This is a genomic window from Cryobacterium sp. Y82 (assembly GCF_002929495.1).
Lineage (GTDB): Bacteria > Actinomycetota > Actinomycetes > Actinomycetales > Microbacteriaceae > Cryobacterium > Cryobacterium serini.
Window position 1 is genome coordinate 171,638 of the sequence record NZ_PJJJ01000033.1, and the last position, 57,671, is coordinate 229,308.

Genomic DNA, 57,671 nt, shown 5'->3' on the forward strand with positions numbered 1-57,671 from the left:
TCCGGTCAGCCGTCGGGGCGGCGTACCAGCCGAGATTCACCAGGGCCAGGCCCTGACCATCGTTAAACGTCCGCTGGAACAGGCGAACCTGCTGCTCGGCATGCCCGGCCTGCTGGCGACCGACGACCGCCGCGTCACGATGAGCGTGCTCACCTCGATATTTGGTGGGGGAATGTCGAGCCGGCTTTTTCAGGAAGTGCGGGAGAAGCGCGGACTGGCCTATTCGGTCTACTCCTTCGCGCCCGGCTACTCGGATGCGGGACTGTTCGGTATGTATGCCGGATGCACGCCGGCCAAGGCCGGCCAGGTCGCCGAACTCATGCTCAGCGAACTGCACCGCCTCGCCGATGGCGGTGTCACCGACGACGAGATGAGGCGGGCGTCTGGCCAGCTGAGTGGAGCGTCGGCCCTCGCGTTGGAAGACTCGGACACCCGAATGTCTCGGCTGGGCCGCTCCGAGATAACCCTCGGCGAGTTCGCTGATCTCGACGAAGCGCTGCGCCGCCTTGCGCGGGTCACGCCGGTCGACGTGCAGGAGCTCGCCGCCGAACTCGTGAGCGGCCCCGTGTCAATCTCCGCCGTCGGTGCCCTTGATGACGACGCGTTCACGGCTATTCTTCCGAGCTGACCGGCCGCGACCCAGTCTTTTGTACGTTCCGGTCCGACCGGATTCCCGCACTGTGAAATGGACAATGATGCCCCAGTACATCTACTTGGTACGCCACGGCGAACAACAGGATGCCGAACACGGCCTGCACGACGGCCCGTTGTCACCGCGCGGCAAACGGCAGGCGCTGTTGATCGCCGATCGTTTGAGTGGAGTTCCGTTTACCGGGGCGTGGCACTCGCCGCTGCAGCGGGCCGCCGAAACCGCCACCATTATGGCGGAACGGCTTCCGGCGCTGCACAGCGAGCCGTCGGCATTGCTGTTCGACTGCATTCCCTCTGGTCGGGCGGCTGAGACACCGTCGGCCTACGACCCGTTTTTCGGCTCTGTCACCGAAGACGAGATCGCGGCGGGCCGTGCACAGATGGAAGATGCCGTCGCTGAATTTCTGCAACCCCGCCGCAGCCAGCGGCACGACCTGCTGATCACCCACAATTTTGTAATCGCGTGGTTTGTTCGAGAGGTGCTCGGTGCTCCCGACTGGCGCTGGGTTGGAATCAACCAGGCCAATTGTGGTCTCACCGTGCTGCAGCAAAAAACAGGCCGACCGTGGACGCTCGTCACGCACAACGACCTGGGCCATTTGCCGGTGGAGCTGCGTACCGGGCTGCCGGAACCGCTGATGTTCTAAGGTCGCACTCGCGGGCTGTAGCTAGTTTGTGCTGAGCCGTTTGCGATACCAGTGCGTCGCATTGGGGTTGTCGTTGTACGAGGGAATGCTCGTATACCCGCTGCTGTGATAGAGCGCCTCGGCGGTGGAGAGGCTCGCGTTCGTGTCGAGCACCATTTCGGCGGCGCTGAGGTCCCGCGCCCTGCTCTCCAGCTCGGCCAGCAGCATCCGCCCCCAGCCGCGCCCGCGGGCGCGCGGCTGGATCCATAAATGCTTGACCTCGAAGCAGACCGGTTCGCTTTCGGCGGTGTCCAGCCGACGGATGCCTCCGCACCCGACATACGCGCCGCCAGAGTCGTCTCCCGCCTGGCCATCGAGTACCACGAGGAACACGCCCCGCGGCGGCACGAATTGCTCCGCGACTGGATAGGTCGGATGGTAGGTGCCGTGGGATTGTCGAAACGCCAGTTCAGGGCTGCAGAAGTATTCGGTGAGCAGAGCGTGGGCGGCGGCATCCGCTACCGACACGGAGTGAAACTGGGGCATCTGCCTAGGCTATTGCGCGAGCGCATGCTGACGCGATCAATTGGTAGATTGGTTTTATGACAACGACGGTGGCCATTATTGGAGCGACAGGCAAGATGGGCCGTCTGGTTTCCGACCTGATAGACCGAACCGAGGGCTTCGACGTCGTCGCCCGCCTCGATTCCCACAGCCAGCTGAAAGAGATGCTTGGGGCGCAGATCGCCGTCGACCTGACCCGGCCTGATGTGAGCCGTAGCGTCGTCGATTTTGCGACCGAGCACGGTTTGCGAGTACTCGTCGGCACGTCAGGCTGGACCCAGGACGGAATCGATTCTCTCGCCCGACGCCTCGCCGGCCGGGACGACACCGGCGTCATTATCATTCCGAACTTTTCGATCGGATCGGTGCTCGCCACGGCCTTCGCCGCCCTGGCCGCGCGGTTCTACGACTCCATTGAGATTGTCGAAGCTCACCAGCCGTCCAAGGTTGATTCACCGTCTGGCACGGCGGTGCGAACCGCCGAATTAATCGGCCGGGCGCGCGCCGAACTCGGCCCGGTCTCCGCGCCGCACACGGATCAGCGTGCCCGCGGCCAGCAGGTAGCGAGCGTGCCCGTGCATAGCCTGCGCTTGTCCGGCCTACTTGCCCGACAAGACGTCCTTCTCGGCGGCACCGGCGAAACCCTCACCATCAGCCACAACACCCTGTCACCGAGCGCCTATGAGAGCGGCATCCTGCTCGCGCTCAAAGCCGCGCGAACCATTAAAGGTGTGACGGTCGGCCTCGACCAGATCGTCGATCTGGGATTCAGCATGGCTGCCAGCGAAGGAGCCTCCAAGTGAGGGGCAAGCTCGCTGTTGTTGTCATGGCGGCTCTGCTCGTCTTCTACCTGGTGCTGGTCGGCGTACGCGCGGTGCTCTTCATCCAGAGCGGGGAACCAGTCGGCATCGCCATCGGCCTTGCCCTTCTCATCCTGCCGCTGATTGGTTTCTGGGCGCTGGCGCGCGAAGTGGCCTTCGGCATCCGCTCGGAACGCTTAGTGCGTGAACTCGATGAGCTGGGCGGCCTCCCCGCCGCCGACTTGCCGGTGCGACCGAGCGGTCGGCCTTACCGGGACGCTGCCGACGAGCAGTTTCCGGCCGCGCAGGCCGCGGTAGAAGCCGAGCCAGAGAACTGGCACGCCTGGCTGCGCCTCGGCCTCGCCTACGACGCTTCCGGCGATCGCAAGCGCGCTCGCGGGGCGATCCGCACCGCGATCAGCCTCGAGCGCACCCCGAAGTAGCCGCAGGCTACGGCTGCCGGAGCATCCAGGCGATCGCGGTGGCTGGCGTACGCTGAGCAAACTCGAACCCGTCGTCCAAAAGTTTCTGGGCGCTGACCTGCTGGTCGGCGAGCAGCAGCTGGCGCGCGGCGTCCTGCAGCAGCAGCGTCAAGACCTGCTGGGGAACCGGCAGGAAAAACGGTCGGTGCAGCGCAGTGGTGAGCGCCTTGATGATGTCGTTCGACGTGGCCGCGGATGGCCCGACGAGGTTGACCGGGCCGGAAAGCGTAGAGGTGAGCAGATGAAGGATGGCCGCAGCCTCATCGTGCAGGCTCACCCAGGCCCAGTGCTGATTCCCGCTGCCGAGTGGTCCCGCGAGACCGAGTTTGGCCAGGGGCAGCAGCGGTTTCAGTGCGCCGCCCTTGGCGAGAACGAGCCCGGTGCGCAACGTGACAACCCGGGTCGGTTCCGGAGCGAGCTGGGCTGCGGCCTCCCACTGCGTAACGACATCGGCGAGAAAATCGGTTCCGACCGTGGAAGTCTCGCTCAGGATTTCCCCGGGCCGATTGCCGTACACGCCTACGGCGGAACCGTTGAGCAAAACCGTTGGGGGAGTGGCGGCCTGCCCGAGAGCGTCGGTGATCGTGCGGGTGGCGCCAAGGCGTGACGTCAGGATTTCCTTGCGATAGCCCGACGTCCACGGCAGTCGCGCCAGTGAGGCGCCCGAGAGGTTGACGACAGCGTCGATATCGTCCAGGACGTGAGCGTCCAGGGCATGGGCAGCCGGGTCCCACCGAACCTCGTTCTTGCCCAGGGCCTCCCGCCGCACCAATCGCACGGGACTGTGGCCGGTCGCGGCCAGCTGCCGGCTGAGTTCCCGGCCGATGAGGCCGGACGCGCCGGCGATCAGAACGCGCACGTCGGTACCCTAGGCCAGTTCTGCCTCGATGGTGATGGGAATGCCCGCAAGTGCTTTAGAGATCGGGCAGTTGTCCTTGGCGTCCTGAGCGAACGCCTCAAACTCAGCTTCGGTCAGGCCGGGAATCTTGGCACTGACCAGTAGATGGCTTCCGATGACCCCGGTGCCGGCCGCAAAAGTCACGGCGGCGGTGGCCTGGATGCTCTCCGGAGTGTGGCCGGCCGAACCGAGCGCGTTGGCGAGTGCCATAGAGAAACAGGCCGCGTGGGCGGCACCGAGCAGTTCCTCCGGGTTGGTGGTGTTCGAAACGCCCTCAGCGCGGGCCTTCCAATTCACCGAGAACTCGGCGGCGTGCGAGGAGTCGAGGGTGACGGTGCCGGTACCGGTCGGAAGATCGCCGGTCCATACTGAGGTTGCTTCACTCGTGAGCGTCGTGGGCATGGTGTTACCTCCAGGTGATTGGCTTCAACCCTAACCGCCCGACCTGCACCGTGAACGCCTCTCGTCTGGGAATTACCTGAGAGCCAGCCGACCCGTGAAGGCAGCGCGAGATTCAATGTACAGGTTAGGTCGGAGCGAGCTGATCAGACGTTCTCGAAGGTTCGGCCACCCCGGTTGAGCACGCCAAGTCGCAGGAGAAGCAGGTAGAACTGGCAGCCGAGGCAGTAGTCGAAGACCGCATTGAGAAAGGCCGCGACGAACGCGGCCGCCGCAGCGATTCCGACAGCGCCCGGGACACCGGCCAGGCCCAGAATGAGTCCGACCAAGGTCACGGCCAGGCCAACGCCCTGCGCGAAGGTGGGCGGCGCCGCGTCTTCGAGTTCGGTCGCAGGGGCGAGACGCGGCCGCACGAATTTCTTGAACAGAGCGCCGTACGGATGCCGGCCGGCGCCGGCCAGTGCACCCCACGCGAACAGCGCGGTGATCACTGCGAGCAGGGCCAGCGCGGCAGCGGATGCCCCGGTCAGTGACAGGAACACCACGATGAGCAAGAGCCCGGCCGTCAGACCTGCACCGAATCGGGGTCCGCGCGGATCGAGCCGGGCGCGAGGTGTTTTAGACATGAGAACTCCCGGGTGTGGTGCTGAGTGTGGTGTTCTGCGTGATCGCATCAAGGGTCGCGCCGATATCGGCCCGGGTAGGCGCGCCCCCCACGCGGGCCCGCACCCGACCGGACTCGTCCAGGATCAGAGTCGTCGGGGTTTGTAGAACCGCGTACCGGTTGGCGAGATCGGGGCGGTGGGTGAGATCCACTTCCACGTGGACCACCCCCGGGCGCTGCTCGGCCACAGAGCCCAGTAGACGGCGGGTACCCGGGCAGCGAGCGCACAACTCGGTCGAAAATTGCAGCAGGGTGGCGGCGGGGCCGAACGCGACCGTGGCGGCAACATCCGCTGGAGTGATGACGTCGCCGGAAACACGAGCCACTCGTCCCTGACGGGCTCGCCACACAAGGCCAAGAACGGTCGTGGCGGCCAGCAGGGCGAACAGCAGTCCGATCGCTTCCAGTGGAGTCATGATAACGACGATACGTGGGCGCAGCCCCGTTCGGGGGACTGTGACGACACGTTACGACTGCGCGCGGGCGCGCCGCCCGACAGACCGGCTAGCCTGAAGCGGTGTCTGAAATTGAGTTTCGATCTGAAATGACCGTGGAGCTGGTGCGTGCCAGCGCTCACGATTCCGACGTGCTGTTTGCCGCCCGGGTGTCGACCCTGGGGGAGCAGACTCTCGAGCAGAGCCAGCTTGACGGTTCAGAGAGCGAGGTCGACGAAAAGCGTGACCGCGGTCTGATCAACTACCTCATGCGCGACCGGCACGGCTCGCCGTTTGAACACAACTCGATGACGTTCTACGTGCGTGCCCCCATTTTTGTTTTCCGCGAATTCATGCGGCACCGCATCGCCAGTTACAACGAAGAGTCCGGCCGCTACCGGGAGCTGGGCCCGGTGTTCTACGTGCCGTCCGCCGAACGTAACCTCGTTCAGGTGGGCAAGCCGGGCGCCTACGACTTTCTGCCCGGCACCGTCGAGCAGATCGCGCTCGTGCAGCAGCAGACCCGCGCCGCCGCCGTCCACGCCTATGAGGCCTACCAGCGGATGCTCGAAGCCGGCGTCGCGCGCGAAGTCGCCCGCATCGTGCTGCCGCTAAACATCTACTCCTCGATGTACGTCACGCTCAACGCCCGCTCACTGATGAACTTTCTCAGCCTGCGCACCAAGCGGGAGGGCTCGTCATTTCCGTCGTTCCCCCAGCGCGAGATCGAAATGTGCGCCGAGCAGATGGAAACCCACTTCGAAAAGCTCATGCCCTTGACCTACGCCGCCTTCAATGTGAACGGTCGAGTGGCCCCGTAGTGGACCGCGCAGGGGGAGACGATAGCCTGTAGATCGTGTCTACCTCTACGAATCCCTTTGGCCAGGTGCTGGTCGCCCTGGTCACCCCGTTTACTTTTGATGGCGAAGTGGACTGGGCCGGGGTGGAGAAGCACATCGACGACGTTATCAATGCCGGCGCTGACGGCATCGTCGTCACCGGAACAACCGGCGAGACCAGCACCCTGACCGACCCAGAGAAGATCCGCCTCGTCGAGGTCGGTAAGTCCGTCGCTAACGGCCGTGCCAAGATCATCACCGGCGGTGGCTCCAACGAAACCGCGCACGCCATGCAGCTCGCCCGTCAGAGCGAGAAGGCCGGCGCCGACGGCAACATGATCGTCACCCCGTATTACAACAAGCCGACCCAGGCTGGCATCCTCACCCATTTTCGCATGATCGCCGATGCCACCGACCTCCCCGTCATCCTCTACGACATCCCCGGCCGCACCGGCGTCGCTATCGCTTACGAGACCATCCTGCGCGCGGCGAAGCATCCCAACATTCTCGCCATGAAAGACGCTAAGGGCGACTTCGCCCAGGTTAGTCGGGTGCTCAACCAGACCGACCTCATGTACTTCTCCGGCGACGACCCCAACGTGCTGGCCCACCTGTCGATCGGTGCGACCGGACTGATCGGCGTCACCGGAAACATCACTGCGACCCCTTACCGGCACATGGTCGACGCGGTCAACCGGGGCGACCTCAAAGTCGCCACCGCCGCCCATCAGCAGCTTGAACCGCTTGTGCGCGCCGTGATGACCCACGTACCCGGCACCGTTGCTGTGAAGTACATCCTGCACGGCCTCGGTCGCATCGGCAGCCCGCGTGTGCGCCTGCCCCTAGTCGGCCCCGAAGACTCTGAAGCCGCTCAGATCGAAGACGAACTGTCGCTGGTCAGGGACATTCCCGGCGTGGACTTTTCAAACTTCCGCCCGGACCGCAACGCGGCCGCAGGCGGATCGCTGCCCAAGGTCGCCGGCACCACCCGCTAGAGCTCGCGCCGGGCGGCTTTGTGGTCGCGGCACCCACTAACGTTCGTGGCACTCGATCCTGCGGGTGCCGCGAGCTTCAACGGGTGCCGCGACGCGTCTGGTGGACGGAGACACGCAGGCCCGCGTAACGCTAGGCTCAGCCCATCGAGCTTGACCACGTCGGGTCGGCTGTGTGGGGAGTGTTGTGAACATTGCACGCAAATGGGTCTTTCCGATCCTTCGACTCATCGTCATCGCGGCCATTGCTGTGGCCCTGGTCAAGCTCGCGTTCTACCCCGACACTGCGGTCGAGCGCAACCCCGCCGAACCGACCGGCGTCATCGTCGAACCGCAGGTTCCAGCGGCCCTCGGCACCATCAGCAATGACGTCACCCTGCCCGGCACGGTCAGTGCCGATCCGGCCGTCGCCGTGAAGGCAACCGCCATCGGCACGGTCGACGAGATCTTCATGGCGGCCGGCCAGGCCGTGAACAAAGATGACAAAATCTACGATATCCGGATCGAAACGATCAAAGACCCCGTCGAAACAACGGATGCCGACGGCAACATCACCGTCACCCAGCCGAAACCGGTGGTCACCTTCGTCAAGGTGCTGGCCCCCATCAGCGGCGTCCTGAGCTCGCTCACGGTGATCCACGGCCAGAGCGTGGCCGTGGGGGATGCCACTGGCCAGGTGGCGCCTCCAAGCTTCTCGGTGAGCGGAGCGCTCAACCCCGAGCAGCAATACCGGCTATTGAGCAAGCCGACCGAGGCATCCGTTGCCATCACTAACGGGCCGGCGCCATTCACCTGCATCGGCCTGACCATCACCACGCCGCTCGCTGGTGCCCAGGCCGGCGGTGACGGCGGGGCCGGTGGAGAGACCGGCGCGAGCGGCACCACCGTCACCTGCGCCGTTCCGGCTGAGGTGACTGTCTTCTCCGGTCTGGCCGCTCAGATCACCATCGCTGCTGGCCTGGCCGAAAACGTGCTCGTCGTTCCGACCACCGCTGTCAAGGGCTCCGCCCAAACCGGCGTCGTCTGGTTCGTGCTGCCCGACGGCGGCACCGAAGAACGCCCGGTGACGCTTGGCATGACCGACGGAATCAACGTGCAGGTCATCGACGGACTCGTGGAGGGCGACCTGATCAACCAGTTCGTACCGGGTGCCACCGCAGTCAGCCCCGGCGGCGAGGGCTGCCAACTGCAACCCGACGGTAGTGAAGTCTGCTTTGGGCCGAGCATCTCCAGCAGCGGGATCTCCCATTGACCCTCTTACATCTTGAGGGTGTCACTCGCACCGTGCAGCTCATCGATGCGCCGCCGCTGACCATTCTCTCGGGCGTTGACCTCGACGTCGACGTGGGCGACCGCGTGTCAGTCGTGGGTCGTTCCGGCTCGGGTAAAACCACCCTGTTGAACCTGCTCGGGCTGCTCGACAACCCCACGAGCGGCACCATGCTGTTCGAAGACCGCCCGGTGCAGTCGCTATCATCCGGTGCGCGGGACCGGCTGCGCGGCCGCGAGGTCGGCTTCATCTTTCAGCAGTTCAACCTGCTGCAGGGTCGCACCGCCCTCGAAAACGTGATGACGCCGCTGCTCTACGCGGAAGGTCGCCAATTCTGGAAGCGGGCCCGAATCGCCACCGAGATGCTCGAACGGGTCGGCCTCAGCGACCGGCTCGGCTCATTGCCCGACCGGTTGAGCGGCGGTGAGCAGCAGCGCGTGGCGATCGCCCGCGCGCTGGTGCGTAGCCCTCGCCTGATTCTCGCCGACGAGCCCACCGGCGCACTCGACCTCGAAACCGGCGAAACCGTGATGGACTTGATCGACCAGGTCGCCACCGAATCCGGGGCAGCCCTGGTGACGATCACCCACGATCCGGCGATCGCCGCCCGCGCCACCAGGCATCTCCGACTGGACCACGGTGTGCTGCAGGTGAGCGGAACGGTGCCCGCATGAAGCGCGTCGCGAGCAACCTGGTCGGCGCTGTGATCGAAGCCTGGCAGGAAGTGCGCATCCACAAGACGCGCGTCATGCTGTCGCTGATCGGTGTGGCCGTGGCCGTCTGCGCCATTACGACCGTGGTCGGACTCGGCGCGGTCGCCCAACAAGCCACCATCGAACAGAGTGAACGATCGGGCGGTCGTGCCGCGAGCCTCTACCTGTCGGCTTCGATGAACGACGGCTCGACCCCGATCGGTATGCCCGAAATCTGGCGCACGGCGTTGGATCGATACCAGATCGAATATGCCAGTCGGGTCGTCAACACCAGCCAGACCGTACAATTTGCTGACGGCGCAGTGCCGGTGCAGACCATCGGCGTCGACCCGCCTTACGGGACCATGCACCGCGTCACCCTCGAGGAAGGCACCTGGTTCACTGACGCCGACCAGAACCGGCTGGCCCCGGCCGTACTTATCAACTCCATCTTCTGGGACCGCCTCGGTCGTCCTGACCTGCGCACGCACCCGACGACGACTCTGGTGGGCGAGCGCACCACGACGGCCGTCGTGACCGGTGTCTACCCGTCCCTCTCCTGGGAGACCGAACCGGCAATGTACATGCTCGCCGATGCTCTCACCGCCATTAGCCCGGTCGTGACTGACCCGAATTTGCAGCAATTCGGACCGCCTGCGTACGAGCTGTGGGTGCCGATTGACGTGTCTGAGCAGCTCGTGACGGCCCTGCAACGCGACGTGCAGGGTGCGCTCGGCAGCGATGCCTTCGTTCAGGTGAACCGACAGGACTACGCGGCATACCAAAACGGTGACCCCTACCTGTCCCTTAAGCTCACGGTCGGTGCCATCGCCGGTCTTGTGCTCCTGCTCGGAGCGCTCGGCCTGGTCAACATCGCCCTGGTCACGCTGAAACAGCGCATCCGCGAGATCGGCATTCGGCGCAGCTTCGGCGCGACCGCCGGCAGGGTGTTCTTCGCCGTCATGATGGAGAGCGTCGTCGCAACCGTCGTCGCGGGAATTGTCGGGGTGATCGCCGCCGTGCTCATCGTCAAGAGCCCGCTCGTGGAGGACTTCATCAGCCAGGGCCAGGTCACCGACTTTCCGCCGTTTCCGGTTGAAGCGGCCATCCTTGGCCTGGTCTGCGCGACGGTGGTCGGTGCCCTCGCCGGATTGATCCCGGCACTGGTTGCGGTGCGGGTGAAGGTGATCGACGCCATCCGCTATTGAAATTGAACGGATGCCGCCGCTCGGCTTTTGCCTACCGACCACGCAGGCCGTGGGCGTGGGGTCGGGCGAATGTCGGTGGTGCTTGGTAGCGTTCTTTCATGGCTACGAGCACTAAGTCGAGCGGGCGTGCCCGCACGCCGGCAGCGAAGGGCGTTCCGGCGCGCAAACCGGCAACCCGCGGAGCCGGCGCGACCGCTGCACAGAAAACCGTCAAGTTCACCGCCGTCGACGTAAAACCGAGCCTCGGTGCCCGTGCCTGGATCGGCCTGGCCCACCTCACCGGCGGTGCCGCCCGTGCCCTGGGCCCAGAGAAACTGTCCAAAGATGAACGGCGCGACGGACTGCCGTTCTTCCTCGTTCTGCTCGCCATCTCGGGAGCCGTCGTTGAATGGTTCCTCATCAACAACTTCGTGGCGCAGCAGCTCGACGCGTACACCTTCGGCGGAGTGTTTGGCCGGGTTGCCTTTGCCCTGCCGGTCATTCTGCTGTTGTTCTCTGTCTGGCTTTTTCGTAAACCCAGTTCCGTGCACGACAATGGCCGCATCGGCATCGGGCTCAGCCTGCTGCTCGTGACCATTTCGGGCCTCTGCCACATCTTCGGTGAGCAGCCAGAGCCGCAAGACGGTATGCCAGCCCTCGCGCTGGCTGGCGGTGTCATCGGGTGGATGATTGCCGCCCCGCTGATCCTGCTGACCACGTCGATCGGCGCCACGATCGTCGTCATTCTGCTGTTGCTGCTGAGCCTGTTCATCATCACCAAAACCCCGCCGAACCGGGTCGGTCAGCGTTCCCGCGAGCTGTATGAGTGGCTGTTCGGAGCAGAGTTCACCGACGAAGATGAACGAATGGCCGAGAAGACGGGCAAGGGTGCCAAGCCGGGCAAGACCGCCCAGGTTGAGCTTGACGGCGTCGACGATGACGAGTCCGAGGGCGCACTGCCGTGGTGGCGCCGAAACAACAGCAAGCGCGAGGAAGACCCCGACTTTGGCAGCGCATTGTCAACCGAATCCAAACCTGGCCCGGTTGAGGCCGACCCGCTCAGCGTCCTTCTCGGTGGCAAGCAGTCGCGCGGTGGTTTTGACAGCGCCATCGAATCCGAGGTGACCGACCACACCGCGCCGCCCGAACGAGACCATTACGGCACCGAGGTGCTGGAAGACCTGCGCAAGGCCGAGCTCGCCGTCAAACGGTTTACCGGCGAGGTCGACCTGGGCACAGGGCCGTCCACCGGCCTGCACTCCGACGATCCGGCCGGGCACACTGAGGTTCTTCCCGGCTTCGACGACGTCTTTCCCGAATTGAGTCAGGCAGTGGATGCCGATGGCGCGGCCCTCCCGCCGCTCGCTTCCGTCGACCCCCACCCGGCCATTCCCTATCTCGTGCCCGCGGCATCCACTCTTACGGCCGGCCCGCCGGCCAAGGCCCGCTCGGCCGCCAACGATGATGTCGTCAAGTCGATCACCGAGGTGCTTCGCCAGTTCCAGGTCGATGCCAAGGTCACCGGATTCTCCCGCGGCCCTACGGTCACACAGTACGAGATCGAACTCGGCCCCGGCGTCAAGGTCGAGCGGGTTACTGCGCTGAGCAAGAACCTCTCCTACGCGGTCGCCTCGAACGAAGTTCGTATCCTCTCGCCCATTCCCGGCAAGAGCGCCATCGGCATCGAGATTCCTAACACGGACCGTGAGATCGTCACCCTCGGGGACGTACTGCGGTCGAGTACTGCCACTAACGCTACCCACCCAATGACCATCGGTGTCGGTAAGGACGTCGGCGGCGGTTTCGTTATCGCCAACCTCGCCAAGATGCCCCACCTGCTCGTGGCCGGGTCGACCGGCTCCGGTAAGTCGAGCTTCGTCAACTCCATGATCACGAGCCTGCTCATGCGCGCGAAGCCAAGTGACGTGCGCATGGTGCTCATCGACCCGAAACGGGTCGAGCTGGCCGCCTATGCCGGCGTTCCGCACCTCATCACGCCCATCATCACCAACCCGAAGAAAGCGGCCGAAGCGCTGCAGTGGGTCGTGAAAGAGATGGACATGCGTTACGACGACCTCGCAAGCTTCGGCTTTCGCCACATCGACGACTTCAACAAGGCGGTCGTCAACGGCGAGCTCGTGTTGCCGGTCGGCAGCGAACGCAAGCTCAAGCCCTACCCCTACCTGCTGGTCGTCGTCGATGAGCTGGCCGACCTCATGATGGTCGCACCGCGCGACGTGGAAGACTCCATCGTGCGCATCACCCAGCTGGCCCGCGCCTCCGGAATTCACCTCGTACTGGCTACCCAGAGGCCCAGCGTCGACGTGGTCACCGGACTGATCAAAGCCAACGTGCCGTCACGACTGGCCTTTGCCGTCACGAGCGTCACCGACTCCCGGGTCATCCTTGACCAGCCCGGCGCCGACAAGCTCATCGGCCAGGGCGACGCGCTGTTCCTGCCGATGGGCGCCTCCAAAGCCGTTCGCGTGCAGGGGGCCTGGGTCACCGAAGATGAGATCGAAAAGGTCGTCAAGCACGTCACCATGCAGGCTCGGCCGGACTACCGGCCGGACGTCTCCATGGTCGCCCCGCGCAAAGAAATCGACTCTGATATCGGCGACGACCTCGAGGTGCTCCTCGCCGCGGCCGAACTCGTCGTCTCGACCCAGTTCGGGTCGACCTCGATGCTGCAGCGCAAGCTGCGGGTCGGTTTCGCCAAGGCCGGTCGCCTGATGGACCTGCTCGAATCCCGCGAAATTGTCGGCCCGTCCGAAGGCTCCAAGGCGCGTGACGTGCTGGTGAATGCTGAACAGTTGCCGAGCGTGCTGGCCCGCCTGCGCGGCTCCGACGACGAGCAGCACGCCCTGAAGGCGCAGTCGGGGGATTCCCGTGTCGAGTCAGCGCCCGACCCACGCTATGCCGACGACCCGGTAGAGAAAATGTCACAGGGGTATCCTGAGGTGGATGGCGCCGAGGATGACGAGGATGCCTGGAAACTAACCGGCAGGGACTGAACCATGGCAATACCGCACGACTTTGTCTCCCGCCCCAGCAACTGGAACGTACCCAACCTGATCACGGTTGTGCGCATCCTGCTCGCCCCGGTCTTCATCTGGATGCTGCTGGCCGCCAATGGCCCCCAGGATGCCTTGCGCTGGGCCGCCGCCGTGCTGTTCATCATCGCGATCGCCACCGACGGTATCGACGGCATGATTGCCCGCCGCCATAATCTGGTCACGGATCTTGGAAAAATCCTGGACCCGATTGCCGATAAGATCCTCACCGGTGGTGCGTTGGTGTGCCTGTCCACCCTGGGGGAGCTGCCCTGGTGGGTGACCATCGTCATCCTGGTGCGTGAAATCGGCATCACCGTGTTCCGCTTCGTTATGCTGCGCGACCGGGTCATTCCGGCCAGCCGCGGCGGCAAGCTCAAGACCATCGCCCAGTCCGTGTCGATCTCGCTCGCGCTGCTGCCGTTCCAGCCGGTCTTCGGCGAATGGGTGGACTGGGTCAACACGGCGACCATGACCATCGCTCTCGTGCTCACCGTCGTCTCCGGCCTGGACTACCTCATCTCAGCCTGGCGTCTGCGAAAGCACGACGTTGCCTGAGCCGGTGCACACGACGGCGGTGGATGCGACGGCAGTGGATGCGACGGCCGAGTTGATTGCGGAACTCACCGCCCGTCATCTCACTATCGCCGTCGCTGAATCCCTCACCGGAGGGCTGCTCGTGGCTGAACTCGTGCGTATACCCGGGGCGTCCACAGTGGTTCGTGGGGGAGTGGTCGCGTACGACACCGCCTTGAAGCGCGACCTGCTCCAGGTCGACAGCAGCGTGCTTAACGTTCACGGCCCGGTGCACGCCGACGTCGCAAAGCAGATGGCGGGTGGAGTGCGTACCCTGCTCGCGGTCAACGACGTGCGCGCCGATATCGGCGTGTCGACGACGGGTGTCGCCGGGCCGGGCCCGGACGGTGGTCACCCAGCCGGAACGGTGTTCATCGGCCTGTCAAAAGGAAGCGGTTCGTGGGCCGTGCCGCTGCACCTGGACGGCGATCGGACCGAGATTCGCGCCGAAACTGTACGTCAGGCGATTGATGCTGTACGTGCGCTGATAGTGGAGGGTGACGCGGAATAGTTCCTGTTACGGGCTGGTTACATCGAGGACATTCACAAGCAAAGCCCAGTGATTCTCGGTAGTGTCAAAATATCGGAAGGGATGCAGTATTCTAAGCATCCACCACCGCAATCCGATGGTCATAGGCCTTAAATTATTAGGCATAAGAAGGAGGTTCCGATGATTCTTGTTCGTCAGGAAATCGGCGATGTGCTCAGGGACTTCCGCCTGCAAAAGGGGCGTACCCTGCGTCAGGTCGCAAGCAAAGCCAGCGTCGCGCTCGGCTACCTCAGCGAGGTAGAACGGGGACAAAAAGAGGCCTCCTCGGAGATTCTCGCCTCTGTCGCAGACGCACTGGAAACCCCGATCTCGGTCATCATGCGCGAAGTCGGTGACCGCCTCGCGATCATCGAGGGTATCGATCAGTTCCCCGACACGGTACCGGACGAGTTTGTCAATACGTTCGATGCCGACTTCATGGTGCGTTAGTCACCAATCGGTGCCATTTCAGGATTTACAATAAGAACCACCGCCGACGAGGTCTGTCGGCGGTGGTTTTGTTTCGGTATCAAGTGTCAGGCAGCGACGGATTGAAGGAGTGTTGTGCGACTGAGCGAGTTCCGCACCGCGATGAAAGAGGAGTTTGGTGACGCGTACGGGCGTGTCCTTACCCGCGATCTCGTGCTCACCCCGCTCGGCGGTCGAACAGCCGATCAGGCCCTCACAGCCGGTGTTCCCGCTCGCGATGTTTGGCTGGCCCTCTGCGCCGAGGTCGACGTGCCCCGCAGCCGCTGGTACGGCGCCGGCGTCCCAGCTCCCCGCCCGTAGCGCGGTCAAACCCTTCCGCTTAGGCTGATACTTCGACACGCCGCAAAGAATTCCCGGCAATGCTCGAATATCTGTTCGGTCTTGATAGACTCCTCCACAGCAGGCAACTTGACAGATTGTGCACCGTCCGTTCGTGCCCCCGGCCAGTGTCGGAGGTGCGGCGTACAGTCAAATCTGTCAGAGAACGTCAGCAACTGCCTTGTCGAAACACGCACCGGGGTTCTTCCGGTGGGTGCGCCGACAGCCTATAGGCGCCACTACGCACCCCGCAGCGCTGTTCACGGTCGGCGGCAGTGCAGAACCCAAGGAGATCACGACCATGGCATCACAAGCTAACCGCGAGAAAGCCCTCGAGACCGCTCTCGCGCAAATCGACCGTCAGTTCGGCAAAGGATCGGTCATGCGTCTCGGCAGCGACGATCGTGCCCCCGTCGAGACCATTTCGACTGGGTCGATTGCCCTGGACGTCGCACTCGGCGTTGGTGGACTGCCGCGTGGCCGCATCGTGGAAATCTACGGTCCGGAGTCTTCGGGCAAGACCACCCTCACCCTGCATGCCATTGCGAACGCGCAGAAGAACGGTGGCATCGCCGCGTTTATCGACGCCGAGCACGCCCTCGATCCGGAATATGCCAAGAAGCTCGGCGTCGATATCGACGCCCTTCTCGTGTCCCAGCCCGACACCGGTGAGCAGGCCCTCGAGATAGCCGACATGCTCGTGCGAAGCGGTTCCATCGACCTGATCGTCGTCGACTCCGTTGCAGCGCTCGTGCCGCGCGCCGAGATTGAGGGCGAGATGGGTGACTCGCACGTGGGCCTGCAGGCCCGTCTCATGTCGCAGGCTCTCCGCAAACTCACCGGTGGCCTCAGCCAGACCAACACAACCATGATCTTCATCAATCAGTTGCGCGAGAAGATCGGTGTGTTCTTCGGCAGCCCCGAGACCACCTCTGGCGGTAAAGCACTCAAGTTCTATGCCTCGGTGCGCCTCGACATTCGGCGCATTGAAACCCTGAAAGACGGCACCGACGCCATCGGTAACCGCACCAGGGTCAAGGTCGTCAAGAACAAGATGGCACCGCCCTTCAAACAGGCCGAGTTCGACATCATCTACGGCATCGGCATCTCCCGCGAGGGCAGCCTGATCGACTTCGGCGTTGACCAGGGCATCGTCAAGAAGTCTGGCGCCTGGTACACCTACGACGGCGACCAACTCGGCCAGGGCAAAGAGAACTCGCGCAATTTTCTGCTCAAGAATCCCGACATGGCCAACGAGATTGAGCGTAAGATTCTCATCAAGCTCGGCATCGGCCCCGAAGGCATCGCAGCCAAGGCCGCCGAGAAGGCCGCTGCCGCCATCGCGCTGGAGGCCGAAACCAAGGCTAAAGCCGAAGCGGATGCCGCAGCTCTGCTGGCCGATGGCCCGGTCGCTACCAAGGCCCCGGTCGTTCGCAAGACCGCTTAGCCGGCAACGCAGCTACAGCAAGGAACCGCACTAAACGAGCACCGAAAAGGCAGGTCACGGGAATGGTTCACTTCGAACCCCAGGATGATGCAGCAGAACGCACAGACGCCGGATTGGCTCCCGTGACCTACCTGCACGGTGCGGCCCCGGGAATGAAGCGTCGCTCCCCCCTCGAGGTCGGTCCGGTCGAGGTCGGTCCGGTCGAGGTCGGCGTCGATCCGCTCGGTCCGGCCGAGGTCGACAGGTTTTCGGCGGCAGCGGCCACCAAGGCTGAGGCTGCAGCTGTCACGGCCGACATAGCGCTAGACGACGACGCTCTCGCCTCGGCCGAAGCAATCGACCAGCGCGAACGGGCCGAAAAAGTACTGCTGCACCGACTGCGGGGCCGCTCGCTGTCGACGGTCGAGGCGCTGCTGGTGCTCAGTGCCACCGGTGTCGACTCGGGCGAAGCGAGTGAGATCATTGCAAAGTTCATCGAGCTGAACTACCTCGACGAGGCCAAACTCGCCGATCAGATCATCCACAGCCATAACGTGCGCAAGGGTCTCGGACGCAACGGTGTCGAAGCTGAAATGCGCCGGCGCAAGCTTGATCCAAGCGTCATGATGGACAAGCTCGAAGAGCTCCCCGATGACGAAGCGGAGCGCGCTATCGACCTCGCCACCAAGCGCATCGGACAGATGGAACGCTTCGACGACCAGACTATCGATCGCCGACTCACCGGTTTTCTCATGCGTAAGGGTTACAGCTCCTCAGCGGTACGTCTCGCGGTCAAGGCAGCTATGGACAGCCGCGGCGGCGGTGCCGCCTCTCGCGTACGGTTCCGTTGACGCCTTCACAAATGCAGCATTTCGCCCGGCGCACGGCTCACACACCGAATTGCTCGCGTAAACTATACGCACTATGAGTATCGTCACCTCCGAACTGGCCCGCCGCACCGTGATCACCCCCTCGGCAGCCGCGATCGACGACTCGGGGCAGGCCCGTACCTACGAGGTGCGCACCTTTGGCTGCCAGATGAACGTGCACGACTCCGAGCGACTCAGCGGCTCGCTCGAAGCGGCCGGGTACGTCTCCGCGAACGGTGGCGAGGCTGACATAGTCGTGATCAATACGTGTGCGGTGCGTGAGAACGCCGACAACAAGCTTTACGGCAACCTTGGCTACCTCGCCTCGGTCAAGCGTAAGCACGCCGGCATGCAGATCGCTGTTGGCGGCTGCCTGGCCCAAAAAGACAAGACCACAATCCTCGAGAAGGCACCGTGGGTCGACGTTGTCTTTGGCACCCACAACATGGGTTCTCTTCCCAGCCTGCTCGAACGAGCGCGGCACAACGGGGAGGCCCAACTCGAAATTCTCGAATCTCTTGAGACCTTTCCCTCGACCCTTCCCACAAAACGCGACTCCAGCTACAGCGGTTGGGTGTCCATTTCGGTCGGCTGCAACAACACCTGCACGTTCTGCATCGTTCCCGCCCTGCGTGGCAAAGAGAAAGACCGTCGTCCGGGCGAGATTCTTGCCGAAATTCAGTCGCTCGTCGACGACGGCGCCATCGAGGTCACCCTTCTGGGGCAGAACGTCAACTCCTACGGGGTTGAGTTCGGCGACCGCCTTGCCTTTGGGAAGCTGCTGCGCGCGGCCGGTAATATCGAGGGGCTCGAGCGCATCCGCTTCACCAGCCCGCACCCCGCTGCTTTCACGGACGACGTCATCGACGCCATGGCCGAAACGCCCGCCGTCATGCCGCAGCTGCACATGCCGCTGCAGTCCGGATCCGATCGCATTCTCAAATCGATGCGGCGCTCCTACCGTGGAGCGAAATTCCTTGGCATCCTCGATCGGGTGCGCGCCCAGATGCCCAACGCCGCCATCAGTACTGACATCATCGTCGGCTTCCCCGGCGAAACCGAAGAAGACTTTCAGGAGACCCTGCGGGTCGTCGAGCTCGCTCGGTTCGCGACGGCGTTCACTTTTCAGTACTCGATTCGTCCTGGAACCCCGGCTGCGACCATGCCCGACCAGGTTCCCAAGGCCATCGTGCAGGACCGCTACGAGCGACTCGCGGCTGTGCAAGAGCGCATTTCCCTCGAGGAGAACCAAAAAATGATCGGCCGTGAGGTGGAACTGCTCGTCGCCAACGGCGGACGGAAAGACAGTGATACCCATCGTCTGAGCGGGCGCGCTCCCGATAGTCGTCTCGTGCACTTCGATGTGCCGGCCGGTTCGGCCCGCCCTCGTCCCGGAGATATGGTCACCGTCGTCGTCACCCAGGCAGCGCCGTTCCACCTCATCGCCGACTCGACCGACGGGGCGCCACTGCGCATCCGCTCGACCCGGGCTGGGGCTGCATGGGACCGTTTGGAAGCTGATTCCTGCGCAGTGCCCACCCATGGTGGTGGGACCGGCGGCGCTGGACCGGTTTCTCTGGGCCTGCCGACCATCGGTCTGCGGCTTGAGAGCGGCTCCACCACGATTCCCATCTACAACGTGAACGACGACGAGCGCTAGGAGCTTGTCGTCTGCACCGGCGGTGACAGCTGAACCAGCGGTACTGATCGCAATCATCGGCTCGACCGGTACCGGCAAGTCTGAGTTGTCTCTCGACCTCGCCGAACGCATGCTAGAGCGCGGTCAGCCGGCCGAAATCGTCAACGCTGATGCCATGCAGCTCTACCGCGGCATGGACATCGGCACGGCCAAATTGTCGCAGCCCGAGCGTCGCGGCATTCCGCACCACCTGCTCGACGTGCTCGACGTGACGGGCGAGGCCACCGTCAGCAACTACCAAACGGATGCCCGCAGGGCCATCGTCGAGATCGTCGCGCGCGGGGCAGTACCGATCCTGGTCGGCGGCTCTGGACTCTACGTCTCCTCGGTCGTCTTTGACTTTCAGTTTCCCGGCACTGATCCAGTGTTGCGGGCGCGCCTCGAAGCCGAACTATTGGAGCGCGGACCCGGCCTCATGTATACCCGCCTGCAAGCTGTCGACCCGCAGGCCGCTTTGCGGATCGGCCCGAGCAACGGTCGCCGTCTGGTGCGCGCTTTGGAGATCGTCGAACTGACCGGTGCGCCGCACCTGGCTGCCCTACCCGAGGAGCTGGTGTACTGGCAGCCCAGCGTGCTGCTGGGCCTGCGGACCCCGCGCGAGCAACTTACCCCTCGGCTCGATGCACGGGTAGAGCGGATGTGGACGGCCGGCATCGTCGACGAAGCACGTGGCCTGCTGTCGGTCGGCATCGAGAGGGGGGTCACGGCGAGCCGTGCGATTGGCTATGCTCAGGCCCTCGGCCAGGTGCACGGCACGCTCAGCCAGGCCGACGCGATCGAAGCCACCCAACAGCTGACGCGCCGTTACGCTCGCCGGCAGGTGAGCTGGTTTAAACGCTACGCGCACACGCACTGGATGGAGTCCGATTCGTCCGACCGGGTCAACGAGGCCCTCGCGCATATCGATCGGGGCAGCGCACTTTCAGCACCGACAGCGTGAGCCGGTTCGGGAAGGTACCCAGCGGTCGCCCCGTAAACTAACAGCATGGGTATTACGTTGAATTTCACCAAGGGCCAGGGCACGGGCAACGACTTCGTGCTGTTCGCTGATCCCGACGGCACGACGGAGCTTACCCCGGCGCAGATTCGCGCCGTGTGCGACCGCAGGTTCGGCGTTGGCGCCGACGGCGTCATCCGCGCGGTACGCAGTAAGAATCTGCCAGACGGCGCGGCCGCCCTCGCGGAGGACGACGCTGCCGAGTGGTTTATGGATTATTGGAACGCCGACGGGACCGTCTCGGAAATGTGCGGGAACGGCATCCGGGTCTACGCCAAATTCCTCATTGAGAACAATTTCGCCGAACTGCTGCCCGGCGCTACCCTCACGATCGGCACCCGCGGTGGCGTGCGCGACGTGCAGCGCAACGCGTCTGGTTTTCAGGTTGACCTCGGTCGGTGGAAGCTCGACGGTACCGAACCGCTCGTGCGCACCAAGAACCTGTCGGTAGCGCGCCCCGGCCTTGGCATCAACGTCGGCAACCCGCACGCGGTTGTCGCCCTCGCCGACGACGACGAACTCGCTGCAGCCGATCTCACCTTTATTCCGCAGCTGGATCCCGAACCTGCTGACGGGGTGAACATCGAATTCGTGGTGCCGAACGACCCCCTGGTCGTCAACGGCGTCGGGCGGTTTCGCATGCGCGTGCATGAACGCGGCAGCGGGGAGACTCTGTCCTGCGGCACGGGTGCGGTCGCGGCGGCCCTGGCCACGCGGCATTGGGCCGGTAAGTCGGCGCCGCACCAGTGGCGGGTAGAGGTGCCCGGTGGGGTACTGGGGGTGCGGATGTTTCCGGCGGAAGACGGGGAACACGTGTCGCTGTCGGGGCCAGCGGAACTTGTCTTCGACGGGGTCTTGAACCTGGGTTAGTCCCGGTGCACTTGGAGCACTCGGAAGCCCTTGCTGATGGCCTCGCGGGTGGTTTCGAAGTGGGACGGGAGTTCGGCCGCGAGCCAACGCTGGAGCGAGTCCGAGCCGAGGTTGCGCTGGATGACGAGCCAGGCATCCGCTTCCGGTTCGAGGCGAGGCAGCCAGGTCTGCATGAGCCCGTGCAGTTCGTCCTTGCCGACGCGAATGGGCGGGTTCGACCAGATCGTACGAAACGATACGTCCGTTGGCACGTCGGCGGCGAGCACGGCTTTGACGTTCGTCAGGCCAAGGGTGGCCGCGTTGGTGCGCACGAGATCGAGGGCACGCTCGTTGACGTCGACGGCCCAGATGGTTGCAGCGGGGGAAGCGAGCGCGAGGTGCAGCGCGATGGGTCCCCAGCCGCAGCCAAGATCGAGAAAATGGCCAGTCAATGGTGGCTCGGGGGCGTACTTGAGTAAGACCTCGGTGCCGGTGTCAATGTGCGCAGGGCTGAACACCGAATTGGCTGTCGTCAAAAGCCGATCTTGGCCGTGCAATTGCACGGTGATCTGGCGCGTTTTCAGTGCGGTGCCGGGCGCCGGAGAAAAATAGTGGTCGGACGACATAAGGGAACCTTTCAACTTCGTTCAACTAAGGTTAATGGGATGAATGATCCAACGGCGCCCTCGGGCAACGACACGGTAGAAAACCCAGGCGCAGAATCCCTCGACGCAGACGACGTTGTGGCGAGAGTGCTGGCCAGCGCCGACAGCAAAGCTGCCGGGTACTCCCTGTTCCGGAGCGGGTCAGCCCAGGCCCTCCAAGCACAGACCTTGGGCGAGTACGACGGCAGCGACCACGACGGTGACCAGTCCGAACGGGCCGACCGCAACGCCCTGCGCCGCGTCGGTGGCCTGTCCACCGAGCTCGAAGACGTCACCGAGGTCGAATACCGCCAGATTCGTCTGGAAAACGTTGTACTGGTAGGCGTTTATACTCACGGCACCGTCGATGACGCGGAAAACTCCATGCGCGAACTCGCGGCCCTCGCAGAAACTGCAGGGGCGACCGTGCTCGACGGGTTGCTACAGCGCCGCGCTACCCCCGATCCGAGCACCTACCTCGGCAAGGGCAAGGCCCAGGAAGTCGCCGACATCGTGAAGGCGCTTGGCGCCGACACGGTTATTGCCGACACCGAACTCGCGCCGAGCCAGCGGCGTGCCCTCGAAGACGTGGTCAAGGTCAAGGTCATCGATCGTACAGCCGTGATCCTCGACATTTTCAGCCAGCATGCCAAGAGTCGCGAGGGTAAGGCGCAGGTTGAACTCGCGCAGATGGCCTACATGCTGCCTCGCCTGCGTGGTTGGGGTGACTCGATGTCCCGCCAGGCCGGCGGTCAGGTCGGTGGCGCCGGAGCGGGAATGGGGTCGCGTGGCCCCGGTGAGACCAAGATTGAACTTGACCGTCGCCGCATCCACACCCGGATGTCCAAACTGCGCAAGCAGATGGTCGAGATGAAGCCGGCCCGGGAGGCCAAACGCGCCAACCGCAAGCGCAACGCCGTTCCGTCCGTCGCCATCGTTGGGTACACCAACGCGGGCAAGTCCAGCCTGCTCAACCGGATCACCAAGGCCGGGCTACTCGTTGAGAACTCCCTGTTCGCGACCCTCGACGCGACCGTGCGTAAGTCGACGACCACTGACGGACGCCTGTATACCCTCACCGACACGGTCGGCTTTGTGCGCAACCTGCCCCACCAACTGGTCGAAGCCTTCCGCTCCACCCTCGAAGAGGTCGCCGATGCCGACGTCATCGTGCACGTTGTTGACGGATCGCACCCCGATCCGGTTGCCCAGCTCGCCACGGTGCGCGACGTCATCTCCGAGGTCGGCGCCCGCGACATTCCCGAACTCGTCGTCTTTAATAAGAGCGACCTGATCAGCGACGATGACCGGCTTGTTCTGCGTGGCCTTGAGCCGAAGGCGACGTTTGTGTCTGCCCGCACCGGTGAGGGCATCGAGACCGTGCTCGCCGCCGTGGCGCTGCTGCTTCCGACACCGCAGATCGAACTCGACCTGCTCATTCCCTACGACCGGGGTGACCTCGTCGCAGTTTTGCACGATCTGGGCCGCATCGAGACGACCGAATATGTGGAGACCGGCACCCATGTCACGGCGTTCGTCACCGCGGAGATTGAACCGCAGTTCGCGCCGTTCGTCATTCTGCCCGCAGTCTCCTCCTAGGTCCGTGAGTCAGTAGCGGCACAGTTCAAAGCACCGATCGATTTCCCGGGTCGGGGGTGTTGGTCCGGGCAGCATACGTGTGCGCAATTCTGGTGTCCGTCCCCGCTACGGACCGCAAGCATGTTTCCCGCGACGTGCGTGAGGGTATTAAGCCGACGCTGGCGTGACGGAGCAACACCCGCACCGGTCTCCCTGTGGCTCGCTGTGCGACGACCTTCGATTGAACGCGACCGTATCGCCGCGCGTTGTTTGGTCGAGCATCACACGCACTGCCCTCGAGAGCGCCACGCGACCGCATCTCTTGTTTCGGGGCCGGCTGCACGTGCACGCGGTCACCCGCTGTTGCCACGCCGCTTAAAAATGACCCCTTCCGGGGACTACTGCGGCCCCCGCGAAATGAGTTATGGTCAAAATCTTGGGGAGATCTCATATATTCCGACGTGAGCGCACCCGAGAACCCGAAGAAAACCGGCCCTACCCGAGGATGACCGATGTCAATGAAAACCGCAGCTTCGCCTGCCCGAAAACGCCAAATAGGTGCTGAACGCACCACCCAGCCACTGCCCACGGTTCACGAACGACCCAGTGACTCGAAGATCACCTGGGGTCGTCTGGCCATCATCGCCACGGTGGTGTCGTGGCTGGGCTATCTGATCTACACTGTCATGCGTGAGTTCCTCAATAACGGAACCGAAAGCTTCCGCTTCACAACCGAGGCAATCTCCTACCTCATCGTCGTTACGTTTCTGACCTTCTCTGCGCTGATGTACCTCGTGGCCAGGCAGGGGGCGTTGCAGCGATTCCGTGACCACGTGCGCGTTCCGAGGGCCGAACTTGACAGCCATTTCGCAAGGCGCCACGGGCCGATGACGGTGCTGGTACCGTCCTACAGCGAGGAACCCGGGGTTGTTCGGGCCACCCTCTGGTCGGCGGCTTTGCAGGAGTATCCGGCCTTGCGCGTCGTTCTCCTGCTCGACGACCCGCCACATCCCACCGATCCCGCGACTGCGGGGCGGCTCGCCGAATCCCGGGCAATCGCCCAGGGCATTGCCGAGGCACTGGCCGAACCGCACGCGCGCTTCAGTGCTGACTTCCCCGACCATGAACTTGAATTGGCGGAGAACGGGACGGTGAGCGAGAACGCCGTTCGCGAACTGGCGCGCGACTACCTCTGGGCGTCGGCCTGGTTGCGCCGGATGGCCGACGAGGAAGAGGTGTCCGACCATGTCGATATTTTCTTCGTCGAGCAGGTTCTAGCAGGCCTGGCCGGCGAGCTCGCCCTGACCGCAGATGCGCTCACCGCCGCCGCCGACGAACACGCGGCACCTATTCCCCAGCGAATGCTCGAGCTGAAGCGCCGCCTCGTCTGGACCTTCTCGGCGGAGTTGGACACATTTGAGCGCAAGCTCTACGCGTCACTGTCGCATGACGCCAACAAGGCCATGAACCTCAACGCCTACATCGGGCTGATGGGCGGACGATTCCGCCGCGACGATGGTCCAGACGGTGCCATCCTTCGTCCAGTCGCGGCGACGGAGGATGCCGACGTCGTCGTTCCGGACGCTGATTATCTCCTGACCCTGGACGCGGACTCGCTGCTCTTGCGCGACTACTGTTTGCGCCTGGTTTATTTCCTTGAACAGCCCGACAACGCCCGCGTCGCCGTTACCCAGACCCCGTATTCGTCTTTTCGGGGCGCGCCGACCCGGATTGAGCGCCTTGCCGGGGCGACCACCGACATCCAGCACATCCTGCACCAGGGGATGTCCTACTACGGAGCAACATTTTGGGTAGGTGCGAACGCGGTCATCCGAAAGCGTGCCCTGGAAGACATTGTTGAGGTTGAAAACGTTGGCGGCTTCGAGGTCCGGCGCTACGTCCAGGACCGCACCGTCATCGAGGACACGGAGTCGAGTATCGACCTCGGCACTCACGGCTGGACGCTGATGAACTATCCGGAGCGGCTCAGCTACAGCGCCACCCCGCCGGATTTTGGTTCCCTCATCGTGCAGCGCCGCCGCTGGGCGAACGGCGGGCTGCTCATCCTGCCCAAACTCTGGCGGCAGCTGCGCGAGCGGAAGCGCAACGGCCACCCGATAAGCATGTTGGAGCTGTTCCTGCGGGCCAACTACATGGCCTCCATCGCCTGGGCGAGTTTCGGCCTCATGTTCCTGCTGGTCTACCCCTACGACAGCCGACTCCTCAGCCCCGTCGTCGTCTTGGCCGCGTTGCCGTATTTTCTCGCCATGGGCAGTGACCTGCGGTACTGCGGTTACCGATTCAGCGATATTTTTCGGATCTACGGCTTCAACCTGGTCCTGTTGCCGGTCAACGTGGCGGGCGTGTTGAAGTCGCTCGAGCAGGCAGTCACGGGCAGGAAAATCCCATTTGCGCGCACGCCCAAGGTGAGGAACCGTACGGCCGCGCCGCTGTTGTTCGTGGTCGCACCATACCTGATCGTGGCATTCTCCGCCCTGACCCTTTGGCGTGACGTGTTGGCTCAGAACTGGGGCAACGCTGCATTCGCGGCCTTCAATGGCCTGTTGGCGACCACGGCCATCCTCGCGAATATCGGAATCTGGAGTTCCATCGTCGATGTGTGGCTGGGGCTCACCAAATGGCTGTACGTCGAGAGGCAGCCGCGTCGAGCCCGCTCCGCGCCGGCGCTGATTCACCCGATTCCGGTGCTCGACTGGCGAGCGGTCATCTACCACGGGCATGCCAGCGGGGATATCCCGGTGCCCGTGGGGCGGTCAAACGTTGCCCTGGCGCGGCAAGTCGGCGAAACCGCGCTTCAAAACGCAAACTGTGTGGCCCCATGACCGGCCCGGGTTCTGCCGCGCCTGCGTCACACCTCGAAATCCGTCGCCGGCTGTCCGCAGTGCGTGTCTTGCTGTCATTGCTGCTCATTGCTGCCTTGACCGGGGGAGGCTACCTGGGCTGGCAGCGATGGAGCGCTGCGCAGGCGGCTGAAGCAAACGATCCGTGGATCGCCGGCTACGTGGATGTCACGGCTACGCCAAGCTTTGCCTTCGAGGCACCTGCCTCGAAGGCCGGTCGGGACGTCGTGTTGTCTTTCATCGTTGCCGGGAAGGACGACCCTTGCGAGCCGAGCTGGGGAACGGCGTACACGCTGACCGAGGCGTCTGAGGCCCTTGACCTGGACCGAAGGCTGGCCCGGCTCGAACAGTTGGGTGGACAGATTGTCGTTTCGTTTGGCGGTCTGCTCAACGATGAACTTGCGACCGGCTGCACCGACCCGGGGGCGTTGCGTGACGCCTACGCCGCGGTGGTCGACCGCTACAGGGTGACGACCATCGATCTCGACCTCGAAGGAGAGAGTCTCACGAATACCGCGGCCGGTCACCGACGCGCCGAGGCAATCCGTAGCCTGCAGGCCCAACGTCGCGAAGCGGGCACGGAACTGGCCGTCTGGCTCACTCTTCCAGTATCGCCCGCCGGACTGACGGAAGATGGCACCACTGCGGTCAGCCTGATGCTCTCGGCCGGGGTCGACCTGGCCGGGGTCAACCTGATGACGATGGACTACGGCAATAGCCGCGCCGTAGGCCAGAGTATGGCGGAGGCATCTATCCAGGCGCTCACTTCTGCGCACCGCCAGCTCGGCACTCTCTACTCGCGGGCCGGTACCGAGCTGAGCGCAGCGACGGTCTGGTCGAAGATCGGTGCTACCCCGATGATCGGTCAAAACGATGTCACTGACGAGGTTTTCAGCCTGGACGACGCACGAAAGGTGAACGCGTTCGCACGGGAGATGAAGATCGGGCGGATGTCGCTCTGGTCATTGAATCGTGATGCACCGTGCGGTTCGAACTACGTCGACCTTAAACGGGTTTCCGACGCCTGCAGCGGAATCGATCAGGGCGATTTGAGGTTCGCCGAGCTGCTTGGCGACGGATTCATCGGGCGCCCGGAGGCGTCGGCGACCGCCGTGACGATGTCCGAGGCGCAGAAGGAAAACGTTGTCGACGACCCGGCGACCAGCCCGTACGTGATCTGGTCAGAGGAGGGTTCTTTCCTCGAGGGCACCAAAGTTGTGTGGCACCGAAACGTCTACCAGGCAAAGTGGTGGACTCGTGGCGATCTGCCCGACAACCCGGTACTCAATGATTGGGAAACACCGTGGACGCTCGTTGGCCCGGTTTTGCCAGGCGAGAGGCCGTTCGAGGCGACGACCCTGCCCGCGGGAACCTACCCGGATTGGGCCGGACTGGCCGCGTACGAGAAGAGCGACCGTGTGCTCTTCGAGGGCGTGCCATACGAGTCAAAGTGGTGGAACCAGGGGGATAGTCCGGCGGCGGCGGCATCGGATCCTGACGGGTCACCGTGGATTCCGCTCACCGAAGACGATGTTATTCCGGTGCAGGACGGGCGGGTCGGATAGAGCTCGGCTGACGCGCGGCCGGCGTGGATTCCGCGCCCTCACCGACGCGGCACTACAGGGTCGACTGCATAACGACGCGGTCTTTTCTCGGTCGCGACAGAAGAGCGAATCCCGCCGGGAGCATCATCGACACGCTCGCAAGACCACGAAGACCCGCGCGCGTCTGGCCGGGTTCGATGGCGTTGCCGGGATGCCTGCCCGCAATAACAGTGACCGCGGGATGACATGAATTGTCATATTCGCCAACGTTAGCGTCGGTGTTGTTAGTGTCTAACCAATCGTTGCCGACGGAATTCGTTCTCCGGCATGGAGCGACAGCCGAGCCCGGCACCCGCCCGCGAAGAACCGCCAGACTCCTGGCGGCGTCCGCGGCCGCCTGGCCACCACCGCTGTATCGCTTCTGCCGAATGAGGAAACATGACTACGACAGGGATTTCTGCGTGTAACGCCCGCCTGGCGTTCTCGTTCGAGGTGTATCCGCCGAAGACGGTGGCCGCAGCATCCGCTCTCACCCGCACCATCGATCACCTGGCCGCAGCCGGTCCCGAGTTCATCTCGGTCACCTATGGCGCCAACGGGTCGTCGCGCAACTCCTCGCTCGACGTGCTGCGCTACATCAAAGACCAGACGAGCGCGGATGCTATGGCGCACCTGACCTGCGTCGGCTCCTCGCACGCAGAGGCGAGCCGTCTCATTCGCGAGTTCCTTGACGCCGGTATCCGCAGCTTCCTGGCCGTTCGAGGAGACGCGCCACAGGGCGCAGCCCCGGACGAAACTACGTTTCTCGGGGACCTGCACAGCGCGGGCGAGCTGGTGCAGCTCATCCATCGGGTGCAAACCGAACGCGTGCCGTACACCGAGACGGTCATTCCCGGTCTTCCCGGTGCTCGCGGGGTAAAAACCGAACGCAGCAAGGTTCGTATCGGCGTCGCGGCCTTTCCTAACGGCCACCCCAACTCGCGGTCGGTCAGCCAAGATATCGACACACTGTTGGCCAAGCAGGCCGCCGGGGCCAACCTGGCGATCACCCAGCTGTTTTTCCACGCTGACGACTACCTGAGCTTCATCCAACGCGCCCGCTCTGCCGGAGTGCTCTTTCCTATTCTTCCCGGCATCATGCCGGTGACCAGCCCCAACCGGTTGCGTCGCATCCTGCAGCTCTCCGGTGAGAAGTTGCCGGCCGAACTGTCCATCGAACTCGAGGTCGAACCGACCGAGGAAGGACAGCGCCAGATCGGCATCGACTACGCCGTACGCCTCGCGCAGGACGTTCTCGCGGGCGGTGCCCCCGGCCTGCACCTTTATGCCTTCAACCAGCACGACACCGTGCTGTCGATTCTCGAGGGGTGCGGGGCGCGTTCGGTGCCCGCCGCCATGCCCTAGGCCTCGCGCCCGTTCAGGCGCGTCGGCCCACCCACCACGTTCGTTCTCTTCGACCATTCCAGCCACCAACGCTCCAGTGAAGGAATCTCCATGCCCAGCGCGCCCGTATCCAGCACTTTCCCCGCCGGCACCATCCTCGGTTACCCTCGCATCGGCCGCCGGCGGGAGCTGAAGAAGGCCGTCGAAGCATTTTGGTCTGGAGCGATCGATGCGGCGGCTCTGGAAGCCGTCGCCGCCGGGCTGCGGCAGCAGACCCGAGACCGGCTCGTCGATCTCGGTCTCGGTCGCACAGACTCGTCGATCCCCGAGTCGTTCTCGTACTACGACCAAGTGCTCGACACCATCGTCGCCGTTGGGGCGATTCCCGGCCGGTTTACCTCGCTCGTCGCCGCAGACGGAACCCTCGACCTGGCTGGCTATTTCACCCTTGCGCGGGGCGAGGGCGAGAACCTGCCGCTCGAAATGACCAAATGGTTTGACTCCAATTACCACTACCTCGTGCCCGAGATCGGCCCGGAGACCGTGTTCTCGCTCGCGAGTGACCGGATCGTGCGTGAATTCCTCGAAGCCAAAGCCGCCGGGTTCCTCACCCGTCCGGTGATCGTCGGGCCGGTCACATTCCTGCTGCTCAGCAAGGCCAGCGACGGCGCTCCCGCCGGCTTTTCGCCGTTGTCCCGGCTCGATGATCTTCTTCCCGTTTACGCGGCGCTCCTCGCACGGCTGGCAGATGCCGGCGCTGACTGGGTGCAGCTCGACGAGCCGGGCCTGGTCAGTGAATCCATTGATGTGCCGCGCGCCGAGACGCTGGCGGCTGTCGCATCCGTTTATGGGCTGCTGGGTCGGTTGACCGTGCGGCCGGCTCTGTTCGTTGCGGCGCCCTATGGCAGCCTCGATGATGCCCTGCCCGTTCTCGCCGCCACAGCCGTTGAAGCAATCGGTCTCGACCTGGTGCGGGGAACTCTGCCGCAGGCGGTACCGGGGCTGGCCGGCAAGACCCTCGTCGCCGGGGTAATCGACGGCCACAACATCTGGCGCGGCGACTTGGACGGCGCGTATGAAACCGCTGAGAGCGTGCGCGGACTGTCCCCTTCCGTGGCCGTGTCCACGTCGACGTCCCTGCTGCATGTGCCGCACGATGTGCTCGATGAAACGTCGCTTCCGGGCTCGTTGGCGAGCTGGCTGGCCTTTGCCGACCAGAAAGTCGGGCAGGTCGCTACCCTCGCGCAGGGGCTCGTCAAGGGACGGGCCGCTATCGCGGGGTCGTTGGCCGACGCCGCGGCGGCGCTGGCTGCGCGGCACAGTGCCCCTGGCGTGCGCGATGGCGTCGTACGGCACCGTGCTGCGGCGCTCACCGACGCCGACTTCAGCCGCGGCGCTTACGCTGATCGTCTGAGCGCGCAGGATACGGCGTTGCAGCTGCCGCCGTTGCCGACGACGACGATCGGATCGTTCCCGCAGACCGGCGACATACGCCGAACACGCGCCCAGTTTCTCAAGGGAACCATAGCCGCCGACGAATATCGTTCCCTGATGCGCGCCGAGATCCGTCGGGTCGTGGCGCTGCAGGAGGAGATCGGGCTCGACGTGCTCGTGCACGGAGAACCCGAACGCAATGACATGGTGCAGTATTTCGCCGAAAACCTGGATGGGTTTGCCGTGACCGAGAACGGCTGGGTGCAGTCCTACGGCAGCCGCTGCACGCGGCCATCCATTCTGTGGGGCGACGTAGCGCGCCCGGCCCCGATCACCGTGGACTGGTCGGTGTACACGCAGAGCCTGACGGCGAAGCCGGTCAAGGGCATGCTCACCGGACCGGTGACGATCCTTGCCTGGTCCTTTGTGCGCGATGACCAGCCGCTGGGCGAGACCGCCCGCCAGGTGGCACTGGCCCTGCGCGATGAAATCGTTGATTTGGAGGCTGCGGGCATCAAGATCGTTCAGGTCGACGAACCGGCCCTGCGCGAATTGTTGCCGCTGAAGAAGAAGGACCACGCAGACTACCTGGATTGGTCGGTCGGCTCATTCCGTCTCGCCACGGCCGGTGTAGCGGATGCGACCCAGATTCACACCCATCTCTGCTATTCGGAGTTCGGCGTCGTCATCGAAGCCATCCGCAACCTGGACGCAGACGTCACGAGTATCGAGGCGGCCCGTTCCCGGATGGAGGTCGTGCAAGAGATCGAGGCCGGCGGGTTCGACCACGGAATCGGCGCCGGGATCTATGACATCCATTCACCTCGGGTGCCGAGCGTAGAGGAACTGACGACCCTGCTCGACACCGCCCTGGAATCGATTCCCGAACGACAGGTCTGGGTGAACCCGGATTGCGGCCTCAAGACGCGTGGCTACAAAGAAACCGTGCAGTCGCTGCAGAACATGCTCGCCGCCACGAGGCTGGTGCGCGAACGCCTCAGCGCTCAAGTGAGCGCCTGATACGACCGACGCACTGAGAAAACGGGCCCGACCACCGCTTGGTGGCCGGGCCCGTGTCGCGCGGTATCGATCAGGGTGAGGCCTAAACCGAGCGCAGCACCGCGACGACCTTGCCGAGGATGTCGGCAAAGTCACCGACGATCGGTTCGAAGTTGCTGTTGCGCGGCAGCAGCCAGGTGTGACCATCGCGCTTGCGCAAGACCTTCACCGTGGCCTCGTTGTCGAGCATGGCTGCAACGATCTCGCCGTTCTCTGCGGTCTTCTGCTGGCGAACGACGACCCAGTCGCCGTCGCAGATGGCGGCGTCGATCATGGACTCACCCACGACCTTAAGCATGAACAGCTCTCCCTGTCCCACGAGCTGGCGGGGAAGCGGGAAGATCTCGTCTATCTGCTGGTCGGCCGTAATCGGAATGCCCGCGGCGATGCGACCGACCAAGGGCACCATCGCAGCGTCGCCGACCTGAACTCCCGGGTGAAAGCTATCCTGGTCGCCGGTGCCGGTGCCGACGTCTTCGGGGGCACGTTGAATCTCGATGAGGACTTCGAGGGCACGCGGGCGATTCGGATCGCGGCGCAGGTAACCGCTGAGTTCGAGTTGGTTGAGTTGGTGGGTCACGCTCGACAGAGAGGCAAGACCGACCGCATCACCGATTTCCCGCATGCTCGGCGGGTAACCGCGCGAACTCACCGAGCGCTGAATCACGTCGAGAATAGCGAGCTGGCGTTGGCTCAAACTCTTGCGGCGCCGAGTGCCGCCCTTATCGCGGGTACCACTGGTGTCTTGTGTCACGATGTGCCCTCCTGGAGTAGGTCCCGCTTGGTCTGAAACCGTGTCACGCGGGAATGTCGGTGGTGTCTGGTTGAGTGTAAGTCAAGCAATTGTTCTATCGAAAGTTTATCCAATTCCATGCCCTGAAACAAACACTTATTCGAGTGTGTTGAGCCAAATTCGGGGCTGAGATGAAAAAAAGCTTGCATGTTCGATTGTTCGAAGTTATATTCGGAATATAGTTTCGTATCTGGCCCTCCCGGCCGAGGGCCGGATACGAGACTCGCAGCCCGCCTACCTTGGAGGTTTGATATGACCACAGTGTGTGCACCAGCACTTCCCGTTCCGGCAGCCCTCACGCCCACACCGCGTCTTCGCCTCACCCGCCGAGGCCGCGTTGTTTTCACAACTCTCGCGACCGTCCCGCTGGTGATCGGCGCCATATCTTTGGCCATCAACGGCGGTGCGGCCGGCGCGGTGGACTCCGCCACGGGCATCGACCTCATGTCGTATACGACCGACTCAGGAATCGTTACGACCCTGGCGTACTCGCCAACCGACGTCGGTTCCGCCCGGTTCATCACGGTCGAACCCGGCCAGACCCTGTGGGACCTTGCCGAAGAGATCTCGCCGGCAGCCGACCCTCGCGACGTGGTGGCCGACATCAAACGACTCAACGCCCTCTCGGTTGAAACTTTGCAGCCGGGCCAGCGTCTGGAAATCCCCGCCGACTCCTAATAGGTATCGGCCGCGGCCCAGGGCCGTAGCATGGAGAGAGTGACCAGTCTCGAAGATCTCCCGCTCCGCACCAATCTGCACGGCCTCTCCCCATACGGTGCTCCGCAATTGCACGTTCCGGTGGCGCTGAACGTCAACGAGAACACGCACCCCATTCCCGACTCAGTGGCGCGCGACATCCTCGCTGGCCTGGCCGAGGCCATCCATTCGGTAAATCGGTATCCCGACCGTGAGTTTACGGCCCTGCGCGAGGCGCTGGCCGGGTACCTCGGTGAGGGGCTCACCGCCGACAATATCTGGGCGGCGAACGGGTCGAACGAAGTGCTTCAGCAGGTGCTTCAAGCTTTCGGCGGGCCGGGACGCAGCCTGCTCGGCTTTGCCCCGACGTACTCGATGTACTCGATTCTCGCGTCGGGTACTGACACCGCCTGGATTCCGGGCACGCGTGACGCCGACTTCGAGCTCTCGCCGGTCACCGCCGTAAGCGAGGTCACGCGAACCAACCCTGACGTTGTTTTTCTCTGCTCCCCGAACAACCCCACCGGTACCCCGCTCTCGCTCGAGACCATCGCCGCCGTCTACGACGCGACCGACGGCATCGTCGTCGTTGACGAGGCTTACGCCGAATTCGCACCCGCTGGCACCCGGAGTGCGATCACCCTGCTGCCCGGTCGGGAAAGGCTTCTCATTTCGCGCACCATGAGCAAAGCCTTCGCCTTTGCCGGTGCCCGGGTCGGCTACCTGGCTGCCGATCCGGCGGTAACGGATGCCCTGCGCCTGGTGCGTCTGCCGTACCACCTCTCGGCTCTGACTCAGGCCGCTGCGAACGCCGCCCTGGCGCACAGCGTCGAGATGCTCGCCATGGTCGACGATATTCGGGGGCAGCGTGACCGCCTTGTGGTTGAGCTTGCCCGCCTGGGCTATTTTCCGCACCGAAGCTGGAGTAACTTCGTGCTGTTTGGAGGAGTGGCCGACCCGCAGGAGACTTTTGCGGCGTTGCTCGCTGAGGGAATCCTTATTCGGGACGTTGGTATTCCCGGCCACTTGCGGGTGACGGCCGGTACCGAGAACGAGACGTCACAGTTCCTCGAGGCGTTGGCTCGCGTTGGGCGCACAGCGACGCCCGGTCAAACCGATTCGGCCCAAGCCGAATAAGCTAGCAGTATGAGTTCACCTGTCGGCATTTCCGCGCCCCGCGTCGCACACCTGCAACGGGAGACGAGTGAATCCAGCATCGACCTCTCGCTCAACCTTGACGGTACCGGCGTCAGTGATATCCGCACCTCGGTGCCGTTCTACGACCACCTCCTCACCGCGTTCGCGAAACACTCACTGTGCGATCTCACCGTGCGCGCTTCCGGCGACATTGAAATTGATGTGCACCACACGGTCGAAGACGTGGGAATCGTGCTCGGCCAGGCTATTCGCCAGGCGCTCGGTGATAAGTCGGGCATCTCGCGCTACGGCGATGCGCTGGTGCCGCTCGACGAGGCCCTCGCGCAAGCCGTCGTCGACATCTCGGGTCGCCCCTACCTGGTGCACACGGGTGAACCGGCAGGCTTCGAATTCCACCTCATCGGCGGACACTTTACCGGCTCCATGGTGCGTCACGTTTTTGAAGCCATCACCTTTCACGCCGGGTTGACCGTGCACGTCACCGTGCTGGGCGGTCGCGACCCGCACCACATCGCCGAAGCCGAGTTCAAGGCTTTCGCCCGGGCTTTTCGCCTCGCCAAGGCTCTCGACCCGTTGGTGCACGGTATTCCGTCGACCAAGGGTGCCCTGTGACCCGGGTCGTTGTCTTCGACTATGGCACGGGTAATGTGCACTCCGCGGTCAAGGCACTCGAGCTGGCGGGCGCTGACGTCACCCTGACGAGCGATCGTAAGGTCGCACTCGAGGCCGATGGCCTCGTCGTGCCGGGTGTCGGTGCGTTCAGCGCTGTGATGGCCGCGCTCAAAGCGGTGCGCGGCGACGAGATCGTCGATCGTCGCCTGGCTGGCGATCGTCCGGTGCTTGGCATCTGTGTGGGCATGCAGGTCATGTTTGAACACGGTGTCGAGCGTGGGATCGACACCGAGGGACTCGGTGAATGGCCCGGAACGGTGACCGAACTTCTCGCACCGATCCTGCCGCACATGGGTTGGGACACCGTCACGAGCGCCCCTAACTCCGTGCTTTTCCGAGGAATCGAAGAGGAACGGTTTTATTTCGTGCACTCGTACGCGGCCCAATCCTGGACCCTCGAGGTCATGCCGCCGTTTCCCGAGCCCCGGCTCACCTGGGCGGAACACGGGGCACCGTTCCTGGCTGCGGTCGAGAACGGCCCGCTCAGCGCCACCCAGTTTCACCCTGAAAAATCGGGTGAGGCTGGCATCCGCTTGTTGAAGAACTGGATCGGCACTCTGCGCTACTAGCGCGGTGCGCCTAGACTTCACAATCCGCACTTCCCGCGTACCTCACACCGGCACCTGCCATGAAACTGGTCGCAGCACGCGACCGCACTAACCAAGGACACCAATGAGCGAGTTCAATAAGACACCGAGGCTCGTCCTCCTGCCCGCCGTCGATGTGGCCGGCGGTAAGGCAGTGCGCCTGACAAAGGGGGAGGCGGGCACGGAAACGAACTACGGTGACCCCGTCGAGGCTGCGGCTGATTGGGCGCGGCAGGGCGCAGAGTGGATACACCTCGTGGACCTCGACGCGGCATTTGGCAGGGGCAACAACACCGGTGTGATCAAGAAGGTCATCCGTCAGGTCAAGGGTGTCAACATCGAGCTGTCCGGTGGTATCCGCGATGACGAGTCACTCGAAGCGGCACTGACCACGGGCGTCAAACGCATCAACCTGGGCACTGCGGCACTCGAAAACCCGGAGTGGGCGGCGAGCGTCATCGCGCAATACGGCGACGCCGTTGCCGTCGGCCTCGACGTTCGTGGTACGACTCTCGCCGCACGCGGTTGGACAAAAGACGGTGGAGACCTCTGGCAGGTGCTGGAACGTCTCGAAGAAGCCGGCTGCGCCCGCTACGTTGTAACCGACGTCACTAAGGACGGCACCCTGCAGGGTCCGAACATTGACCTGCTTCGCCAGGTGCTCGACAGCACCCGCAAACCCGTGATCGCCTCCGGAGGCATCTCCAGTCTTGATGACATTGAAGCCCTGCGCAGCCTGGTGCCGCTCGGGCTTGAAGGTGCGATCGTGGGCAAGGCGCTGTATGCGGGTGCGTTCACCCTTGCCGAGGCATTGGATGTCGCGGGGGACTAATGGCGAAGGCGCGAAACCTCGGTTCCACCGGCGATTCAACGGGACGTTTGGGCGGTGACGCGCCGTCAGGTCAACCCGGCGATCACATCGAGTCGGCCAATACGGCCGACTCTGCCGGCCAGCCCTGGGCCGGTCGCGAGTTCGAGGCAAATCTCGATGCCGGCGATGACGGATCCGCACCCGCACCCCTTGCTGAGGCGCTCGCCCGCTTTCAGGCGCGAGAGGCCGGCGAAGAGAGCGTCATCGATGCCATTCGCGGGTCCCGCCTGCTCATCCCCCTGGTGACCAAGCTCGGCGATGTCGCCCTAAACGAGCTCGGCCAGACGATCGATAAAACCCAGGAGCTGTCGATCATCACGGTGGCCGGTCCGGACGGCCGCACCGTACTGCCTGCTTTCTCTTCTACCGCCGCCATGACGGTCTGGAATCCCCTCGCCCGGCCCGTTCCAGCGGATGCCGTGCGCGTCGCCCTGGCCGCCGCGCAGGAAAATACCGACCTCGTCGTGCTCGACCCGACCTCGCCCGGTGAATTCGTCATTCGACGTCCGGCCCTGTGGGCCATCGCCCAATCCTTGCCGTGGACACCGAGTTACGCCAATCACCACGTCGCCGACGCGTTCACGGCATCGATCGCGACCGAGCTTTCGGTCCTGACCGTTCAGCTCTCCGCCGGTGATCCGCTTGGCCACCTCACCGGCCCCGAGCTCGTGGTTCAACTGGAACTGGTCGACGGCCTCAGCCAGACTGACCTCGACGCAATCCTCACTCGTCTCGGCGCTCGCTGGTCGGAAAGCGAGACCATCACGGCCGGCGTTGATTCGTTGAGCGTCAAGCTCGTCGCCTCGGCCTGATACCCGATATTGGCCGTGTTCAGTGGGCTGTCGGTGGGTCAGGCGACAATGACGGTATGACCGACGTTCTCGATCGATTCTCCCCGGCGGCCCGGGCGTGGTTCACCGAGGCGTTTGCTGCGCCCACCGCAGCGCAGCTCGGTGCGTGGACTGCGATCGCGCAAGGGTCGCATGCCCTCGTCGTGGCACCCACTGGATCGGGCAAGACCCTCGCCGCATTCCTCTGGGCCATCGACCGGCTGGCGCACGAGTCAGAACCGGTATCAGCCGGGCGCGGTGCCCGTGGGCGCGGAACCCGTGTGCTTTATATCTCACCGCTCAAAGCCCTCGGCGTCGATGTTGAACGCAACCTCACTGCCCCGCTAGTGGGAATCAGCCGGGCCGCGCAACGCCTCGGACTTCAGCCGCCACAGGTCACGGTCGGTGTGCGTTCCGGAGACACGCCGAGCGCCGACCGCCGCAAATTGGTCACCTCGCCCCCCGACATCCTCATCACCACTCCGGAATCCTTGTTTCTGATGCTGACGTCGGCAGCTCGGGAATCGCTGAGAGATGTGCAGACGATCATCATCGACGAGATACACGCGGTCGCGGCCAGTAAGCGCGGCGCCCACCTCGCCGTATCTCTCGAACGCCTCGACGCGCTCCTCGGCCACCCGGCCCAGCGCATCGGGCTGTCGGCCACCGTGCGCCCGCAGAGCGAAGTGGCGCGCTTTCTCGGTGGCGCCGCGTCCGTTCAGATCGTCGCGCCGCCCACCCAGAAACGGTTCGACCTGCGAGTGGTCGTGCCGGTTGAGGACATGAGCGACCTCGGACCGGTACCGCAACGCGAAGGGGTCACATCGGCCGCTGCTCCGCAAACCGGGTCTATCTGGCCCCACGTTGAGGAGGCCATCGTTGACGAGGTGCTGGCGCACTCCTCGAGCATTGTGTTCGCGAATTCACGGAGACTTACTGAACGCCTGACCGCCCGGTTCAACGAAATCTATGCCGATCGCCTGGCCGGGGCGGAGGCATCCGCTCTGGTGCCCGTCTTGGCTGCCGAGGGCGAGATGGCCGAACACGGTGTGATGCGCCCGCCGGCCGAGCTGATGGGGGCAAGCGGGCAGAGCGCAGGCGCCGCGCCGTTGCTCGCGCGGGCGCATCACGGGTCGGTCAGTAAGGAACAACGGGCGCTCATTGAAGACGACCTGAAATCGGGGCGGCTGCGCTGTGTCGTCGCGACCTCGAGCCTGGAACTCGGTATCGACATGGGTGCCGTCGATCTGGTCGTGCAGGTTGAATCGCCACCGTCGGTGTCGAGCGGGCTGCAGCGGCTCGGCCGCGCCGGGCACCAAGTGGGTGAGATTTCGCGCGGGGTGATCTACCCCAAGCATCGAGCCGACCTTATCCACGCGGCGGTTGCCGCCGAGCGCATGGTGGCCGGCGCCATCGAATCCCTGCGGGTACCAACCAACCCGCTCGACATTCTGGCGCAGCAGACAGTCGCAGCCTGCGCGCTCGAGCCCATCGACGTGGAGACCTGGTTTGACACGGTGCGGCGCAGCGCACCGTTTGCGACCCTGCCACGCTCGGCCTACGAGGCGACCCTCGACCTGCTCGCCGGGCGCTACCCGTCTGACCAGTTCGCCGAACTGCGCCCGCGCATTGTCTGGGATCGAGACGCCGGTACCCTGACCGGGCGGCCCGGAGCGCAACGCCTGGCCGTGACAAGCGGCGGCACCATTCCCGACCGCGGCCTGTTCGGCGTCTTCATGGTCGGCGGGGAACAGGTCACCGGCAAACGGGTCGGTGAACTCGACGAGGAGATGGTCTACGAGTCGCGTGTGAACGACATCTTCGCCCTCGGCACCACCAGCTGGCGTATCCAGGAGATCACGCACGACCGGGTGCTCGTCGTCCCTGCTTTCGGCCAGCCAGGACGGCTTCCGTTCTGGAAGGGTGATGGCCTCGGCCGCCCGGCCGAACTCGGCCAGGCCATCGGGGCGTTCGTGCGCGAGGTCGGGGCCCTGCCTCCCCTCGAAGCTCAGGCTCGCTGCGCGGTGGGCGGCCTCGACCAGCGCGCAATTAACAACCTGCTGGCCTTCCTCGCCGAGCAGCGCGCGGTCACCGGGCAGCTCCCAACCGACCGCACCCTCGTGGTCGAACGCTTTCGCGATGAACTGGGCGACTGGCGGGTTGTGCTGCACTCCCCGTTCGGCACTCCGGTGCACGCGCCGTGGGCGCTCGCCGTGGGCGCTCGGGTGCGCGAACGCTACGGAATCGACGGCTCCTGTGTTGCAAGTGACGACGGTATCGTCGTGCGCATCCCCGACACCGAAACCGAACCGCCCGGCAGCGAACTCTTCGTTTTCGACCCCGATGAGCTTGAGCAGATCGTCATCGACGAGGTCGGTGGCTCAGCCCTGTTCGCTTCCCGGTTTCGGGAGTGCGCTGCCCGGGCACTGCTGCTGCCCAGGTACAAACCCGGCGCCCGCTCGCCGCTGTGGCAGCAAAGGCAGAAGGCCGCCCAACTGCTCGACGTGGCCCGCACCTTTCCCACCTTTCCGATCATTCTTGAGACCCTGCGTGAATGCCTTCAAGACGTGTACGATTTGCCGGCCCTCGCGGTGTTGTCCCGGCAGATCGCCTCCCGCGAATTGCGTCTGGTTGACACCGTGACCGAGACCGCCAGCCCGTTCGCGAGCACATTGCTGTTCGGCTACGTCGCTGCCTTCATGTACGAGGGCGACACCCCGCTGGCCGAGCGGCGCGCCACCGCCCTTGCCATCGATTCGAGCCTGCTCGCCGAACTGCTGGGGCGGGTCGAACTACGTGAGCTCCTCGACCCGAGTGTCATTGCCCAAACCGACCGAGAACTGCAACGGCTCGCGCCGGATTACCTGGCCAAGGGCATGGAAGGTGTCGCCGATCTGTTGCGCACCCTGGGCCCGCTCAGCACCACCGAGGTCTCCGAGCGGATGCTTAATCTCCCGCCGGAATCGCTGCCCGCGCAGGGCCTGCTGCCCGCGCAGGGCCTGCCCGGCCTCCTTCCCGCCGAGCAGGCCCTGCTGGGCCTGGTCGGGCTGCGCCGCGCTGTGCGCGTGAGCATCGGAGGTGAGGAACGCTGGGCCGCGGTCGAAGACGCCAGCCGATTGCGCGATGCGCTCGGCGTTCCCCTGCCGATCGGGGTGTCCGCCGCGTTTACCGAATCCGTGGCTGATCCGCTCGGCGATCTGGTGAGCCGCTACGCACGCTCGCACGGGCCCTTCACCACCGGCGCCGTCGCCGACCGGTTTGGCCTCGGCACGGCCGTCGTGCAGATTGCCCTCGGACGCCTCGCCGACGCCCGGCGGATCGTTGCCGGCGAATTCCGGCCAAACGGTACTGGCTTGGAATGGTGCGACTCCGAGGTGCTGCGGCGCCTGCGCCGGCGCTCCCTTGCGGCGCTTCGGCACGAGGTGGAACCGGTGGACCAGCAGGCCATCGGACGGTTCCTGCCGGTCTGGCAACATGTCGGAGGCAAGCTGCGCGGAATCGACGGCGTCGCATCCGTTGTGGAACAGCTCGAAGGGGCGCGCATTCCGGCGTCCGCCTGGGAGACGCTCATTTTGCCGGCCCGGGTGAGCGGCTACCAACCGGGCATGCTCGACGAACTCACCAACGCGGGGGAGGTGCTCTGGGCGGGGGCGGGAACCCTCGCCGGCAACGATGGTTGGGTCAGTCTGCACCTGGCCGAAACGGCCCAGCTCACCCTGCCGCTCCCCATCGATGTGGAGACCACGCCGCTACAGCAGGAGATCCTCGCGACCCTGGGCGGCGGTGGTGCCTACTTCTTCCGGCAGCTGGCTGATGCCGTCGGCAGCCAGGACGACGCCGCGCTGGTGCAGGCGTTGTGGGACCTGGTCTGGTCCGGTTTGATCAACAATGACACGTTCGCTCCGGTGCGGTCGCTGTTGGCCGGCGGGCATACGGCCCACCGGCAGAGCAGGGCCGCGCCGCGCGCCCGTCTGCATCGTGGGCGTTCGATGCCGCGGCCGAACCTGCCGAGTCGCAGTGGTCCGCCGACGGTGTCCGGTCGCTGGTCGATCCTTCCGGTGGCCGACGAGTCGCCGACGCGTCGCGCGCATGCCCTGGGGGAGACCCTGCTCGAACGTTACGGTGTGGTGACTCGGGGAGCGGTGATGGCCGAAGGTGTTCTGGGCGGATTCTCCCTCGTCTACCGCACGCTCACCGGGTTTGAAGAGATGGCCCGCTGCCGCCGCGGCTATTTCATCGAAGGGCTCGGCGCCGCCCAGTTCGCTACCGGTGGCACGATCGACCGGCTGCGTACCTTCGCAGTGGGGCCGTCCGCCTCGTCGGGCAGGCGCAGTGCCGCACCGGCCAGTGCGATAGCCCTGGCCGCGACGGATCCGGCGAACGCCTATGGCGCCGCGCTGCCCTGGCCGACCCTGCCTGGCGACACCACCCACCGACCGGGCCGGAAGGCGGGTGCACTCGTCGTTCTTGTCGACGGTGCCCTCGTGCTGTACGTCGAGCGCGGCGGCAAAACGGTGGTGGCTTTTGAAACGGATGAGCAGGTGCTCGAGGCGGCCACCGTGAGTCTGGCCGCCCTGGTCACCAACGGTCGCGTGCAGAGGATTGCGGTGGAAACGGTCAACGGTGTGTTCGTGATCGGCACCGACGTGGGCGTGGCCCTGCGCTCAGCCGGGTTCACCGAGACCCCGAAAGGACTGAGGCTGCGTGCCTGAGGGCGATACCGTTTATCGCACCGCGCGCACCCTCGACCAGGCCCTGCGCGGCAGCATCCTGACCGGCTGCGACATTCGGGTACCCGCTTACGCCACCGTCGATCTGTCGGGGCAGACCGTGCACGAGGTGGTCAGTCGCGGCAAACACCTGCTGCACCGGGTCGGTGAGACGAGCATCCACTCGCACTTGAAGATGGAGGGGGCCTGGCACCTCTACCGGCCAAACACCCGGTGGCAGCGGCCAGCCTTCCAGGCACGAATCGTGCTGCAGACGGCCGAGTGGGTCGCCGTCGGCTTCGAACTCGGCGTGCTGGAGCTTGTGCCGACCCGGGCGGAGTCCGAGGTGGTCGGCTACCTCGGACCCGACCTGCTCGATACCGGCTGGGGAGCGGGCGAGCGGGCGGAGGCCGCCAATCGCCTCGCCGCTCGGCCCGAGCAACCGGTCATTCTGGCCCTCGCCGACCAGCGTAATTTGGCCGGGCTGGGCAATGTCTATGTCAACGAGCTCTGTTTTCTGCGCGGATTACTGCCGAACCGGCCCATGGCCGAGGTCACTGACGTGCCCGGGCTCGTGGGCCTGGCCCGACGCCTGATCCTGGCCAACAAAGACCGCGACGAACGCACGACCACGGGCAACCTGCGTCGCGGAGCCCAAACCTGGGTCTACGGGCGAGGGGGGCAAGCGTGCCGTCGCTGCGGTACCCCTATCCGTCGCGGCACCCTGGGCCGAAGTGATGTCGAGCAGCGCAACACCTTCTGGTGCCCGCGCTGCCAGACCTGACTTGAGCCGCCGCCGGGGAACGCAAAACGGATGCCGACGGTCGGTGACCAGCGGCATCCGTTCGTCGGAAGGAAGTTAGTTGACCGGGCCGGTGTACTTCTCACCGGGGCCCTCGCCGATCGCGTCGGGGAGAGCGGACGCCTCGCGGAACGCGAGCTGCAGGGAGCGCAGGCCGTCGCGCAGGCTGCGGGCGTGCATGTCGGCGATGTCGGGAGCGGCGGCCGTGACCAGTCCGGCGAGGGCCGTGATGAGCTTGCGTGCTTCGTCCAGGTCGATCTGGGCCTCGGGATCTTCGGCGAGGCCGCACTTCACGGCGGCCGCGCTCATCAAGTGCACCGCGGCCGTGGTGATGATCTCCACAGCGGCCACATCGGCGATATCGCGTGTCGCCTGCGCCGCCTCCTGCTCAAGAACCGCATCGTACTCAAGGCTCGCATCCTGCTCAAAACCTGTATCGTGCTCAAAACTTTGGCTCATTGCATTCCTCTGCTAGACTCATTATTGGTTCCGGGACAATAGTCTCGGTACGAAAGTGGAGAATCTCCCACCCGCGCATACCGCTTCATCAAGGTTACCGGGTAGTTCGCACTCCGCCGTCGTTTCATCACCTCCCTTGGGGAAGGTGGCAGAGCGAGGGTAGACAGGGTGTCGTGTGAAGCAGGTTAACGAGAATGTTGGCTTGGAAAACGCGTGATTTTCCTCTCTTCGTCCCCAGTCGGCATCCGCTGGCTGGTTGTGATCACGAAGTTAACCAGGAGGAGAGACGCATCAGCGATCCCCGTACAAATGACCGTATACGCGTCCCCGAAGTTCGTCTCGTTGGTCCCAACGGCGAGCAGGTCGGGGTCGTGGCGATTGATGTTGCCCTGCGCCTGGCACAGGATGCCGACCTCGACCTCGTCGAAGTTGCACCCGAAGCCAAGCCGCCCGTGGCCAAGATCATGGACTACGGCAAATTCAAGTACGAGGCTGCGCAGAAGGCCAAGGAGGCCAGGCGCAACCAGGCGAACACGATCCTCAAAGAGGTTCGGTTTCGTCTCAAGATTGATACGCACGACTACGAGACCAAGCGCAAACGCGCAGAAGGCTTCCTGAAGAGCGGTGACAAGGTCAAGGCCATGATTCTTTTTCGTGGCCGTGAACAGTCCCGGCCCGATCAGGGCGTACGACTGCTCCAAAAATTTGCCGAGGATGTCGCCGAGTACGGTTCCGTGGAATCTACTCCGATGATCGACGGTCGAAACATGGTCATGGTGATTGGCCCGTTGAAAAACAAGTCAGAAGCCAAGGCTGAGATTAACGCCCACAAGGCTGCCGAGAAGGCAGACAAGGTCGCCGATAAGGCAGACAAGGTTGCCGACAAGGCAGCGAAACAGGAGGAACCACATGCCTAAGATGAAGACCCACTCCGGAACCAAGAAGCGTTTCAAGGTCACCGGCAGCGGAAAGATCATGAAGCAGCAGGCCGGACTTCGACACAACCTCGAGGTCAAGAGCACGCAGCGCAAGTCCCGTTTGAACCAGGACCAGGTGCTGGCTAAGTCGGATCAGAAGACCATCAAGAAGCTTCTCGGTCTGTAATTTTTAGGTCAGTAAACAGGCCTCGTTAACGAATAAGGATTTGTAAAAAATGGCAAGAGTAAAGAGGGCCGTAAACGCCCACAAGAGTCGCCGCGTTATTCTCGAACGCGCCAAGGGCTACCGCGGTCAGCGTTCACGCCTGGTCACCAAGGCCAAGGAGCAGCTCACTCACTCCTTCACCTATAGCTACCGTGACCGTCGCGCACGCAAGGGCGACTTCCGTCGCCTGTGGATCCAGCGGATCAACGCTGCATCGCGCGCGAACGGCCTTACCTACAACCGTCTGATCCAGGGCCTCGGCCTGGCTGGCATCGAGGTTGACCGTCGTATCCTCGCCGACCTGGCCGTCAACGAGGCAGCGACGTTCGCCGCCCTCGTCGAGAGCGCCAAGGCAGCCCTTCCCGCCGACACCTCGGCACCGAAGATCGCCGTCACGGCGTAAAGCGCTACCTGATCGATTCATCACCGGTTGCCTCCTGGGCGTTATGTGGTGAACCGGTCAAAATTTCAGATGGAGGAGCGGGCGACCTGGTCGCCCGCTCCTTTTTTGTACCCAACGTTGTGCCCCTAAACTGGGTACATGCTTGATAATCCACGTTCACCGCGCGTCCGTTCCGTCGCAAAACTTGCCAAGCGCGACGCGCGCCTCGAGTCCGGTCTGTTCCTGCTCGAAGGCCCGCAGGCCGTTTCCGAAGCCCTCACCTTTCGTCCAGAGCTCGTCGTGGAGCTGTTTGCGACGCCCACCGCGCTCGACCGCTACACCGACTTGGCCCAGAAGGCCGTAGACGCCCAGGTCGAGGTGGAGTTCGTCTCCGAAGAGGTGCTCGAGGCCATGGCCGACACGGTCACCCCGCAGGGCTTCGTGGCTGTCTGCCACCAGTTCCCCACGTCGGTAAAAAAGATCTTCAACGCCGAACCCAAGCTCGTCGCGATTCTCGAAGAGGTACGCGACCCGGGCAACGCCGGCACCATCATTCGGGCAGCGGATGCCGCGGGCGCGGATGCCGTCATCCTCACCGGTCGCAGCGTCGACCTGTACAACCCCAAGGTCATCCGTTCCTCGACCGGCTCCATTTTTCACCTGCCCGTCGCTATCGCGGCTGATCTCTCCGACGTGCTCGATCGTGCCAAGGCCGCCGGGCTGCAGCTGTTCGCCGCCGACATCAAGGGCTCGGACTTGCTCACAGCCCGCAACGAGGGGCTGCTCGCGAAACCGACCGTGTGGGTTTTTGGTAATGAAGCTCGCGGCTTGACCGACGAAGACCTGGCCCGGGTCGACCGCAGTGTGAGCGTACCGATCTACGGCGAAGCCGAGTCGATGAACCTCGCAACCGCGGCATCCGTTTGCCTGTATGAGAGCGCGTTCGCCCAGCGCGCCTGACGTACTGCCTAGCACAAATACGCGATGCCCGGACTGTTACAAAAGCGTTGCTGTCCGGGCATTTGGCATGTCCAGACAGGCGTTCTGTCCTAAGTTAGGGAGTATGGAGCCCACAGATTCGTCCCCGGCCACCTCGAACATCACCGTTCGTCGGGGCGAACCGCTAGTCGTCGTTAAAGACATCAACAAGCACTACGGAGAACTGCACGTTCTCAAGAACATTAACGCCGTGGTCAACCGCGGCGAGGTGGTCGTGGTCATCGGACCGAGCGGGTCGGGCAAATCCACCCTGTGCCGGGCGATCAACCGCCTCGAAACCATCGATGACGGTGTCATCACCATTGACGGTGTGAAGCTTCCTGAAGAGGGCAAAGCACTGGCCCGTCTGCGCGCTGACGTCGGAATGGTCTTTCAGGCGTTCAACCTGTTCGCGCATAAGACCGTGCTCGACAACGTCACTCTCGGTCCAATCAAGGTGCGTGGCCTGTCGAAAGCTGACGCCGAGAAGAAGGCCATGGCTCTGCTCGAGCGAGTTGGCGTGGCCAACCAAGCTGGCAAAATGCCGTCCCAGCTCTCAGGTGGCCAGCAGCAGCGCGTCGCCATCGCGCGCGCCCTCGCCATGGAGCCGAAACTGATCCTGCTCGACGAACCGACCAGCGCCCTCGATCCCGAGATGATCAACGAGGTGCTTGAGGTCATGGTCGACCTCGCCAACGAGGGTATGACGATGATCGTCGTCACCCACGAGATGGGCTTCGCCCGCAAAGCTGCGGACCGCGTCATCTTCATGGCCGAGGGCGAAATCGTGGAAGAGTCTTCACCCGAGGACTTCTTCACGAATCCGCAGAGCGCGCGCGCGCAGGACTTCCTGTCCAAAATTCTCGACCACTAACCCGTCGCACGCCCACTCGCGCGGCGTCACCGACTACAGGGTCGTAACAACTTATCCTGACAACTCCCTTCCCAACCAGAAAAGGAATCACAATGCGTAAGAAACTCAGTCTCCTGGCCACAGCAGCCACGGCGGCACTGCTTCTGGCCGGATGCGCCGGCGGAGATACCACAGACACGGGATCGTCCGACGCTCCCGCCGAAGTTACGCTCACCGGTAGCCCCACGTACGACGCCATGGTGGAAGCCGATACCGTGCGTATCGGCGTCAAAGAAGACCAGCCCGGCCTAGGGTTCCTCGATGCCGGAACCGGAGAACGCTCCGGCTTCGACATTGAGATCGCCAAGTGGGTGGCCGAGTCCCTGAGCTTCTCCGAAGACAAGATCGAGTTCATCGCCATCCCGAGCGCGAACCGCGAGTCCGCCATCGTGAACGGTGACATCGACTACTACGTTGGCACCTATTCGATCACCGACAAGCGGAAAGAGCAGATCGACTTCGCGGGACCGTACTTCATCACCGGCCAGGGCATCCTGGTCGCCGCTGACGACGACTCCATCACGAGTGAGAATGATCTGGCCGGCAAAACCGTCTGTTCCGCGACCGGCTCCACGCCGATCCAGAATATCAAGGACAACTACCCCGACACCGAAACCGAAGAGTTCGACACCTACTCGCAGTGTGTTGAGGCCCTCAAGGATGGTCAGGTCGACGCGGTCACGACCGACCAGGCCATCTTGCTCGGCTACGCCTCGCAGGATTCCGACAACCTCAAAGTCGTCGGCGAGCCGTTCTCGGTCGAGAATTACGGTGTGGGCCTGCCGAAGGGTGACGACGCTCTACGCGGCTTCATCAACGACATGTTCACCGACGGCAACGACACCTGGCAGACCATCTACGACGAGACCCTGGGTCAGTCGGGCACGGCCGTTGAGCAACCCGCGGTTGACGCCTACTAGTCACCGCGTCTAAGGGTCGGTGGCGACACATTCGTCGCCGCCGTCCAGGCTCAACGCTTTTACTAAACAAGAACGAAAGGAGAGGTTCGGACCATGGACACCCTGCTCAATAACCTCGACGTCTTCGTCGACGGGTTCGCTTTGACGATTCAGGTGTTCCTCTGGTCCGCCCTCTTTGCCTTGATTCTTGGTACCGTCGTCGGTGCCATGCGTGTGTCCCCAGTCGCCCCGATGCGCGCGGTCGGTACCGGCTATGTGAACCTTGTGCGGAATACCCCGCTGACCCTGCTTATGTTCTTCTTCGCTTTCGGGTACCCCAAGCTGGACCTGCCGAGCGTGAGCTATACCACCCTGTCCATCTTCGCTCTCAGCCTCTACTCGGCCACCTACGTCGCCGAAACGCTGCGCGCCGGCATCAACACGGTCCCGCTCGGACAGGCCGAAGCCGCCAGAGCCATCGGACTGACCTTCGGTCAAAGCATGTCGCAAATCCTGATGCCCCAAGCCTTTCGCGCGGTCATCCCACCAATGATGAGTGTTTTCATCGCCCTGCTCAAGAACACGACGGTCGCCGCCGGATTCTCTGTCGCCGAGGCGGGGGCCATTCGAGCCACGCTCTCGGAGCGCGGCGAACCTGCCATCGTCGTTCTGCTTTGGGTGGCCTTGCTCTTCGTGCTTTTGGTCGCGATTCTGTCTTTTGTCCAGCGCAAACTGGAAAACGGTTTGAAGGTACTGCGATGAGTAACGTGCTGTTTGACGCCCCTGGCCCTCGCGCACGGGTGCGCCACCGCTACATTGGTGCGGTAACCCTGGCCGCCGTAGTCGGAATTTTCGCGTTCATCCTGCTCCGCTTCGTTGAAACGGGGCAGTTCACAGCCGACAAATGGGAACTGTTCACGATTCCGTTCGTGCATGCGAAAATTCTTGAAGCCACGGTCGCTACGCTCCAGGCGTTTGGACTCGCCGCCCTGCTCAGCCTTATTCTCGGACTGCTCCTTCTGGTCGGCCGGGTGTCCAAGCACCGCTGGATCAGCGTACCGACCTACCTGTTCGTGGAACTTTTCCGCGCTATCCCTCTGCTCATCCTCATGATGATCATGTACTACGGCCTGCCGCCGCTCGGCTTCAGCTTCGTGACGCCCTTCATTGCCGTGGTTACCGGGCTAACGCTCTACAACGGCTCCGTGCTGTCTGAAGTCTTTCGGGCCGGAATCGAATCGCTGCCCATGGGCCAGGCCGAAGCTGCCTACGCGATCGGCATGAGCAAGACGCAGGTCATGCGCATGATCCTGCTGCCGCAGGCCCTGCGTGCCATGGCACCAGTCATCGTGTCGCAGCTCGTCGTTGTGCTTAAGGACACAGCGCTCGGCTTCATCGTCACCTACCAGGAACTCTTGTACCTCGCCAAGTTCTACGGTGCACAGCCCAACTACGGCTCACCGATCATTCCATCAACCATTGTTATGGCTGCGATCTACATCTCGCTCTGCTTGCTGCTCGCGGGGGTCGCCAAGTACATCGAGGTTCGCACTAAGCGCGGTCCAGCCAAGAACATCAGGGCGCAGCAACTGGTCAACGAAGCCGCCTAGTTCGCTACAAAGCGTCGCGAACAGATGCCCGACCCGGCTCGGATCAGCGCCCCCACGGGCCGGCCCCGGGCACAGACCCACTAAACTTGGGCCTTGTGTCTGTTCCCAGCGTTCCCATTGATCCCACCACGTCATCCGATCCGGCGGCAGGAGACCCGGCAGAGCCGTTGATCTCCGAAGCCGCGGTAAACGCCGCGGTTGACGCCGCCCTCGACGCCATCGCCGTCGCGGAGACGACCGCCGCGCTGAAGCTCGTGCGCAGCGAGCATGCGGGGGAGTCCTCACCGCTGTCGAAGCTGAACGCTCTGATGCGCAGTGTGCCCGGCAACCAGAAGGCTGCAGTAGGCAAGCTCGTGGGCCAGGCCCGCGGTACCGTCACCAAGGCGTTGACCGCCCGCGAAGACGACATCGGTAGCGCTGAAGCCGCCGCCCGCCTCCTCGCTGAAACGGTCGACGTCACCGCCGCAGCGTCGACCTGGAAGGCCGGGGCGCGGCATCCGATCTCGCTGCTCAGTGAACGAGCCGCCGCCGTCTTCGTGGCGATGGGCTGGGAAGTGGCGGAAGGGCCGGAGCTCGAGAGCGAATGGTTCAACTTCGACGGGCTGAACTTCGACGAGGACCACCCCGCCCGCGCTATGCAGGACACGTTCTTTGTCGAACCGACGGATGCCCACCTCGTGCTGCGCACGCAGACCTCACCCGTGCAGCTGCGCGCGTTGCTCTCGCGCGAGCTGCCGGTTTACGTGGTTGCGCCCGGACGGGTGTTTCGCACCGACGAACTCGACGCGACCCACACGCCGGTGTTCCACCAGATCGAGGGCATCGCCATCGACAAGGGCCTGACCATGGCCAACCTGCGCGGCACTCTCGACCACTTCGTGCAGGCCCTGTTTGGTCCAGAAGCAAAGGTGCGTCTGCGCCCGAACTACTTTCCGTTCACCGAACCCAGTGCGGAGCTCGATGTCTGGCACCCCACCTTCAAGGACGGTGCACGCTGGATCGAGTGGGGTGGCTGTGGCATGGTGCATGCCAACGTGCTGCGCGCCGCCGGAATCGACCCCGAGGTGTACTCCGGATTCGCGTTCGGTGTGGGCGTGGAACGAGCAGTGATGTTTAGAAATGACGTAAAGGACATGCACGACATGGTCGAGGGCGATATTCGGTTCAGCCAGCAGTATGGGATGACGGTCTAATGCGGGTTCCACTTTCCTGGCTCGGCGAATTCGTTGACCTGGCCCCCGGCACCACGCCGGAAGACGTGCATGCTGCCCTGGTAAGCGTCGGCCTCGAAGAGGAAGACATACACCGCTTCCAAGTGTCCGGCCCGATCGTGGTTGGTGAGGTGCTCGAATTCGTCGGCGAAGAGCAGAGCAACGGCAAGACGATCAACTGGTGCCAGGTGCGGGTTGCGCCGGGCGACGAGCTCGCCGCTGACGGCGGTCCCGCCATTCACGGCATCATCTGTGGCGCCCACAACTTCGCCGTTGGCGACAAGGTCGTCGTGACCCTGCCCGGCGCTTCGCTGCCGGGCCCCTTTCCGATCGCGGCCCGCAAGACCTACGGTCACGTCTCCGACGGCATGATCGCCTCCGCGCGTGAACTCGGCCTCGGCGACGAGCACGACGGAATTCTGCTGCTGGCTTCGCTCGGCATAGACGCCCCGGCCGGAACGGATGCGATTCCCCTGCTCGGCCTCGACGACAGTGCTGTCGAGATCAATGTCACCCCGGATCGCGGCTATGCCTTCTCCGTTCGCGGCGTTGCCCGCGAATACTCGCACGCGACCGGTGTGCCGTTCCGGGACCCCGCGCTGGCACTGACCGTCGTGGCCCCGGTCACCCGGTTCCCGGTGACGATCGACGACCAGGCGCCGATCCGGGACCGGATCGGAGCAAGCGTATTCATCACCCGCGTCGTGCGCGGCGTCGATCCGACCCGGCCGACCCCGGCCTGGATGATCGCGCGCCTGGGGCTGGTCGGTATCCGCTCGATCTCGCTCGTTGTCGACGTGACCAACTACGTGATGTTCGAGCTCGGCCAGCCGTTGCACGGCTACGACCTCGACAAGCTGGCCGGTGGCATTATCGTGCGGCGTGCGACGACCGGGGAGAAGTTCACCACGCTCGATGCGGTCACCCGCACGCTCAACGTTGAAGATTTGCTGATCACCGATGAATCTGGGCCCATCGGCCTGGCTGGCGTGATGGGCGGGGCGAGCACCGAGATTAGCGCGCAGACCGTCAACGTGCTCGTCGAGGCCGCCAACTTCGACCCGGTGTCGATCGCGCGCTCGGCCCGTCGCCACAAGCTGCCGAGCGAGGCGAGCAAGCGTTTTGAACGCGGTGTCGACCCGCGCGTGGCCGCTGTCGCTGCCGCCCGCGTCGTGCAGCTGCTCGTGGACCTCGCGGGGGGAGTCGCCGACGATCTCGGTTCGGTCTACGACGAGGCTCCGGTACCCCAGCCGATTCTGTTGCCGACCGGGTTCGTGTCGGGCCTGATCGGCCTCGCCTATACCGGCGACGAAGTGCGTGATGCCCTGGTCGACGTCGGTGCTTCGCTGGCCGAAGTTGACGGCGACCTGCAGGTCACCCCGCCGAGCTGGCGCCCCGACCTCACCGATAAATGGACCCTCGCCGAGGAGGTCGCCCGCATCGTCGGCTACGACCGCATCCCCTCGGTGCTGCCCGTCGCACCGCCCGGCCGTGGCCTGACGCTCACCCAGACCCTGCGACGCACGGTTGCGCAGACACTCGCGGCCACCGGTCACTTCGAGGTGCTGACCTACCCGTTCGTCTCCGAGCGCGCGAACAATCTGTTCGGCGTGGCCGTTTCACCCGCTCTAGTGTCTGCCGGCGCAGTGGATGCTGGCGCGAGCACGGTGGACGTGGCATCCCCTCTGTCGATCTCGGTGCCGCTTTCTGTGCCGCAGATAAAGGTTGCTAACCCGCTCGACGGCGAGGCGCCATTCCTGCGCACCTCGATGCTGCCCGGCCTGTTGCAGATCGCGCAGCGCAACCGCTCACGCGGACTGGTCGATGTGGCCATCTACGAGCAGGGACTGGTTTTTCGGCCCGAGGCCGGGGTGAGATACGGCACGGCCGTGCTTCCGGCCGGCGCTCGGCGTCCCAGCGCCGAGGCGGAGGCGGCCCTGAACGCGGGAGTTGTGCCGCAGCCGCTCTTGGTCGGGATCGTTCTCGTCGGCAATGACGTTCGGCACCAACCCGGACAGCCCGCCGTTGCCGCGGGCTGGCAATCTTCGCTGGCCGCTGCGCAGCAGGTGGCGTTGGCCACCGGCGTGCGCATCGAGGTGCGGCAGGGCCAGCACCCGGCGATGCACCCGGGTCGCACCGCCGAACTGTTCGTCACGTTGCCGGCCGCGTCCGTGCAGGACGGGACCGTTTCGGGTTCGACCGTGTCGGTGGGATTCGCCGGAGAACTACTTCCCACTGTTGCCGACGACTATGACCTTCCCGCTGTCGTGGCCGTTGCCGAGATCAACCTCGGGCTCGTCTTCGCGCAGGCCGGCGGTGACTTGACGGTCACGCCGATCCGCACGATGCCCGCCGCGACGCAGGACCTTTCCCTCGTCGTTTCGGTTTCGGTGCCGGCTGCCGCCCTGCGCGCGGTCGTCGCCGAGGGGGCCGGCGATCTGCTCGAGACCATCGACCTGGTCGACGACTATCGCGGTGCTGGGGTCGAGCCCGGAAAGAAGTCGCTCACCTTCGCCCTGCGTTTTCGCGGCGAGGAGCGCACACTGACCGCCGCCGAGGCCAGTGCCGCCCGCCTGTCCGGGGTTGCCCTCGCTGGGGATCGATTCGGCGCGACCCTGCGCGAGTAGCCTGCCGGGGCATCCGCTGGTCGCGGCACTCGTTAGGGACGCGGGCACTCAGTGCCCGGGGTGCCGCGAACTGTAACGAGTGCCGTGAGTCGTCCCCATCAGGGGGACGCGGGGGATCCGCGTGTGGTGGCACTCGTTTGGGACGCCGGTATTCTTTGCCCGGCGTGCCGCGAGTCACGGGAGGTGCCGCGAACTGTAGCGAGTGCCGTGAACCTGAAGGATGCCGTGAACTGTAACGGGTGCCGCGAACGCAGGGGGTAGTGTCAGCGGGCGCGCGGCATACCTTTTTCACAGAGAAAGCGGTAGAACTCGCCGGCATTGAGGGCCAAGTTCCACCCCCACCGGTTGAAACTCGTCACAAATGGGCGAAGTGCGCTCTCCCGGTCCTTCTCAGCGACGACGACCTCCACCACGTCTTTCCCGTTCATGACCGCCGCACGGGTGTACTTGATGTGCCCGTCAAACTCTCCGATCTTGCGCACGCCCCGCCAAAAATAGTCCACGAAATAGGAGCGGCCAACGACGTCAAACCGCACCTGAAGTTCGGGAATCTCGAACTTCAGTTGCTCGAACCGCACTCTGCTGAGCGACTCGCCAGCGTTGGCCGAGAGTTCGTCGGCAAAGGTAATGGCCCGCTCGGCGGCCTGTCGCCCCGTACGGGGACGCACCGCCTCCAGTTCGGCGAAGAGTATTGCCTTCGTGATCGCGGGCACACCCGGGATCGCCACCCGCCTGCTTTCCTGGTGGAGCACGTGGTCGATCATTGTCACTCCGGTGAGAAAACTGCCACCGGCAGCCATGTCGACAAGGGTGCGGGCGAGGCTGGTCACCGCGACACCGCTGATGAGTGTTGTATTCGGATCGGCGACGGCGCGATGCGTGGTGACGAGCCGCTGACTGCTGCCGCCCTGAGCTTCGGGGACGAGGGCATGTACAGTGGCGGGCCACGCGCCAATCAGCGGCAGTCCATGCATGGCCGCGGCGGAATGATGCGAAAGCACCAATGGTCGTTTGGCCGCACCGGCAGTGGCACGCGCGAATAGACAGTATTGCCCATCGGAACCAACCGCCTGCCACTTTGCGCCGAGGGCGTACCAACCACGTCGAAGACGCCGGAGCTCGCCGCGTCTCACCAGCAGGTCCACGGCGTGCGCATTCATACCGCTCACACGAAGGGCATCGGCCGTGATGAGGCCGTCGCCGAGCACATCCTGCGTTTCCAAGGCCTCCAACATGTTCCCACCCTGCCGCGAAACCGGGGCCGGTCCTCGTGTGGCGCAACATCTGTGTGGAACTCGGCACGAGCAGTCACTGTGCAGAGAGCGGATCCTTTCGACTCTCGTGGCACTCGTTCGGGAAGCGGGCACGCAGTGCTCGGGGTGCCACGAACTCCTACGCGTGCCGCGAGTCGCGCCTGGGTGCTGGCGCGCGGCATCCGTCGTCGCGGCACTCACACGGGAAGCCGGCACATTTAGCTAGAGGTGCCGCGAACCAACAGGGGTGCCGCGAACACAAACGGGTGCCGCGAACCGTGCCGCGGGCGTGACGCCCCGCGCGAGCGCGGAAACAGTGCCGCCGGGGCCGCGCTAGGTTTAACACATGGTTTTTTCGGTGGCAGTGGCAGGCGCGAGCGGGTATGCGGGCGGCGAACTGCTGCGGCTGCTCGCCGGTCACCCTGAATTCGAGGTGCGCACGGTCACCGCGCACAGCAACGCCGGGCAGCGCCTGATCGACGTGCAACCACAGCTACGTTCGCTCGGCCACCTGACCCTCGTCGACACGACCCCCGAAAATCTCAGCGGCCACAACGTGGTCTTCGTGGCCCTGCCACACGGAAAATCCGGCGAGCTGACCGCGCACCTGCCTGCCGAGACCCTCGTGGTGGACTGCGGCGCCGACCACCGGCTCGAGAGTCCCGACGACTGGGCCGCGTTCTACGGCGGCGACCACTTCGGTGCCTGGACCTATGGCGTACCCGAACTGCCCACCGCCCACGGCAAACAGCGTGACAAAATCGACGGCGCGCGCCGCATCGCAGCGCCCGGCTGTAACGCCAGCACGGTTGCGCTTGCCCTAGCCCCCGGCATCCACGCCGGCGTGATCGAAGCGCAGGACCTCGTCGCCGTACTCGCCGTGGGCCCGAGCGGCGCCGGCAAGAGTCTCAAGCTGCCGAATCTCGCGGCCGAGATCCTCGGCTCGGCCAACCCCTACGCCGTCGGCGGCACCCACCGGCACATTCCCGAGATCGTGCAGTCGCTGCGCTGGGCCGGAAGCACCACCGACGCCACCATCTCGTTCACGCCGGTGATCGTACCGATGTCGCGCGGCATCCTCGCGACGGCGACCGCCCGGCTGGTACCCGGAACGACTGCCGCCGCCGTGCGGGCCGCCTGGGAGAGCGCCTACGCCGACGAACCATTTGTGCACCTGCTCCCCGAGGGACATTTTCCACGCACGGCCGATGTGCTCGGCGCCAACACGGCGTTGATCGGACTGGCCGTCGACGAAGCAGCCGGCCGCGTCGTCACCATCACGGCCATCGACAATCTGGTCAAGGGCACTGCCGGCGCCGCCATCCAATCCGCCAACATTGCCCTCGGTCTGACCGAAACGCTCGGTCTGACCATGAATGGAGTTGCTCCGTGAGTGTCACCCTTCCCGCCGGTTTTGCTGCTGCCGGCGTCACGGCCGGCCTGAAAAAGTCCGGCGGGCTCGATCTCGCCCTCGTGCACAACCTCGGCCCGCTGCAGAACGCCGCGACGGTGTTCACCAGCAACCGCTGCCAGGCCAACCCCGTCATCTGGAGCACCCAGGTCATGAGTGACGGCCGGGTCAGCGCAATCGTGCTCAACTCCGGCGGCGCCAACTGCTACACCGGCAGCATCGGCTTTCAAACCACGCATGCCACCGCTGAAGCCGTTGCGACCCGCCTCGACATCTCCTCCGGCGACGTTTTGGTCTGTTCCACCGGCCTGATCGGTGAACAGCTCAACCTCGACCGCATCACCGCCGGCGTCTGGGACGCGACACTTTATATCAAAACGGATGACGCAACGACGCCCGCAGCCGGCCTTCTGGCCGCGCAGGCGATCATGACCACCGATACCCGACCGAAGCAGGCCGCGCACACCTCTGCTGCCGGTTGGAGCATTGGCGCCATGGCCAAGGGAGCAGGCATGCTGGCCCCGGGGCTTGCCACGATGCTCGTGGTCATCACAACCGACGCTGTGCTCGACTCGGCCGACCTCGACACGGCGCTTCGCGCCGCCACCCGAGTCACCTTCGACCGCCTCGACTCCGACGGCTGCATGTCGACCAACGACACCGTGAGTCTGCTCTGCTCAGGGGCCAGCGGCGTCGCCGCCGACCAGAACGAATTCAACGCCGCCCTCGTCGAGATCTGCCGCGACCTGGTCTTGCAGTTGCAAAGTGACGCGGAGGGTGCCGCGCACGACGTGGCGATCACGGTCACCAACGCGGTCTCCGACGACGAGGCCGTCACGGTGGCCCGCGCTGTCTCGCGCAGCAACCTGTTCAAGTCGGCCATCTTTGGCAACGACCCGAACTGGGGACGGGTGCTTGCCGCCGTCGGAACAGTGCCGGTGGAGCACGCCGCCTTCGACCCCTACGGCATCGACGTCGCCATCAACGGAGTACAGGTGTGTACCGCGGGCGAGCCCGACCAGCCGCGCGAGCTCGTCGACCTGTCGGGCCGCGGCGTGACTGTGCTGATCGACCTGCATGCCGGTAGCGAAACGGCCACCCTATGGACCAACGACCTCACCCACGACTACGTCGAAGAGAACAGCGCATACTCGAGCTGATCATGACCGAAACACCGAGAACTAACGCCGACGAGACCAGCCGGGCCGAAGCATCCGTCAAAGCGGCGACGCTGATCGAAGCGCTGCCGTGGCTCAAACGCTTTCACGACCAGATCATTGTCGTGAAGTTCGGCGGCAATGCCATGGTGAGCGAAGAGCTGCAGCGCTCGTTCGCCGAAGACATGGTCTACCTGCGGTACGCGGGTATCCGACCGGTCGTCGTGCACGGCGGCGGCCCGCAGATCTCCGCCATGCTGGCGCGCCTCGGCATCGAGAGTGAGTTTCGCGGCGGCTACCGGGTGACCACGCCCGAAGCGATGGACGTGGTGCGCATGGTACTCACCGGCCAGATCAATCGCGACCTGGTCAGTCACATCAACCAGCACGGCCCGCTCGCCGCCGGACTCTCCGGTGAAGATGCCGGACTGTTCCGCGGACGACGGCGTGGCGTCGTCATCGACGGCGAAGAGGTCGATCTCGGGCTCGTCGGCAACGTCATCGGCGTCGACCCCGAAGCGGTGCTCGCCCAGCTCGCGGCCGGCCGCATACCGGTGGTCTCGTCGATCGCGCCCGATACGGATGTTCCGGGCCAGTCCCTCAACGTCAACGCCGACGCTGCTGCTGCCGCGCTCGCGATCGCGCTGGGCGCGGCCAAGCTCGTGATTCTCACCGACGTCGCCGGACTCTATCGCGACTGGCCG

At 64.3% G+C, this 57,671-nt stretch carries 54 protein-coding genes (2 of these 54 running past the window's edge); 45 read left to right on the forward strand and 9 right to left on the reverse strand.

Features of this window, described 5'->3' with window-relative positions:
* Both CXY70_RS10650 and CXY70_RS10655 read left to right on the forward strand, forming a co-directional pair.
* Positions 1-628, forward strand: partial view of a pitrilysin family protein gene (locus CXY70_RS10650; RefSeq protein WP_104192334.1) — the final stretch only. Its footprint begins 716 nt before the window's first position; only the last 628 of its 1,344 coding nucleotides appear in the window; its start codon lies off the left edge, out of view; it ends in the stop codon at positions 626-628.
* A gap of 67 nt (positions 629-695) precedes the next feature.
* On the forward strand, positions 696-1,298 hold the full coding sequence (locus tag CXY70_RS10655; protein ID WP_104192406.1) for a histidine phosphatase family protein: 603 nt from the start codon (positions 696-698) through the stop codon (positions 1,296-1,298).
* A gap of 21 nt (positions 1,299-1,319) precedes the next feature.
* Here CXY70_RS10655 and CXY70_RS10660 read toward each other — a convergent pair whose 3' ends face one another.
* Positions 1,320-1,823, reverse strand: coding sequence for a GNAT family N-acetyltransferase (locus CXY70_RS10660; protein WP_104192335.1), 504 nt, complete (start codon positions 1,821-1,823; stop codon positions 1,320-1,322).
* 56 nt (positions 1,824-1,879) lie between these two features.
* Here CXY70_RS10660 and dapB point away from each other — a divergent pair, with 56 nt between their 5' ends.
* Entirely contained in the window at positions 1,880-2,644 is a 765-nt protein-coding gene (gene dapB, locus CXY70_RS10665) for a 4-hydroxy-tetrahydrodipicolinate reductase (RefSeq protein WP_104192336.1), read from the forward strand.
* On the forward strand, positions 2,641-3,084 hold the full coding sequence (locus CXY70_RS10670) for a hypothetical protein (RefSeq protein ID WP_104192337.1): 444 nt from the start codon (positions 2,641-2,643) through the stop codon (positions 3,082-3,084). The genes dapB and CXY70_RS10670 overlap by 4 nt, the downstream gene beginning before the upstream one ends.
* A 7-nt stretch (positions 3,085-3,091) precedes the next feature.
* On the opposite strand, the gene CXY70_RS10675 is transcribed toward CXY70_RS10670, so the two are convergent.
* The 4 genes from CXY70_RS10675 to CXY70_RS10690 all read right to left on the reverse strand — a co-directional run bounded on the left by CXY70_RS10675 (position 3,092) and on the right by CXY70_RS10690 (position 5,500).
* Positions 3,092-3,982: a TIGR01777 family oxidoreductase gene (locus CXY70_RS10675; RefSeq protein ID WP_104192338.1), complete on the reverse strand. Its 891-nt coding sequence runs from the start codon at positions 3,980-3,982 to the stop codon at positions 3,092-3,094.
* A gap of 9 nt (positions 3,983-3,991) precedes the next feature.
* Complete coding sequence (locus CXY70_RS10680) at positions 3,992-4,423, reverse strand: OsmC family peroxiredoxin (RefSeq protein WP_104192339.1); 432 nt, start codon at positions 4,421-4,423, stop codon at positions 3,992-3,994.
* Between the two features lie 143 nt (positions 4,424-4,566).
* Positions 4,567-5,046, reverse strand: a complete 480-nt coding sequence (locus CXY70_RS10685) for a DUF4395 domain-containing protein (protein ID WP_104192340.1) — start codon at positions 5,044-5,046, stop codon at positions 4,567-4,569.
* Positions 5,039-5,500 (reverse strand): thioredoxin family protein, encoded by a 462-nt coding sequence (locus tag CXY70_RS10690; protein ID WP_104192341.1) that lies wholly within the window; start codon positions 5,498-5,500, stop codon positions 5,039-5,041. The genes CXY70_RS10685 and CXY70_RS10690 overlap by 8 nt, the downstream gene beginning before the upstream one ends.
* Before the next feature lie 128 nt (positions 5,501-5,628).
* On the opposite strand from CXY70_RS10690, the gene thyX reads away from it, so the two are divergent.
* The 15 genes from thyX (at position 5,629) to dapF (ending at position 21,324) form a co-directional block, all read left to right on the forward strand.
* Complete coding sequence (gene thyX / locus CXY70_RS10695; RefSeq protein WP_233205892.1) at positions 5,629-6,339, forward strand: FAD-dependent thymidylate synthase; 711 nt, start codon at positions 5,629-5,631, stop codon at positions 6,337-6,339.
* Between the two features lie 35 nt (positions 6,340-6,374).
* A complete protein-coding gene (gene dapA / locus CXY70_RS10700; RefSeq protein WP_104192343.1) occupies positions 6,375-7,352 on the forward strand; it encodes a 4-hydroxy-tetrahydrodipicolinate synthase in 978 nt (325 codons plus the stop codon).
* Positions 7,353-7,536: 184 nt separating this feature from the next.
* A complete protein-coding gene (locus tag CXY70_RS10705; protein ID WP_174844576.1) occupies positions 7,537-8,601 on the forward strand; it encodes an efflux RND transporter periplasmic adaptor subunit in 1,065 nt (354 codons plus the stop codon).
* Entirely contained in the window at positions 8,598-9,293 is a 696-nt protein-coding gene (locus CXY70_RS10710) for an ABC transporter ATP-binding protein (RefSeq protein ID WP_104192344.1), read from the forward strand. Before CXY70_RS10705 ends, CXY70_RS10710 begins: the two co-directional genes overlap by 4 nt.
* Positions 9,290-10,519, forward strand: coding sequence for an ABC transporter permease (locus CXY70_RS10715; RefSeq protein WP_104192345.1), 1,230 nt, complete (start codon positions 9,290-9,292; stop codon positions 10,517-10,519). Before CXY70_RS10710 ends, CXY70_RS10715 begins: the two co-directional genes overlap by 4 nt.
* A 98-nt stretch (positions 10,520-10,617) precedes the next feature.
* Entirely contained in the window at positions 10,618-13,512 is a 2,895-nt protein-coding gene (locus tag CXY70_RS10720; protein WP_104192346.1) for a DNA translocase FtsK, read from the forward strand.
* A 3-nt stretch (positions 13,513-13,515) separates the two neighbouring features.
* Positions 13,516-14,109, forward strand: coding sequence for a CDP-diacylglycerol--glycerol-3-phosphate 3-phosphatidyltransferase (pgsA, locus tag CXY70_RS10725; protein ID WP_104192347.1), 594 nt, complete (start codon positions 13,516-13,518; stop codon positions 14,107-14,109).
* A 4-nt stretch (positions 14,110-14,113) separates the two neighbouring features.
* Positions 14,114-14,638 carry a CinA family protein gene (locus tag CXY70_RS10730; protein WP_233205888.1) on the forward strand — a complete coding sequence of 175 codons (525 nt, stop codon included), beginning with the start codon at positions 14,114-14,116 and terminating at the stop codon, positions 14,636-14,638.
* A 159-nt stretch (positions 14,639-14,797) separates the two neighbouring features.
* Entirely contained in the window at positions 14,798-15,106 is a 309-nt protein-coding gene (locus tag CXY70_RS10735; RefSeq protein ID WP_104192348.1) for a helix-turn-helix domain-containing protein, read from the forward strand.
* Between the two features lie 114 nt (positions 15,107-15,220).
* On the forward strand, positions 15,221-15,445 hold the full coding sequence (locus tag CXY70_RS10740; protein ID WP_104192349.1) for a DUF3046 domain-containing protein: 225 nt from the start codon (positions 15,221-15,223) through the stop codon (positions 15,443-15,445).
* 319 nt (positions 15,446-15,764) lie between these two features.
* Positions 15,765-16,910 carry a recombinase RecA gene (recA, locus tag CXY70_RS10745; protein ID WP_104192350.1) on the forward strand — a complete coding sequence of 382 codons (1,146 nt, stop codon included), beginning with the start codon at positions 15,765-15,767 and terminating at the stop codon, positions 16,908-16,910.
* A gap of 62 nt (positions 16,911-16,972) precedes the next feature.
* Complete coding sequence (locus CXY70_RS10750) at positions 16,973-17,740, forward strand: regulatory protein RecX (protein WP_104192351.1); 768 nt, start codon at positions 16,973-16,975, stop codon at positions 17,738-17,740.
* 73 nt (positions 17,741-17,813) lie between these two features.
* On the forward strand, positions 17,814-19,418 hold the full coding sequence (gene miaB, locus CXY70_RS10755) for a tRNA (N6-isopentenyl adenosine(37)-C2)-methylthiotransferase MiaB (protein ID WP_104192352.1): 1,605 nt from the start codon (positions 17,814-17,816) through the stop codon (positions 19,416-19,418).
* A 22-nt stretch (positions 19,419-19,440) separates the two neighbouring features.
* Positions 19,441-20,397: a tRNA (adenosine(37)-N6)-dimethylallyltransferase MiaA gene (gene miaA, locus CXY70_RS10760; RefSeq protein ID WP_199183419.1), complete on the forward strand. Its 957-nt coding sequence runs from the start codon at positions 19,441-19,443 to the stop codon at positions 20,395-20,397.
* Between the two features lie 45 nt (positions 20,398-20,442).
* Positions 20,443-21,324: a diaminopimelate epimerase gene (dapF, locus tag CXY70_RS10765; protein ID WP_104192353.1), complete on the forward strand. Its 882-nt coding sequence runs from the start codon at positions 20,443-20,445 to the stop codon at positions 21,322-21,324.
* Here dapF and CXY70_RS10770 read toward each other — a convergent pair.
* Positions 21,321-21,929: a class I SAM-dependent methyltransferase gene (locus CXY70_RS10770; protein ID WP_104192354.1), complete on the reverse strand. Its 609-nt coding sequence runs from the start codon at positions 21,927-21,929 to the stop codon at positions 21,321-21,323. The two genes, dapF and CXY70_RS10770, sit on opposite strands and share 4 nt — an antisense overlap.
* 39 nt (positions 21,930-21,968) lie before the next feature.
* On the opposite strand from CXY70_RS10770, the gene hflX reads away from it, so the two are divergent.
* The 5 genes from hflX to metE all read left to right on the forward strand — a co-directional run bounded on the left by hflX (position 21,969) and on the right by metE (position 31,767).
* Complete coding sequence (hflX, locus tag CXY70_RS10775; protein WP_104192355.1) at positions 21,969-23,546, forward strand: GTPase HflX; 1,578 nt, start codon at positions 21,969-21,971, stop codon at positions 23,544-23,546.
* A gap of 491 nt (positions 23,547-24,037) precedes the next feature.
* Positions 24,038-26,368, forward strand: a complete 2,331-nt coding sequence (locus CXY70_RS10780) for a glycosyltransferase family 2 protein (RefSeq protein ID WP_104192356.1) — start codon at positions 24,038-24,040, stop codon at positions 26,366-26,368.
* Positions 26,365-27,951, forward strand: coding sequence for a chitinase (locus CXY70_RS10785; RefSeq protein ID WP_158250959.1), 1,587 nt, complete (start codon positions 26,365-26,367; stop codon positions 27,949-27,951). The genes CXY70_RS10780 and CXY70_RS10785 overlap by 4 nt, the downstream gene beginning before the upstream one ends.
* Before the next feature lie 417 nt (positions 27,952-28,368).
* Positions 28,369-29,334: a methylenetetrahydrofolate reductase gene (locus CXY70_RS10790; protein ID WP_233205889.1), complete on the forward strand. Its 966-nt coding sequence runs from the start codon at positions 28,369-28,371 to the stop codon at positions 29,332-29,334.
* Between the two features lie 90 nt (positions 29,335-29,424).
* A complete protein-coding gene (gene metE, locus CXY70_RS10795; RefSeq protein WP_104192357.1) occupies positions 29,425-31,767 on the forward strand; it encodes a 5-methyltetrahydropteroyltriglutamate--homocysteine S-methyltransferase in 2,343 nt (780 codons plus the stop codon).
* 82 nt (positions 31,768-31,849) lie between these two features.
* On the opposite strand, the gene lexA is transcribed toward metE, so the two are convergent.
* On the reverse strand, positions 31,850-32,560 hold the full coding sequence (lexA, locus tag CXY70_RS10800; RefSeq protein ID WP_104192358.1) for a transcriptional repressor LexA: 711 nt from the start codon (positions 32,558-32,560) through the stop codon (positions 31,850-31,852).
* A 291-nt stretch (positions 32,561-32,851) separates the two neighbouring features.
* Between lexA and CXY70_RS10805 the strand changes: the two genes are divergently transcribed.
* From CXY70_RS10805 to CXY70_RS10840, 8 genes are all read left to right on the forward strand, one after another.
* On the forward strand, positions 32,852-33,277 hold the full coding sequence (locus CXY70_RS10805) for a LysM peptidoglycan-binding domain-containing protein (protein ID WP_104192359.1): 426 nt from the start codon (positions 32,852-32,854) through the stop codon (positions 33,275-33,277).
* Positions 33,278-33,307: 30 nt separating this feature from the next.
* A complete protein-coding gene (locus CXY70_RS10810) occupies positions 33,308-34,432 on the forward strand; it encodes a histidinol-phosphate transaminase (RefSeq protein ID WP_104192360.1) in 1,125 nt (374 codons plus the stop codon).
* Between the two features lie 9 nt (positions 34,433-34,441).
* Positions 34,442-35,065: an imidazoleglycerol-phosphate dehydratase HisB gene (gene hisB, locus CXY70_RS10815; protein WP_104192361.1), complete on the forward strand. Its 624-nt coding sequence runs from the start codon at positions 34,442-34,444 to the stop codon at positions 35,063-35,065.
* On the forward strand, positions 35,062-35,694 hold the full coding sequence (hisH, locus tag CXY70_RS10820) for an imidazole glycerol phosphate synthase subunit HisH (protein WP_104192362.1): 633 nt from the start codon (positions 35,062-35,064) through the stop codon (positions 35,692-35,694). The genes hisB and hisH overlap by 4 nt, the downstream gene beginning before the upstream one ends.
* A gap of 103 nt (positions 35,695-35,797) precedes the next feature.
* On the forward strand, positions 35,798-36,544 hold the full coding sequence (gene priA / locus CXY70_RS10825; protein ID WP_104192363.1) for a bifunctional 1-(5-phosphoribosyl)-5-((5-phosphoribosylamino)methylideneamino)imidazole-4-carboxamide isomerase/phosphoribosylanthranilate isomerase PriA: 747 nt from the start codon (positions 35,798-35,800) through the stop codon (positions 36,542-36,544).
* Positions 36,544-37,395 carry an SseB family protein gene (locus tag CXY70_RS10830; RefSeq protein ID WP_104192364.1) on the forward strand — a complete coding sequence of 284 codons (852 nt, stop codon included), beginning with the start codon at positions 36,544-36,546 and terminating at the stop codon, positions 37,393-37,395. Before priA ends, CXY70_RS10830 begins: the two co-directional genes overlap by 1 nt.
* A gap of 56 nt (positions 37,396-37,451) precedes the next feature.
* Positions 37,452-42,125 (forward strand): ATP-dependent helicase, encoded by a 4,674-nt coding sequence (locus tag CXY70_RS10835; RefSeq protein ID WP_104192365.1) that lies wholly within the window; start codon positions 37,452-37,454, stop codon positions 42,123-42,125.
* Entirely contained in the window at positions 42,118-42,906 is a 789-nt protein-coding gene (locus CXY70_RS10840; protein ID WP_104192366.1) for a DNA-formamidopyrimidine glycosylase family protein, read from the forward strand. The genes CXY70_RS10835 and CXY70_RS10840 overlap by 8 nt, the downstream gene beginning before the upstream one ends.
* A 75-nt stretch (positions 42,907-42,981) precedes the next feature.
* Here CXY70_RS10840 and CXY70_RS10845 read toward each other — a convergent pair whose 3' ends face one another.
* A complete protein-coding gene (locus CXY70_RS10845) occupies positions 42,982-43,383 on the reverse strand; it encodes a DUF1844 domain-containing protein (protein WP_104192367.1) in 402 nt (133 codons plus the stop codon).
* Between the two features lie 194 nt (positions 43,384-43,577).
* Between CXY70_RS10845 and infC the strand changes: the two genes are divergently transcribed.
* The 10 genes from infC (at position 43,578) to pheT (ending at position 53,146) form a co-directional block, all read left to right on the forward strand.
* Positions 43,578-44,300: a translation initiation factor IF-3 gene (gene infC / locus CXY70_RS10850; RefSeq protein WP_369852438.1), complete on the forward strand. Its 723-nt coding sequence runs from the start codon at positions 43,578-43,580 to the stop codon at positions 44,298-44,300.
* Positions 44,293-44,487, forward strand: a complete 195-nt coding sequence (gene rpmI / locus CXY70_RS10855) for a 50S ribosomal protein L35 (protein ID WP_092111710.1) — start codon at positions 44,293-44,295, stop codon at positions 44,485-44,487. The genes infC and rpmI overlap by 8 nt, the downstream gene beginning before the upstream one ends.
* Before the next feature lie 49 nt (positions 44,488-44,536).
* The gene (rplT, locus tag CXY70_RS10860) at positions 44,537-44,929 is read left to right on the forward strand and encodes a 50S ribosomal protein L20 (RefSeq protein WP_104192368.1); all 393 of its coding nucleotides are present in this window, start codon (positions 44,537-44,539) and stop codon (positions 44,927-44,929) included.
* A 138-nt stretch (positions 44,930-45,067) separates the two neighbouring features.
* Entirely contained in the window at positions 45,068-45,868 is an 801-nt protein-coding gene (locus CXY70_RS10865) for an RNA methyltransferase (protein ID WP_104192369.1), read from the forward strand.
* 103 nt (positions 45,869-45,971) lie between these two features.
* Entirely contained in the window at positions 45,972-46,760 is a 789-nt protein-coding gene (locus tag CXY70_RS10870) for an amino acid ABC transporter ATP-binding protein (protein ID WP_104192370.1), read from the forward strand.
* A gap of 92 nt (positions 46,761-46,852) precedes the next feature.
* Complete coding sequence (locus tag CXY70_RS10875) at positions 46,853-47,719, forward strand: glutamate ABC transporter substrate-binding protein (RefSeq protein WP_104192371.1); 867 nt, start codon at positions 46,853-46,855, stop codon at positions 47,717-47,719.
* A gap of 93 nt (positions 47,720-47,812) precedes the next feature.
* Positions 47,813-48,460, forward strand: a complete 648-nt coding sequence (locus CXY70_RS10880) for an amino acid ABC transporter permease (protein WP_104192372.1) — start codon at positions 47,813-47,815, stop codon at positions 48,458-48,460.
* The gene (locus tag CXY70_RS10885) at positions 48,457-49,308 is read left to right on the forward strand and encodes an amino acid ABC transporter permease (protein ID WP_104192373.1); all 852 of its coding nucleotides are present in this window, start codon (positions 48,457-48,459) and stop codon (positions 49,306-49,308) included. The genes CXY70_RS10880 and CXY70_RS10885 overlap by 4 nt, the downstream gene beginning before the upstream one ends.
* A 116-nt stretch (positions 49,309-49,424) precedes the next feature.
* Complete coding sequence (gene pheS / locus CXY70_RS10890) at positions 49,425-50,501, forward strand: phenylalanine--tRNA ligase subunit alpha (protein ID WP_104192411.1); 1,077 nt, start codon at positions 49,425-49,427, stop codon at positions 50,499-50,501.
* Positions 50,501-53,146 (forward strand): phenylalanine--tRNA ligase subunit beta, encoded by a 2,646-nt coding sequence (gene pheT, locus CXY70_RS10895; protein WP_104192374.1) that lies wholly within the window; start codon positions 50,501-50,503, stop codon positions 53,144-53,146. Before pheS ends, pheT begins: the two co-directional genes overlap by 1 nt.
* A gap of 263 nt (positions 53,147-53,409) precedes the next feature.
* On the opposite strand, the gene CXY70_RS10900 is transcribed toward pheT, so the two are convergent.
* Positions 53,410-54,381, reverse strand: a complete 972-nt coding sequence (locus CXY70_RS10900) for a hypothetical protein (RefSeq protein ID WP_104192375.1) — start codon at positions 54,379-54,381, stop codon at positions 53,410-53,412.
* 364 nt (positions 54,382-54,745) lie between these two features.
* Here CXY70_RS10900 and argC point away from each other — a divergent pair, with 364 nt between their 5' ends.
* The 3 genes in view from argC to argB are tightly spaced (at most 2 nt apart) and all read left to right on the forward strand, a layout consistent with a single transcriptional unit that may run on beyond the window.
* Positions 54,746-55,792, forward strand: a complete 1,047-nt coding sequence (gene argC / locus CXY70_RS10905; protein WP_104192376.1) for an N-acetyl-gamma-glutamyl-phosphate reductase — start codon at positions 54,746-54,748, stop codon at positions 55,790-55,792.
* Positions 55,789-56,970: a bifunctional glutamate N-acetyltransferase/amino-acid acetyltransferase ArgJ gene (gene argJ, locus CXY70_RS10910; RefSeq protein WP_104192377.1), complete on the forward strand. Its 1,182-nt coding sequence runs from the start codon at positions 55,789-55,791 to the stop codon at positions 56,968-56,970. Before argC ends, argJ begins: the two co-directional genes overlap by 4 nt.
* 2 nt (positions 56,971-56,972) lie before the next feature.
* Positions 56,973-57,671: the 5' portion of an acetylglutamate kinase gene (gene argB, locus CXY70_RS10915; RefSeq protein WP_104192378.1), read on the forward strand. The gene runs 216 nt beyond the window's last position; the window shows 699 of its 915 coding nt (coding positions 1-699); its start codon is at positions 56,973-56,975; its stop codon lies beyond the right edge, outside the window.

Bases quoted from the DNA above. Each gene is read 5' to 3' on its own strand.
- CXY70_RS10655 (WP_104192406.1), top strand. From the start codon at position 696: ATGCCCCAGTACATCTACTTGGTACGCCACGGCGAACAACAGGATGCC.
- CXY70_RS10660 (WP_104192335.1), bottom strand. From the start codon at position 1,823: ATGCCCCAGTTTCACTCCGTGTCGGTAGCGGATGCCGCCGCCCACGCT.
- dapB (WP_104192336.1), top strand. From the start codon at position 1,880: ATGACAACGACGGTGGCCATTATTGGAGCGACAGGCAAGATGGGCCGT.
- CXY70_RS10680 (WP_104192339.1), bottom strand. From the start codon at position 4,423: ATGCCCACGACGCTCACGAGTGAAGCAACCTCAGTATGGACCGGCGAT.
- CXY70_RS10685 (WP_104192340.1), bottom strand. From the start codon at position 5,046: ATGTCTAAAACACCTCGCGCCCGGCTCGATCCGCGCGGACCCCGATTC.
- CXY70_RS10690 (WP_104192341.1), bottom strand. From the start codon at position 5,500: ATGACTCCACTGGAAGCGATCGGACTGCTGTTCGCCCTGCTGGCCGCC.
- thyX (WP_233205892.1), top strand. From the start codon at position 5,629: ATGACCGTGGAGCTGGTGCGTGCCAGCGCTCACGATTCCGACGTGCTG.
- CXY70_RS10715 (WP_104192345.1), top strand. From the start codon at position 9,290: ATGAAGCGCGTCGCGAGCAACCTGGTCGGCGCTGTGATCGAAGCCTGG.
- CXY70_RS10720 (WP_104192346.1), top strand. From the start codon at position 10,618: ATGGCTACGAGCACTAAGTCGAGCGGGCGTGCCCGCACGCCGGCAGCG.
- pgsA (WP_104192347.1), top strand. From the start codon at position 13,516: ATGGCAATACCGCACGACTTTGTCTCCCGCCCCAGCAACTGGAACGTA.
- CXY70_RS10735 (WP_104192348.1), top strand. From the start codon at position 14,798: ATGATTCTTGTTCGTCAGGAAATCGGCGATGTGCTCAGGGACTTCCGC.
- recA (WP_104192350.1), top strand. From the start codon at position 15,765: ATGGCATCACAAGCTAACCGCGAGAAAGCCCTCGAGACCGCTCTCGCG.
- CXY70_RS10750 (WP_104192351.1), top strand. From the start codon at position 16,973: ATGGTTCACTTCGAACCCCAGGATGATGCAGCAGAACGCACAGACGCC.
- miaB (WP_104192352.1), top strand. From the start codon at position 17,814: ATGAGTATCGTCACCTCCGAACTGGCCCGCCGCACCGTGATCACCCCC.
- dapF (WP_104192353.1), top strand. From the start codon at position 20,443: ATGGGTATTACGTTGAATTTCACCAAGGGCCAGGGCACGGGCAACGAC.
- CXY70_RS10770 (WP_104192354.1), bottom strand. From the start codon at position 21,929: ATGTCGTCCGACCACTATTTTTCTCCGGCGCCCGGCACCGCACTGAAA.
- hflX (WP_104192355.1), top strand. From the start codon at position 21,969: ATGAATGATCCAACGGCGCCCTCGGGCAACGACACGGTAGAAAACCCA.
- CXY70_RS10780 (WP_104192356.1), top strand. From the start codon at position 24,038: ATGTCAATGAAAACCGCAGCTTCGCCTGCCCGAAAACGCCAAATAGGT.
- CXY70_RS10785 (WP_158250959.1), top strand. From the start codon at position 26,365: ATGACCGGCCCGGGTTCTGCCGCGCCTGCGTCACACCTCGAAATCCGT.
- CXY70_RS10790 (WP_233205889.1), top strand. From the start codon at position 28,369: ATGACTACGACAGGGATTTCTGCGTGTAACGCCCGCCTGGCGTTCTCG.
- metE (WP_104192357.1), top strand. From the start codon at position 29,425: ATGCCCAGCGCGCCCGTATCCAGCACTTTCCCCGCCGGCACCATCCTC.
- CXY70_RS10805 (WP_104192359.1), top strand. From the start codon at position 32,852: ATGACCACAGTGTGTGCACCAGCACTTCCCGTTCCGGCAGCCCTCACG.
- CXY70_RS10810 (WP_104192360.1), top strand. From the start codon at position 33,308: ATGGAGAGAGTGACCAGTCTCGAAGATCTCCCGCTCCGCACCAATCTG.
- hisB (WP_104192361.1), top strand. From the start codon at position 34,442: ATGAGTTCACCTGTCGGCATTTCCGCGCCCCGCGTCGCACACCTGCAA.
- priA (WP_104192363.1), top strand. From the start codon at position 35,798: ATGAGCGAGTTCAATAAGACACCGAGGCTCGTCCTCCTGCCCGCCGTC.
- CXY70_RS10830 (WP_104192364.1), top strand. From the start codon at position 36,544: ATGGCGAAGGCGCGAAACCTCGGTTCCACCGGCGATTCAACGGGACGT.
- CXY70_RS10835 (WP_104192365.1), top strand. From the start codon at position 37,452: ATGACCGACGTTCTCGATCGATTCTCCCCGGCGGCCCGGGCGTGGTTC.
- CXY70_RS10845 (WP_104192367.1), bottom strand. From the start codon at position 43,383: ATGAGCCAAAGTTTTGAGCACGATACAGGTTTTGAGCAGGATGCGAGC.
- infC (WP_369852438.1), top strand. From the start codon at position 43,578: ATGTTGGCTTGGAAAACGCGTGATTTTCCTCTCTTCGTCCCCAGTCGG.
- rpmI (WP_092111710.1), top strand. From the start codon at position 44,293: ATGCCTAAGATGAAGACCCACTCCGGAACCAAGAAGCGTTTCAAGGTC.
- rplT (WP_104192368.1), top strand. From the start codon at position 44,537: ATGGCAAGAGTAAAGAGGGCCGTAAACGCCCACAAGAGTCGCCGCGTT.
- CXY70_RS10865 (WP_104192369.1), top strand. From the start codon at position 45,068: ATGCTTGATAATCCACGTTCACCGCGCGTCCGTTCCGTCGCAAAACTT.
- CXY70_RS10870 (WP_104192370.1), top strand. From the start codon at position 45,972: ATGGAGCCCACAGATTCGTCCCCGGCCACCTCGAACATCACCGTTCGT.
- CXY70_RS10875 (WP_104192371.1), top strand. From the start codon at position 46,853: ATGCGTAAGAAACTCAGTCTCCTGGCCACAGCAGCCACGGCGGCACTG.
- CXY70_RS10880 (WP_104192372.1), top strand. From the start codon at position 47,813: ATGGACACCCTGCTCAATAACCTCGACGTCTTCGTCGACGGGTTCGCT.
- CXY70_RS10885 (WP_104192373.1), top strand. From the start codon at position 48,457: ATGAGTAACGTGCTGTTTGACGCCCCTGGCCCTCGCGCACGGGTGCGC.
- pheT (WP_104192374.1), top strand. From the start codon at position 50,501: ATGCGGGTTCCACTTTCCTGGCTCGGCGAATTCGTTGACCTGGCCCCC.
- CXY70_RS10900 (WP_104192375.1), bottom strand. From the start codon at position 54,381: ATGTTGGAGGCCTTGGAAACGCAGGATGTGCTCGGCGACGGCCTCATC.
- argC (WP_104192376.1), top strand. From the start codon at position 54,746: ATGGTTTTTTCGGTGGCAGTGGCAGGCGCGAGCGGGTATGCGGGCGGC.